The organism is Flavobacterium sp. HTF (genome assembly GCF_003105115.1).
Classification (GTDB): domain Bacteria; phylum Bacteroidota; class Bacteroidia; order Flavobacteriales; family Flavobacteriaceae; genus Flavobacterium.
The window spans coordinates 1-56,511 of record NZ_QETH01000025.1 but is presented as its reverse complement, the minus strand read 5'-3'; the positions used below and the strand labels follow the sequence as shown (position 1 = coordinate 56,511).

The following is a 56,511-nucleotide window of genomic DNA, read 5'->3' as shown; positions in this document are numbered from 1 at the left end:
GTTGTTTGTTTTAACCCCCTCTACAAAAACTTTTGCAGGTTTAAAAGCAGGAATGTTGTGTGCTGGAATTTTAATAGTAGTGTTTTTAGAAATGTTTCTACCTGTTTTTTCAGCTCTGGTTTTTACGATAAAACTACCGAAACCTCTTAGGTAAACATTGTCACCAGTTTCTAATGAAATTTTAACTTCTTCCATGAAACTTTCTACTGTTGCCTGAACGTCTCCTTTTTCAAGACCAAGTTTCTCCGAAATTTTCGCTACGATGTCTGCTTTCGTCATTTTCTTTCCTATTTTATTTTATAAATGATGTACTATTTTTTTGAGTTTGCAAATATAGGAATTAAAAAAATAATTAATCAAGCTAATTCGTTAAATTTTAATTACATAAAGATTTACTTTTGTATTCTAAGAATTTTTATATGATTTTTCATAACCTGTTGATAAAATGGTATTTACAAAACAAACGTGATTTACCATGGAGAAATACCACCAATCCTTACCTAATTTGGCTATCAGAAATTATGTTGCAACAGACACGGGTAGCGCAGGGAATGCCCTATTTTTTTTCCTTTACGAAGGAATTTCCTACGGTGTCTGATCTGGCAAATGCCAATGAAGAGCAGGTTTTGAAACTTTGGCAGGGATTAGGATATTATTCCCGTGCCAGAAATTTGCATAAAACAGCACAATATGTAGCAAATGAGTTAGATGGTATTTTTCCACCTGCATATAAGGATTTATTAAAATTGAAAGGTGTAGGTGAATATACCGCCGCCGCTATTGCCTCTTTTTCTTATAATGAAGCAGTACCCGTTGTAGACGGAAATGTTTTTCGGGTGCTTTCCCGTTACTTTGATATTGAATCTGATATTGCGCTCCCTGCTACAAAAAAAGAATTTACGGAACTTGCATATGAATTAATGCCAAAAGATAATCCGGCGATTTTTAATCAGGCTATTATGGAGTTTGGTGCCTTGCAATGTGTGCCGAAAAATCCTAATTGTGAAATTTGCGTTTTTAATGATAGCTGCGCAGCGCTGCAAAAAAAGAAAGTAAACCTTTTGCCTGTAAAATCTAAAAAGACAAAAGTCACAAACAGATTTTTTAATTATTTGGTTTTAGAGGATGCCCTGGGTAATACACTTATTCAGAAAAGAGAAGCAAAAGGGATCTGGCATAACCTATATGAATTCCCTCTTTTGGAAACCCATGAAATTGTTGATTTTGATTTTGTTTCAAAACAGGTTCAAAATGATATTTTTCCTGACTATACTATAATAGGTATAGAAGAGTATAGTCATGCAACCGTTATTCATAAATTATCACATCAGCATTTGCATATTCAGTTCTGGAAAATCAGAATCACAGAAACCATTACAGAAGGTGTAGATCTCCATCATTTAAAAACATTTCCCTTTCCTATTGTAATTTATAATTTTATAGAAAAGCTATAAAAAAAAGAGGCTTCTAAATCTGGAAGCCTCTTTTGTGTTATTATACGCCTGCAGTAGCGTATCTGATTATCTGTAAAACAATCCCGACTCCAAAACCTATCAGGGCCATATTACAAGCTGATTTTGCTGCAACTGGTTCGTTTTCCTTTTTTACAAAGTAAATGATTGCTCCCGCCAACGGAATACAAAATGATAACACTTTTAATCCAGTGCTTAAATCTTCTTGAGAATTGTCATTTCTTTTTTCAAATTCATTAAAGTTTGAGTTTTCTTCAGACATAGTTATTTATATTTAGTTGTTAATTAAAAATGTGATACTTAAAGAAAAATACAATCCAGTAAGCAATGAAATCTGAGATACCCGCCAGCCCGTAGCCTGCAAGGATTCCAGAAGCAAAACGAAGGAAATTATTGCTTTCTCTATTGCAATAAGCCTGCGTAAGTCCGTCAATTATTGTTGGTAAAACAGCAAGTAAGGCCCAGTATATATCAATTTTTATAAACCATAAAAGGGGTATAAAAATAAAATAGCCCACATAAATGCCAGTGCATCTGGCGCAAAAAGGAAATTGTTTTCCTTTGTAGAAAAAAGATCTTTCGGGTAGTTTATGACAACTGACAAATTCTATTTTTACCATAATCAAAAATACAGTTTTATTTAAATTAACAAAAAAAATCCAATTAAATTCTATCGTAAAATTTATGTTGCTTAATTTTAAAGTTAAGATTAATAAATAAATAAAAGTAAATACTGGTTAATGATTTGAAAAATAGTCATTTTTACTATATCGATATATAAATTTATCGAAAAGCAGGAAATAAATTGCTAAAAAAATGTATCTTTGATAGAAATATCACCAAAAACTATGAACGGAACATTAAATAAAGTGATGCTCATTGGCCATTTGGGCGATGATGTAAAAATGCATTATTTTGATGGAGGAAACTGCATCGGACGTTTTCAGTTGGCAACTAATGAAGTTTATATTAATAAAACGACAAACGAAAAAATAACTTCTACAGAGTGGCATAATCTGGTTGTGCGCAACAAAGCAGCTGAAATTTGTGAAAAATATCTTTCTAAAGGAGATAAAATTTATGTCGAAGGACGCATAAAATCACGCCAGTGGCAAGCAGAAGACGGTGTGACAAAATATACCACCGAAATTCAGGTTACGGAATTTACTTTCCTGACCACCAAAAAAGAAACTACAGGCCATAAGCCAAATTCCGAATCAGAATCAGTAAAAAACACTAACTTTGAAGCCAATAGTGAAGGCTTACCTATAAACGATTTGCCTTTTTGATTGTTTAACTAATTTTTTTCAGTTTGGACCCGGAGCCCAGTTTACTTTTTAGTACAAATCTAGACATCAATTTAATAATTGGTTTTGTCGGAATATTTATTTTGCTGTTTTTATCAGCAATTGTTTCAGGTGCAGAAGTAGCGCTTTTCTCTTTGTCACAAAAAAATATTGATGACACGCTTCACGAAAACAGTTCCAAAGGAAAAATCATTTCTAACCTTTTGGACAGGCCCAAAAAACTTTTAGCAACATTATTGGTAGCCAATAATTTTCTAAATATGGGAGTAGTTATTTTGTTCTCATTTATCGGACAAGATATTTTTTCCAATGTAAATTCTCCCGCTTTAAAATTTATCCTCGAAGTAATTGTCGTAACCTTTTTAATTTTATTATTTGGAGAAGTTTTGCCCAAAGTATATGCAAGCCGTAATAACATAAAATTTGCAAAATGGGTAGCTTACCCGATTGCCTTTTTAGATAAATTACTTTCTCCTATAAGTTTGCCTATGCGCAGTCTTACCTTATATTTGCAGGATAAATTGGGTAAACAGAAAAATAATTTTTCGATAAATCAGTTGTCACAGGCGTTAGAACTTACAGATTCTGACGGAACATCCACAGATGAACAAAAAATTCTCGAAGGGATTGTTTCTTTTGGAAATACAGATACAAAGCAGGTTATGAGCCCGAGGATTGATATTTTTGCTTTGGAAATTTCAGAATCTTTTGAAGCTATTTATCCAAAAATAATCGAAAAAGGATTTTCAAGAATTCCGGTGTACAAAGACAATATTGATCAGATTGAAGGCGTTTTGTTCGTTAAGGATCTTCTTCCGCATATTGATAAAGAAGAATTCGAATGGACATCATTAATCAGAGAAGCTTTTTTTGTTCCGGAAAATAAAAAACTGGATAATCTTTTGAAAGATTTCCAGAGCCTTAAAAGTCATTTGGCTATTGTTGTTGATGAATATGGAGGAACATCAGGATTGGTTTCCTTAGAAGATGTCATCGAAGAGATTGTTGGAGATATAAGCGATGAATTTGATGATGAAAATCTGAACTTCTCTCAAATTGATGAAAAAAACTTTTTGTTTGAAGGCAAAATCAACATGAAGGATTTTTACAGAATTGTCGAAGTTGATGAGGATATTTTTGAATCACATAAAGGAGAAGCGGAAACGCTGGCTGGTTTTATTTTGGAAATCCTTGGTAACTTTCCTAAAAAAGATCAAAAAGTAGCTTTTGAAAATTGTGTTTTTACAATTGAAACAGTTGATAAAAAACGCGTAAAACAAATAAAAGTAACATTAGAATAAAATGCTTAAAAAAATAATTTCGACTATAATTGTTTTGTTAATATTTACACTTTTGAGTTGTAAAAACGATGTCTTACCTAAGCCATCAAGTTATCTGCGTTTAGATTATCCCGAAGCAACTTATGTAAACTTTGAGAATAATTGCCCGTTTACTTTTCAAATGAATGAGGGTGCTGTGATTAAAGGTGAAAAAAATTGCGGATTTGCAATCACTTACCCGAAGATGAAAGCAACCATTTACCTAACCTATAAACCGGTGAATAATAATATTGAAAAATTATTAAAAGACGCTCAAAAACTAACCTATGAGCATGTTATAAAAGCTGATGATATCTTAGAACAGCCTTATTTAAACCCCGAAAAAAAGGTTTACGGTATGTTTTATCAGGTGGATGGAAATGCGGCAACAAACTCACAATTTTACGTGACAGACAGTACAAAACATTTCATAACCGGATCGGTTTACTTTTATGCCAAACCAAATTTTGATTCTATTATGCCGGCCGCAAGTTATATCAAAAATGATATGAGACAATTGATGGAAACACTCAAGTGGAAATAAATAAGTATAAAAAAGCATCCGATTTGGATGCTTTTTTATTTTTTGTGATTTCGGTTATGATTTCATGTTCGAAACTTTATATGTTTTTCCGTCTCCGGTTTCCTGAACAACTTTTGTTAGGTTTTCCGGGTTTTGAATAGTTTTATCAAATGTAACGGTTGCGGTTTTTTTATCAAAATCAACAGTTGCTTTGTCGACGCCGTCAAGGTTTGTCAGTTCTTCTTCAATAGTTTTTGCACATCCAACAGCACAAGTCATTCCGTCGATTGTAAAACTTGCTGTCTGAAGATTTTCCGGAGCAATAGCCTTGTGTTCTTTAGGAGCACTTTTTTCTGCATTTACAACCTGAAGGCTTTTGTCTTCTTCTTTTTTGCAGCCAACAAACACTAAGCCGGCAATTGTTGCAGCGATTAAGATTTTTGAAATTTTCATTATATATAAGTTTTAAATTGCGATTAACTTTCTTGCAAAATTAATAAAAAACGAGTGGTCAGTTCATAAAAATAGTACAAATTTGCAGTAAAACAAAGCTTATGGATACAAGACAGCTAAAGTGGATTTATTTATTGTTGCTTTCACTTATTTGGGGAAGCTCATTTATTCTTATAAAAAGAGGATTGGTAGGCCTTACTGCTATTCAGGTAGGTTCTTTCCGGATTATTTTTGCAGCCTTGTTCCTTCTCATTGTGGGTTTTAAAAGTTTAAAGAAAATCTCGCGCCAGCAATGGAAATTTGTTGCTCTTACTTCGGTTTTTGGAACCTGTATTCCGGCCTATTTTTTTGCCATTGCAGAGACAGAAGTAGATAGTTCTATTGTTGCGATTTTAAATTCCCTTACTCCTCTGAACACATTAATTTTAGGGATTATCTTTTTTGGGCTTCAGTTTCAGAAAAAACAGGTACTGGGGGTTTTTGTTGGGTTAATAGGTTGTTTGTTACTGGTATTAAGCGGTGCATCTGCACACCCCGGACAGAATTATTATTATGTTGTTCTGGTTGTGATTGCCACGCTTTGTTATGCTATAAATGTCAATTTAATTAAGAGATATTTATCAGATTTGAATTCGGTTAGCATTACAACAGGGAACTTTACTGTGCTTCTTCTTCCTGCCCTGATTATTTTATCTACAACCGATATTAGCCAGAAAGTACATTTTGAGACTGCTCAGTATTCTATTTTCTTTGTTATGATTCTTGGAATTCTGGGAACCGGAATTGCCAACATTGTCTTTTTTAAACTGATACAAATGTCTTCTCCTGTGTTTGCAACATCGGTAACATATTTGATTCCGATAGTAGCATTTTTCTGGGGATTACTGGATAATGAAATGCTTACAAGAACTCAGTTTTTTGGTGCATTTGTCATTTTGATAGGAGTTTATTTATCGGCTAAAAAAGAAAAAGCGAAATAATAAATTCCATTTAGTATTTAAAAAAAGCTCTGTCAAAGTCGAAAACTTTGACAGAGCTTTTTTTAAACTTAGCAACTTAGTGTCTTAGAATCTTAGCATCTTTTAAAGAAAATCTACATCAGAAACTCCTTCATTTATTTTGATTTCAGACATTTTGATATCTAGTTCAAACCCGGCATTCTGAACAATATTGAAAGGAACTTTTACTCCTTTTACCTCTTTATAATCATTAAAGTAAGTGGTTTGTGTAGTCGATTGTCCACTTTGTTCTTTTACTTTTAATTTAGCTACTTTCAGACCGGATTTTACATCATAATAATAAACCGTTTTACCGTCTTTTATAGAATAAGCGTCTTTGCCGTTTATTGGTTCAATACCATTAATTTTCAGGTCAGTTCTTTTGCTTAGGCGTAATTCCTCAAAAGGAGCCGCGCTTGCTTTCATTTCGGCTAGATCATCTCCTTCAAGATTTTTGCGTTGACCTTGCTGTTCAATATAAGCTCCTTTGTCATTTACAACCTGTTTCATCAAAGGCATGCTTCCCATATTAAGCGAAACCAACATTTTTCCTTTCGAATCCAGTTTTGATGTGAAACTTAAGGGAGAAGGCGCCTGAGGAATTGTTGTAGTTCCAATCATGGCTAGTGTTTTTACTCCGGCAACAGCTTTTTCGCCGCCGATTGCCTTAAGGTAGTTTTCAAAAACACTTTGGGCTGTAATTCCGGCCGGAGCTTCTTTTTTAGTAACAGGTTTCTCAATTGGATTTCCGTATTTATCATAATAAAAAATTGGAATCTGGAGTTTTTCTAATCCTGCAATTACTTCAGAACCTTTTCCGACAACTACGATACGCATATTATCCAAAGGAAAATATTTATTAGACACACGATAAATATCGTCAGCAGTAACATTGTTAATTGTCTGAATGTATTTTTCGTAAAAATCAGCAGGAAGTTTTTCGGTTTCAATGTTTAATGCATAACGGGCAACAGCCTGCGGTTTTTCAACCTGCATTACAAATCTTCCGATGTAGCCGGCTTTTACGTTTTTTAATACATCTTCAGAAACTTTTTCAGTTCTGATTCTTTTAATTTCTTTTACAAATTCAGCAACTGCGCTATCTGTAACAGCATTTCTAACTGCAGATGACGCTTTAAATTTGGTAACATATTTTCCGCTTCCAATATTTGAGTTTGCTCCGTATGTCCAGGCGTGTTGTTCGCGCAGATTCATGTTTAAATAACTGTTGAAATCTCCTCCCAGGATTTGATTGGCAATTACAGCAGGGAAAAAATCAGGGTCACTCATTTTTAAGTTTACGGTATTAACTAATGAAATTTCAGACTGAACAGCGTTCGGAACATCTACAAAGTCAATTTGAAGTTTAGCAACATTTTTTGGATCCGGATAGGAATTTTTTGGAGCGGCCTGTTTTTTCCATCCGCCAAAAAGTTTTTCTACAGCCGCTTTTGTTTCTTTAAATTTAATGTCTCCAATAATAACCAAATAAGCATTTTCGGGTACAAAATAGGTTACATAATTGCTCTGAACGTCAGCAAGAGTTACGTTTTTTACTGTTTCTTCAGAAAGATATTCTCCAGACGGATGATTTTTTCCAAATGTTAAAACATCGACAACGCGGTTTGCAATGGCAGGAACGCTTTTTTCATCGGCTTTAAGGCCTTCTAATAATTTTGCTTTTTCCTTATCAAATTCAGTTTGAGTAAAATTAGGCTGTAAGGCACCTTCTGCCAAAAGCTCTAAAACACGGCCTGAATATTTTGAAAGTGAACTTGCATAAGCTCCCTGCGAAGTAAAATTGATCTGAGCACCATAAAAATCAATTTCCTCATTAAAAGCTTCTTTTGCTGTTTTTTTAGTGCCATTTCCAATCAGGCTGCTGGTCAGTTCGTCAACGCCTTTTTTGTTTCCTTCAGTAAAAGGAGCGTTGTCTAAAGTAAGGTTGAAACTTACTCTTGGTAATTTATGATTTTCAACTACCAAAACCTTCATACCATTTGCCAAAACAAAAGTTTGTGGTTTTTTGATATTGACTACTGGTGAGTTTCCTGGTTTTGGTTGTGGACGATCTTGTGCTTGCATAATTCCGGTAAGGAATAAAAGGATTAAAACTGGATATATTTTTTTCATGATTCGATTCTTAGTTTTGAACTTTTGTTGAAGGAACATAATCTAAAATTAAACGCTGATTAGGGTTCAGATACTTTTTGGCAACCTCTCTGATTTCTTCTCTCGTAATAGAATGATAAAGATCGATTTCTGTATTGATAAGATTTACATCTCCATAAAGTAAATAATAAGAAGCCAGGTTTTCTGCGATTCCTTCAACGCTGGAATTTGCATTCACAAAGTTGTTATCGAATTTGTTTTGTAATTTTTCATAATCTTTTTCAGAAATCAGGTCAGTCTGGATTTTTACAATTTCCTCATCCATTTCTTTTAAGATATCTGCTGTGGTGTAACTTCCCATTGGCAGGCCATACAGAATATAGGTCCCGTAATCTTCCTGACTGAAACCTACTGCACCAATCTGAAGGGCCATTTTCTTATCATCAACAATTTTCTTGTATAATTTTGAGCTTTTTCCATCACTCAGGTAGGAAGAAATTAAATCTAAAACCCTGGCATCTCTGGTTTTCATTGAAGGTGTTCTGTAAGAAGCTACAATCATCGGAATCTGAATGTTCGGATCTTCGTAAGTTGCTTTTATTGTTTGTGTAATTGGTTCTTCCGTATACGTTTGTTTTGTTACAACTTTGCCTTTAGGGATTGGCCCAAAATATTTCTGGATCCATTCTTTGGTTTTCGTTTTATCAAAATCTCCGGCAACAACCAGAACGGCATTGTTAGGAGTGTAGAATTTTTTGTTGAAAGCCTGAAATTCTTCGAGAGTTGCCGCATCCAAATCTTTCATGGAACCAATAGTTGTCCATCGATAAGGATGATTTTTGAACATGTTTTTCTTTACCTCCGGCAAAATATTTCCATAAGGCTGATTGTCATAACGCATTCTTTTTTCTTCTTTTACCACTTCATTTTGCGTATCAACACCAATCTTATTTATAATAGGATGCATTAATCGCTCAGATTCCATCCATAAACCAAGTTCCAGGCTGTTGGAGGGGAAAACTTCATAATAATATGTTCTGTCATCAGAAGTATTGGCGTTGTTTACACCCCCATTTGCTGTGACGATTTTCATCCATTCACCGCGTTTTATATTTTGTGTTCCTTCAAATAATAAATGTTCAAAAAAGTGCGCAAATCCCGTTCGGTCCGGACGTTCGTCCTTAGACCCTACATGATACATTACAGAAGTAATTACTACCGGGGCAGAGGGGTCGTTGTGCAGGATAACATGCATGCCGTTATCTAAATTGTATTCTTCAAAAACTACTTTTTGAGCATGAGCTACTCCGCCAAGCATTAGTGCCGCGCTTAACATCATTATTGAATTTTTCATAAAGATTAATAAATTTAAATACCTAATAAAATAGTAGGTAGCCAAGAGTTAATTATAGTTACATCAAAAATAACTTTTTTTAATTACCATTTAGAGGTTTATCTTTGTTTTGAGTACAATTTAACAATCTTTTACCTCAAATTGAAGGTGAAATTTTCTTAAAAAACCTTGAAAAACAGTGGTTAAACTACTTAAAATATTTTTAGTATAAGAGATTGCACAGTAAATTATTAATTGTATATTTGCAACCTTAAAAATCAATAAATCAATTTGGTATGTATGCAATCGTAGAGATAGCAGGGCAACAATTTAAAGTAAGCAAAGACTTAAAGGTTTATGTTAACCGTTTGTCTAACGAAGAAGGTTCAAGTATTTCATTTGACAAAGTTCTTTTATTAGACGATAACGGAAGCGTAACTTTAGGCGCCCCAGCTATAGAAGGTGCTTCAGTAGAAGCTAAAGTGTTACAACACTTAAAAGGAGATAAAGTAATCGTTTTCAAAAAGAAAAGAAGAAAAGGTTACAAAAAGAGAAATGGTCACAGACAATATCTTACTCAAATTGTAATTGAAGGTATTACTGCAGCAGGTGGAACTAAAAAAGCAGCAGCTAAAAAAGCAGTTGTAGCAGAAGATGCTCCGGCAACTGAAGTTGAAGCAGCTCCAAAAGCGAAAAAAGCAGCAGCTCCAAAAGCAAAAAAAGAAGCTACTAAAGAATAATAACAATATTTAAACTCATACGTCATGGCTCACAAGAAAGGTGTCGGTAGTTCGAAGAATGGTAGAGAATCAGAATCAAAACGTTTAGGCGTTAAGATTTTTGGTGGTCAAGCTGCTATTGCTGGGAACATCATCGTTAGACAAAGAGGTTCAAAACATAATCCAGGTGAAAACGTTTACATCAGTAAAGATCACACACTACACGCAAGAGTAGCTGGAGTTGTTAAGTTCCAAAAGAAAAAAGATAACAAATCTTATGTATCTATCCTTCCATTCGAAGCATAATCATTAGATTACTTATTACAAAACCCGTTCAGAAATGAACGGGTTTTTTGTTTTTGTTATGTGTCATACTGACGGAGGAAGGATTACAATAGAAATTTGGTAAAGATTGACGACTTTGATTGCGGAATTCCTTGTGTGATCCTTCCTTCGTCAGGATGACAGTGTTGCGCTCTGTTGTAAACGAAAAAGCCCTTTGTCAAAGTTTTAAACTTTGACAAAGGGCTGTATAATAAAAATTGGAATTTGGAGTTTCCAGAATTGGAATTTTCCTTTATTCTGTATCTTTAGTTTCTTCCAGATCTTCTGTTTTTCTTCCTACTTTTACTTTAGGATTATCCTGAGTTCCGGTCACAGTAAGCGGAATTCCAAATATTCCTAAAGGAGGTAATCCTAAACGCATTTTTAAGTTCAGTTTTCCGTCAAGACTTGTTGTGCCTTCAATTCTTGGTCTAAAGCCGGCAAACTTAAATTTAAAGCGTTCTACCGTCATTATGTTGTTCTTGATTGTAGTTTTGATATCCACTTTTGAAACATCAGGATTTTTCATCGACTCAGAACTTGTTTGTTTGCTCACGGCATTAAACATTTTTAATCCTCTCACTTTTACATCTTTTACAGAAAGAGTTCCGCCTCCAACTAAAGAAGGATAAACAGGTTCCATATTCCCGTTCAGGCGACCTTTTAATTGATAATCAAGAGAAACAATTCCCTGAGCTTTTTCGGCAGCACTTGCCATTTTCCTGAAGACTTCGACTTCATTATAAGCTCTTTTGATATCGAAATCAGAAGCTTTAATGTTATAGTCGAAATTTGCTTTTTGAGGCGTTACTGCCAGATAATTGCCATTCATTATGACGTTACAGCCAATCAAATTAAAGCCGGTGTTTTGCATTGTCAGCTTACCTTTGTTCATTTTTAAATTTCCGGAAGCATTTTGAAGATTCAATTTATCGAAATTTACTTTCTGAGCATTTGCGGTCAATTGCACATTCAGATTGGCAGGAATTATAATTACTCCGGTTGATTTTGCTTCGGGCTGTGCTGCTGAAGCATCGGCTGTTGTTTTCGACATAAATTCATCAATATTGATGTATCTTGACGAAACTTTAAAAGATCCTCTTAAAATACCGGTTTTGCTTGTTGCATAATTAAACACATTTTGTAAATAGCCATTCATTGTAAAATCAGATTGCCCGTAAGCAGCCAAAAAGTTATTGAATGTCATTTTATCCTGATTGATTTTAAAAATACCTTCTTTGATGATAAATTTTTGAGGCAGATATTCAGAAGCAATTCCGATGTTTCTAAGTTCCAGGGTTCCTTTATTGTTTAGTTTGCTGTAATTGCCTTTTTCGGCATCGCTTTGTCTGCCTTTCAATGCTAAATCTGCTTTTACGTAACCGTCTAAATTAAGTCCCTTTTGAGCAAAAACTTTGTAAATTTTGTTTACATCAAGTTCTCCTTTTGCTTTTACGTCATAATTTAAATCATTAAAATTACTTAAATCAGCCTGTACAAAAACAGGTTTTCCTTCAAAAGTAAACTGAACAGGTTTCAGGCTAATTTTTAAATCCTGAAAAGTTCCTTTTTGGTTTTCAATTTTGGTTTTTACTACGATGTTAGTAATTGGATTTGGGTAATATTTTGTCTTTAAATAACCATTCTTCAGGTCAATATTTCCATTTGTAACAGGAAAAAGCTTGTTCTTTTGATCAAATTTACCTTTTGCATTAATGTCTCCGATTAAACTTCCTTTTAAAGTCAGGTCAGGAATTCCAAGACCTCTGTTTAGTTTTTCAAGATCAATTTTGGCTTTAAAATCAGCATTGATATCTGGTGTAGCCAGGCCTTTCATGTAAAACTTTGATTTTAAATAATCCTTGTTAATATTTAAAGATAGATTTTTAGCATCAACAATCAGAAGATCAGGATTTAAAGAAGGTACAGTTGTTTTAATTTCAAAATTTAAATTCGAAACCGGAAAAGCACTTTTATTATAATTTACAAAACCATTTTCCAGCTTTAAATCCAAATTCAAATCTGGCGCAACATGCTGTGAGGCAATATAATTTCCTTTTAAGGTTAAAAGGAGGTTGGTATTTCCTTTTAATTCTGTTTTAGAAAGCCAGGTAATATATTTTGGAGGAAATGCAGTAAAAACATCGTATAGATCACTGTTGTCCGATTTTAAGACAAGATCCATATTATATCCATCTTTAAGGAAATCAAATTTTCCTTTAAAATCGACCAAAAGCTGATTGATTTTTAAATTGTTCTGTTCAAAAACGAAAGATAAGGAGTTGACATTTACTTTGGTAATTAAGTCAGCATCAATCTGTTTATTCATTAAATAGGGTTCGCCTTCATAAACAATATTTAATTTTTCAATTTTGGCTTTTGAGTACAAGTCAAAAATCGATTTATCCAGATTTCCTTTCCCTAAATAATTAAAACTAAAAGCATCAAAATGAACTTTGGTAGATTGGTCATCATAAACAATTTTGCTGTTTATAATTTCGATTCTTTCCAGTTTTAAGGCTGTATCTGTGCTGTCTTTAGATTTTGGGGTTTGTGCAGATGATTTGTAAACGTTATAATTGGCTTCTCCTTTTTCATTTACTTTTACATCAATAGACGAGTCAGAAAGATAAATCTGGTCGATTTTTACAGATTTGCTAAAAATTAAACTAGCGACATCTATTCCGAAAGAAACCTCTTTTGCAGTAATAAAAGGTTGGTCTTTATAAGGTGCAGACCCGTTTAGCTTTAAGTCATTTAAAGTTAAGGTTAATGACGGAAAATGACGGAAAAAAGAAACGGAAACATCAGAATAATTTAGTTCGGCACTTAATCTTTCATTAGCAGTTTTTTTAATCTGATCTTTAATCTGATCTGCAAAAACGATTGGGGTTAAAAACAATAATCCTAAAATAACGGCAAACGTTATTCCGACGTATTTGGCAATTTTAAATACGATCGATCTGGATTTATTTTTTGACATAACAGGTTTTGTTAAAATTGAATTTTATAAAGTAAATGGGAAAATGGCAAAAAATTATCCGTGAACGGTTTCACTTTTTCCATAATTAGTAATAATTGAACCTTCGTATTCAATCCATTCTTTCCAGCGTTTGTCAATATCTATATTGTCTGTATATTTTCTGGCGAATCCTAAAAAAGTTGTATAATGTCCGGCTTCAGAAATCATTAAATCGCGATAAAATTTGGCCAGTTCTTCGTCTTTTATGTTTTCAGAAAGTACTTTAAAACGCTCACAGCTTCTTGCTTCTATCATGGCTGAAAAAAGTAAACGGTCGCAAAGAGCATCTTTACGGCTTCCGTCTTTCTTCATAAATTTAAAAAGCTCATTCACATAATGATCTTTTCTCTCCCGTCCCAAAGTCAGTCCTCTTTTTTTTATTATATCATGAACCATTTGCAAATGCTCTAACTCTTCTCGGGCTATTACGAGCATTTCGGTTACTAGTTCCTCTAATTCAGAGTTATACGTAACTAAGCTGATGGCGTTTGAAGCTGCCTTCTGCTCACACCAGGCGTGATCCGTTAAAATTTCTTCGATATTTGATTCGACTATATTTACCCAGCGCGGATCCGTAGCTAATTTTAATCCTAACATAATTATTGCAGATTTATATTTTGCAAAATTAGTTCTTTTTTATCACGTAAAATCAGGAAATATGGTGTAATTACGCGTAAAAAACCATTATTTTGTAGTTCAAAGAATCAAAATGAATCAAACAAAAAAACTTTTAATAATTGGTTTTGTCTGGCCCGAACCAAATTCGTCTGCGGCTGGCGGGAGAATGATGCAGTTAATTTCTGTTTTTAAGGAAAATGGATTTGAAATTACATTTGCAAGCCCGGCTTTAGACAGTGATTTTATGGTTGATTTGGCAGTGTTTGGAGTCGGGAAAAAATCAATCGAATTAAATAGTTCCAGTTTTGATGATTATATCACTGGATTAAATCCTGACGTTGTTTTGTTTGATCGTTTTATGATTGAAGAACAGTTTGGATGGCGTGTTGCAGAAAATTGCCCAAAAGCAATTCGAATACTCGATACTGAGGATTTACACTGTTTAAGAACGGCAAGGCAAAAAGCTTTTAAAGAAAAAAGAACTTTTGAGTTATTTGATTTATTATCGGAAGAAGTGGCAAAGCGCGAAATTGCAAGTATTTTAAGATGTGATTTATCTTTGATTATTTCTGGGTTTGAAATGAAAATTCTAAATGATATTTTTAAAATTGATTCCAAATTACTGTTTTATCTACCTTTTTTGACGGATGAAATGAACGAAAGCGATCTTCTGAACCTGCCTTTGTTTGAAGACCGTGAGGATTTCGTTTTTATTGGGAATTTTCTTCACGAACCCAACTGGAATACGGTTCAGCATCTTAAAGAAACCGTTTGGGCTTTCATCAGAAAAGATTTTCCGGAAGCAGTTTTAAAAGTTTATGGTGCTTATCCGTCGCAAAAAGTATTGCAATTACATCAGCCTAAAGAAGGTTTTTTTATCATGGGAAGAGCTGCTGATGCAAACGAAATTGTAAAAAAAGCAAAGGTGGTTCTGGCTCCGATTCGGTTTGGTGCAGGTTTAAAAGGAAAGCTTTTAGAAGCCATTCAATGCGGTACTCCTAGTGTTACTACAGAAACAGGAGCAGAAGCAATGCATGCCGATTTACCCTGGAATGGCTTTATTACCAATGATATGGAACTTTTTGCTAAACAGGCTGTTGCCTTATATCAGGATAAAAATCTTTGGAAACAATCTCAGAAAAATGGAATTGCGATTGTAAATGCATGTTATCAAAAAAGCAAATTTGCTTCAGTTTTGATAAATATAGTAAATGATTTAATGAGTGATTCTGAAAATCACCGACTTCATAATTTTATGGGAAGCCTTCTTCAGCATCATACTTTAAAAAGCACCAAATACATGTCAAAGTGGATTGAAGCGAAAAATAAAAATTAAACCATTTTTCCAAATCCGACAGTTTCACGATACAATTGAGGCGAAACATCTGCATTAGTCTTAAAGAACCGACTGAAATAATGTTCGTCATCATAACCCAGTTCGTATGCAATTTCCTTGACCGTTTTATTGGTCATATACAATTCTCTTTTTGCTTCAATAATAATTCTTTCGGCAATAAGATCAGTAAGGGTTTTGTTAAAGTAATTCTTGGATAATTTAGCTAAGGCTTTAGCCGAAATGTTAAGCAATTCAGCATAATTTCCGGCTGAATGTTTGGTTTTGAAATGATCTTCAATAGCGTCTTTTAGATTTTGTAAAATAAAAGGTTCTTTAGAATCCGGAAACGATTTTAACTCTTCTAATTGCTCATTTTTTAATCTGGAAGCGGTGATTAAAAATATTTTCAGATACGAAATCAATAATTCGTATTGAGCCAGTTCTGCATTTTGTATTTCGGTTTTCATCTGGGCGATTACCATCTCAAAAGTAGCTTTTGCCTGATCAGTAATTTTGGTAAATGGCGGCTGATATACATTATTAAACAAAACCCCATTGCAGGAAACCTCTTTTTGATGCATGTGAATACAGTAAAAATCAGGATGAAAATGAATTGCAATTCCCTGAATATCCTCTTTTGTACAAATCATAAAAGGCTGATACGGAGAGAAGGCGAGGAGTGAACCTTCTTCAAATTGATGTTCTGCAAAATCAGCTTTTACTTTTCCGTTGCCTTTGATTACCCAGATTAGGGAAAAATAATTATTACGCTGAATATGATCAAAATGGCTGTTATCTTCGAACGAAAGAAGTTTAAAAGCCAGATTTCCATTTTGTGGATTTATTAAAGTAAAAGCATTTTGGTTGCTCATAATCTGAATTGTTTAGGTAAAGATAAAGATAGTTACGAAATGAATCATAACTATCTTTGTGAGAGTGTTGTGTTGTTTTTTTTGGATTATACAGCCTGAACTACAGGGAAATCAATTTCTGTATTTGCGGTATTGTTGAAGTAGTTTGTAAATACATTCAGTCCTACGTGAGCAATGACTTCTGAAATTTCCGCATCTGTTGCGCCTGCATTTCTTACTGCTGTAACATCCTGATCGTTTACTAATCCGTTTTTACTGATTAATGTTTTTGCGAATTGTAAAATTCCTGCTGTTTTTTCATCTGCAGAATTTCCTGTTCTTGCATTGTGTAATACTTCCGGGTCTGCTTTTACTAATTTCTCGCCAATGAAAGTGTGAGCAGCTAAACAATAATCACAAGAGTTGCTTTCTGAAACTGCTAAGGCAATTAATTCTCCTGTTTTTGCGCTTAATTTTCCGTGGCTTAAAGCGCCGCTTAAATTTAAATATCCTTCAAGAACCGCAGGAGAATTCCCCATCGTTCTCATCATATTCGGAACTACTCCTAATTTTGCCTGTACAGCGTTGAATAAATCTTTAGTTTTTCCTATTACTTCTTCCGGGTTTAATGCTGTTAATCGTGTCATTTTATTTAATTTTTATGTTATTAATTTGTTGTTGTCTTTTGACATTACAAAGTTGCAACGATTACAGATTTTAGAACATGGAGAATTCACGCTATGTAATGGACAATTTTCCCTCCTCTTTTCTTTTGAGTATTAAACGCAATCTTGTCATTTCGACTGAAAGGAGAAATCACACGCGGGATTCGACAAAGATTGGATTCTCATTACAGAATTTTGAGTGTGATTTACTTCGTCTGTTCGGTACCGCTAGAGTCTCGTTCCTTGGATTGACAAATAGGACTAAAAAAAACAGGTTGTCCTTGAAAGGACAACCTGTTTTTAAAATAATATTTTTGAGAAGTTTATTTCAAAACACCTTCAACAGCCTGAATTGTGGTTGCATGATAACCAGATTTAGCTTTTTCAAAGATTTGTTTTGCCCAAACTTTTCCTTCCGGGGTTTTAACCATTTCTTTATATAGCATCATTACAGATCCAGTTCTGCTGATTCCAATTAAAAATTGTTCAATCGCAGGATTTGCGGCTTTGTACTGATGACGAATTGCCTGAACAAACCACTGACGTTTGATAATGAAATTTCCGCCTTTGGTAAAGTTGAATTCATTATCGATTGCTTCTATTTCTTTTACCTTAATATCAGCCGGAAGATGATCTATAAAGTGCTGTTTTTCTGCTGTTGTCGTGATTTTTTTGCTTAAACCTGCAACACCTGTTTCTCTCCAGCTTTTTTGAATTTTATCAATAGCATCAAAATCGGCTGAACTTACTGCAGTAATGTTTGATGGAATTCCAGGTTTGTAAATCCAGTTATCTAATTGGATTTTATCCGCTAAAGCTTTATCTCCTTTAATTAGATTTTCATTCAAATATTTAACGAAATCTTCTGTTGTAATCGATTTGAAAGCATGTGAATCAAAATAGTTTTTAATGAATGGGTCAAATTTGTCGCGTCCAACCGCATTTTCAATAACTCTTAAAAAGGCATATCCTTTCACATACGGAATCATACTGATTCCGTCATCAGGGTTTCTTCCCGTAAGGCTTACCTTTAATCGGGTATCTGGATTTGTGTCACCATATTCGGCAACATTATCAACTAATTCTTTATTAGTGATGACATTCTGCATTTCAAATTCTTTCTTGCCGAAGATGGCTTCTCCGATTCTGTGTTCAACATAAGTGGTAAAACCTTCGTTTAACCAAATATCATCCCAGGTTGCATTGGTTACTAAATTTCCACTCCAGCTGTGACCTAATTCGTGTGCTAATAAACTAGTTAATGAGCGATCTCCGGCAATAACTCCCGGAGTTAAAAACGTTAAGTTTGGATTTTCCATTCCGCCATAAGGGAAACTTGGAGGTAAAACCAATACATCGTAACGTCCCCAACGATAAGGTCCGTATAATTTTTCGGCAGCAACAACCATTTTTCCTAATTCAGCAAATTCCCAGGCTGATTTTTTCAACATTGAAGGTTCTGCATAAACTCCTGTTCTGTTATCAATAGCCTGAAATTCAATATCCCCAACAGCAATCGCCATTAAATAAGACGGAATTGCTTTATCTTGTTTGAAAGTATAAACTCCGGTATCATTTTTCTTCTGTGGGTTTACAGCGCTCATTACGGCCAATAAATCTTTAGGAACTGTAACTTTTGCATTATAAGTAAAACGTACTCCCGGAGAATCCTGGCAGGGAATCCAGGTACGGGACCAAACACTTTCTCCCTGAGAAAAAACGAAAGGTTTCTTTTTGTCAGCAGTTTGCGCCGGAGTCAGCCATTGTAGCGCAACGGCATCTTTAGTTGTGCTGTAGTAAATGTTTACTTTGGTTGTATTCGGTTCGATTGTTATATGAATTGGTTTTCCGTGAAATTCAACATCTTTTCCAAGTTCAAATTTGGTTTCTTTTTCGTCGTCACCTAAAGTTACTTTGGTAATTTCAAGTGTGTTTTCGTCGAAAATAATCTCATTTCCTTTACTGATGTTATCAATTGTCCACGAAGCTTTTCCTGAAATTGTCTGTGTGTCAAAATCAACTTTAATGTCAAGATCAAGGTGTTTAACTACAGCAAGTTCTGGTTTAGAATAACTGTGTTCGTCTGTAACGCTGGTTGGTTTTTCTGTTTGGTCTTTTTTCTGGCAGGCTATTGCTGTAAGAAATAAGATTAGAAAGGTTAATTTTTTCATTTTATAAAGTATTGAATTTGAAGAGGAAAATTAAACAAAAAATCCCGTTTTGAATAAACAAAACGGGATTTAATTATAAAAAATTACCTTCTAAGCTTAGGGCAGAATGTTATGCCAACATTGTAACCGGGCTTTCGATGTATTGTTTTAATGTTTGTAAGAATTGAGCACCAGTTGCACCATCAATTGTTCTGTGGTCACAAGCTAATGATAACATCATAGTGTTTCCAACTACAATCTGACCGTTTTTAACTACTGGTTTCTCAACAATTGCACCTACAGAAAGGATAGCAGAGTTTGGCTGGTTGATAATTGAATTGAATTCAGTAATACCAAACATTCCAAGGTTAGATACTGTAAAAGTACTTCCTTCCATTTCCTGTGGTCCAAGTTTCTTGTTTTTAGCTCTTCCGGCAAGATCTCTTACTGAAGCGCCAATTTGAGATAAACTCATAGCATCTGTAAATTTCAATACAGGAACTACTAATCCGTCTTCAACCGCTACAGCAACACCAATATTTACGTGGTGGTTGATGATGATAGCATCTTCTTTCCACTGAGAATTGATTTTTGGATGTTTTTTCAATGCTAAAGCACAAGCTTTGATTACCATATCGTTGAAAGATACTTTTGTATCAGGAACAGTATTGATAGTCGTTCTTGCCTGCATGGCATCGTCCATACTTACTTCAATCACCAAGTTGTAGTGAGGAGCAGTAAATAATGATTCAGCAAGACGTTTTGCGATAATTTTACGCATTTGAGAATTTTTGATCTCTTCAGTGTAAACTTCACCGGCAGGAACAAATACTTTTGGAGCTTCTGCTTTAGCTTCATCAGCTTTAGCGGCAGGAGCAGCACTTGTTGCAGTTTGTGTACCAGGAGTAAAGTTTTCGATATCGCTTTTTACGATACGTCCGTTTTCTCCTGAACCTTTAACTTGTGATAATTGAATTCCTTTATCAGAAGCAATTTTTTTAGCTAATGGTGAAGCTAAAACTCTTCCGTTTGAATTATCAGCTACAGTTTCTGTTGTTTTTTCAGCAGCAGGCGCAGTTTTTGTTTCTTCTGCAGCAGGTCCCGAAGCTTCGGGAGCAGTTGCAGCGCCTCCGGCAGTATAGTTGTCAGCAATTCCGGAAATATCCGTTCCTGCAGGTCCGATGATAGCTAATAAGCTGTCAACAGGAGCAGTGTTTCCTTCCTGAATTCCGATATATAATAATGTTCCGGCATTGAAAGACTCAAACTCCATAGTCGCTTTGTCTGTTTCAATTTCCGCTAAGATATCGCCTTCCGCTACAGCATCACCCACTTTTTTCAACCAGGTTGCCACTGTACCTTCGGTCATTGTATCGCTCAAACGTGGCATAGTTACGACTATAACACCTTTTGGTAATTCAGTTGCCAGTCCCGAAGCTTTGGGAGCAGGAGCAGCAGTTTCAGTTTTTGCTTCAGCAGCAGGAGCATCCGCTTTTGGTCCCGAAGTTTCGGGAGCAGCAGGAGCATCACCACCGGCTAAAAGAGCAGAAATATCTTCTCCTTCTTTACCAATGATGGCTAATAATGAATCGACAGGAGCAGTTTCTCCAGCCTGAATTCCGATATGTAAAAGAGTTCCTTCGTTAAAAGATTCGAACTCCATTGTTGCTTTATCTGTTTCAATTTCAGCTAAGATATCTCCTTCACTGATTTTGTCGCCTACTTTTTTTAACCAAGTCGCTACCGTTCCTTCCGTCATAGTATCGCTCAAACGAGGCATTGTTACTTTAATCGCCATGATGTTATAGTTTATGAGGTGTAAATGGATAGTCTTCTTGTGCGTATACTACATCGTATAATTGCTGTAAGTCTGGATATGGAGATTCTTCAGCGAATTTCTGACATTCTTCAACTAAGTCTTTAACTCTTTGGTCAATTACTTCAATTTCTTCTTCTGTAGCATATTTTTGATCCAGGATTACATCAAGAACTTGTGTAATTGGGTCAATTTTTTTGTACTCTTCAACCTCTTCTTTAGAACGGTATAATTGTGCATCAGACATAGAGTGTCCTCTGTAACGGTACGTTTTCATTTCAAGGAAAGTTGGTCCGTCTCCGCGACGCGCTCTTTCGATAGCTTCGTGCATTGCTTCAGCAACTTTTACCGGATTCATTCCGTCAACAGGTCCGCAAGGCATTTCGTATCCTAAACCTAATTTCCAGATGTCTGTGTGGTTTGCAGTTCTTTCTACAGAAGTTCCCATTGCATAACCGTTGTTCTCAACGATAAATACAACTGGTAATTTCCATAACATAGCCATATTGAAAGCTTCGTGAAGAGAACCTTGTCTGGCAGCACCGTCACCAAAATAAGTCATGGTAACCCCGCCTGTGTTGAAATATTTATCAGCAAAAGCTAAACCAGCTCCTACCGGAATTTGTCCACCAACGATTCCGTGACCTCCGTAAAAACGGTGCTCTTTAGAGAAAATGTGCATAGAACCTCCCATACCTTTAGAAGTTCCGGTTGCTTTTCCTAAAAGTTCCGCCATTACATTTCTGGGATCAACTCCCATACCAATAGGCTGAACGTGGTTTCTATAAGCAGTAATCATTTTATCTTTGGTCAGATCCATAGCATGCAGAGCACCTGCTAGTACAGCCTCCTGACCATTATATAAGTGTAGAAAACCTCTAACTTTTTGTTGGATGTATAATGCTGCAAGTTTGTCTTCAAACTTTCTCCAAAGTAGCATGTCCTCATACCACTTTAAATATACCTCTTTTGTAACTTCTTTCATCTGAATTCTTTCTTTTGCTAAAGTTGTTTGTGTTATCGATTATTGTTGCCTGTAACGCAAAATAGTTTCCTCCCACAAATTTGCGCCCGAAAGGTCGGGATGCAAAAATAAGACATTAGATTTAAGAACTAAAATTTAAACGCTACTTTTTGGTTTTTTTTACAAGAACTTTTTATCAAACATAAAAGGAAGTAAATTTTTGAGGGATTCAGACTTGTAAATTTCACCAATTTCACCCATAAAATAGATTTCTATAGGGGTGTCCTGTCTGATTTCGTATTCTGCAATTGACTGACGGCAAGAGCCGCAAGGAGGAATAGGTGCTTTTGTCTGATTAGTATCTGATGCTGCAGTGATTGCCATTTTTAAAATTTTGGCTTCCGGATAAACACTCCCTGCATGAAAAATAGCTACACGTTCTGCGCATAATCCTGACGGATAAGCCGCATTTTCCTGATTAGAGCCTAAAACTATTTTTCCATTATCTAATAATAAAGCTGCTCCGACCCTAAATTGTGAATAAGGGGCATAGGCTTTTTTACGTACTTCGACTGCTTCGTTCATTAGTTCCTGAATATCTTTTGGTAATTCTTCTAATGAAGTATAGGATAAAAATGATGATGTAAAGCTTATTTCTTTCATTCTTTATAAGGGAAAAAAAATCCAAATTCCCTGAAGTAGAAATTTGGATTGTAATTATTGTTTTATTTTTTTAGTTTAGTAAACTTCGTATTTGTCGCCAAAGTTAAACGTTAAAGAAAAACGAAGCGTATTTTCTAACGGATTTTTAACTTTTGATGCTGAAAATAAATAAGAAACGTCAACTTTTACTACATTATATTTGAAACCTGCTCCAAGAGAGAAAAACTTACGGGCTCCTTTTTCAGGGCTTTCATGGAAATAACCTGCTCTAACGGCAAAGGAATCCTGATACAAATATTCCCCTCCAACACTATAAGTGATTTCTTTTAATTCTTCGCTGAAACCGCCCGGTGCATCTCCAAAAGATTTAAACATCCCGGCAACCCAACTCGTATCATTATATTTATCGTAGTTTATAGAATTTGCTTCGCCCTGAGTAATGTCTTCAGGGTCATTAAAGTCTCCGTCTCCATTTGTGTCAACAGGTGTTCCGGGTCCAGGAGGGGTTGGAACCATAAGTTTTGAGAATTCAACACTAACGCTTACTTTGTTGTAATCGTCAAGTATAAAATCGAATCCTCCCCCTAATCTTAAGTTAGCCGGCAAAAAGTTGGCACTGATTTCGTCATTGTCATAGCTTATTTTTCGTCCCATATTTTGCAAGTTAAAACCTCCTCTCCATCTTCCGTTGAAGCTGTTATATGCAATTTCTTCTGATTGAAAAAATCCAGCAACGTCTATTGCAAAAGTGCTTGCCGCTGATGCATCAACATCCTCTGATGCAATTTTTAAATTAGACCTTATATATCTTGCACCAATTGCCATAGAGAATTTATCACTCAGTTTTAATGAGTACGAACCATCTAAGGCGAATTCGTTTGGAGAAACAACATTTGGGGTGTCATTAGGGTCTTTTCTTAATTCAATGTCACCAAATCCGAAAAAACGTAAACTTCCTGCAAACGCACTCCTTTCGTTGAACCTGTTGTAATAAGTTGCCTGGCCAAGAGAAATATCATTGGCTAAATCTGTTAAATAAGGAGTATAGCTTACAGAAAAACCCTGTTTGTCAACAGAAAAAGCATATTTTGCCGGATTCCACTGTTGTGAAAAAGCGTCTGCTGAAGTTGCAACTCCCTGATCTGCCATACCAGCTGCTCGTGCATCTGCTGCGACTAATAAAAAGGGAACTCCGGTTGTAATTGGAACAATGTCTTGTGCTTTTGCGACTGAGATTACTAAAAAACAAATTAATAGGAGCGATATTTTTTTCATTTATGGGGCTAAATATGTTATGGTAAAAATATATATATTATTATAAGATAACAAGTTTTTCGTATTTTTCTGCTTTTTTATTTGTTAAATTAGATTTAACTGTAAGTTTATAGATATAAACTCCTTTGCCAATACGGTCTCCAAAATCATCTCTCCCGTCCCATGTTATTTCTCTCGACAAAAATCCCTCTGTTGTAATAATCTGGTTTTTTGTCCAGACTACTTTTCCTGTAATTGTCATTACCTGAACCTGAACATCTAAAGGTTCATAAGGCCTGTTGTGCGAAAACCAAAATTGAGTATAGGTTGAAAATGGATTCGGATAATTGAGAACGTGCGACAGAGTCAGGGATTCATCTCCCACAACTATAAATTGTATCTCGCTTGTTACGGGATTATTATAAACATCCCACGCTGTAAAACTTATAGTATGCAACCCTGCTTCTAAATTTCTTAACGGGAAACGTAAGTTTCCATTTGTGTAATCGTCTAATTTAGTCTGATAGTAATCATTTAAAATATAAGGATTACTAACATCGCCATCTAAGACAGCAACGATATCATGACCGATCCCGCTAGCTGTATTTATACCATTTTCATCTTCCAAAAAAGCCAATAAGAAAGGGGAACTATTTGTAATTCCTCCGGAAACAAATGTTTCGTCGTTCATATATAACTTCACTTTTGGATTTATATTGTCCTGAGGGGCATTTTCATTTATACCTCCTATTTTAATAGTTGTATTGTAGCCGGATTGGTTTTCAAGAGCTCCTTCTTTTTTGGAATAAAAACTAATTTTTCCGTTGTCAACAGGAATGCGGATATCTCTTGGTACAACAAAACTGAATTCAAATTGCCCGTTTTTCACAGAAGCATTTCCTCTGAAGATTGTCTCACCAAGGGTTTTGAATGACATTGCAGGGCTATAACCATCATTGTTTAAAGTGGTAGCGGTGATTATTTTATCGAAAATAGAAGTTGATAATTCGCCAGTATAATTGCTTAAAAGCGTATTGTTTTCATCTGTGATCTCACCAGTTATTTTAATTTTTGCCAACGATTTAAAATCAGGAACAGGTTGCGAAATAACAACATCGTTAACTTTTGTTAAATTAATTCGGGGTTTTGGAATGGCTAACATCAATGCAGGATCTCCTATGTAAAAAACAACGTTACTGGCAGAACTCGGACTTTCATTTTTTGAAATACGTAATGCTTCGGCAATAGAAGTGTATTGATTGCTTCCGTATGCAAGTAAATTTTTGCTCAGGCTGTCATTAAAGTTTTCGGCATTAAATTGTCCTATTTCACGTATGGTTGTAAGCATTGAGATGGCGCCGCCTTTTGGATTCCAAAAAGTATATTCGCCGGCAGTTGGTCTCGTGGGATCGTCAAAGCGTGAAAATTCGCAGGTTATGGTTATAAATAAAGGATATTTGTATTGGTTGCTTAGGTTTTGCCCGTCCGATTTTTCCCAAATTCGCTCGCTTGCCAGGCCATCTTCTCCTCCGTGGCCTAAATAATTAAATACTAAGGCGCCTTTTTCAAAAGCATTAAAAATATCGGTTCTTGCCTTTGGATATCTGGCTCCACCCGCAGACGCTTCCTGAGTGTAAGAGTCAAGAAATATTTTTTCGATATTAAAAAACGGTTTTTCTGTTGTTATAAGGTCTGCTAATATATTTTGTCTTGACTGTAAACTTGCATCCGAACTTTGATCTGCATCATCGCTAATTAAAACAACATTATTTCGCCAGTTTCCATAAGATTTTGAATTATGATATTCCAAAACTTTATTGACCATTTCCTGAGCCTGGGAATTATCAGAAACCAACATTCGCCCTACGGCAATGTCAATTCCTTTGGCGTATGATGTCAAATTTCCTTCGTCAGAATCCATCAGTCCATAAAAATCATCAGAAGCAAAAGATCCTTCTCCAACGGTGTTGCTTATTAAGGACTGATATGTTGGTACAATATTATTGTTGTTCTGGATGCGGTCTTTATAATCATAAGAAGCATCGCCAAACAGATTTATATATTTTAGTCTTTTTTCTGGTGAAGAGGCGTTGTCATAAATATATCTAATACAGTTTCTGATTGCGGCAATATCCTGTTTTCCTGATGAAAATTCCTGATAGATGTTTTCCAGTGTGATGACTTTTACATTCAGATTCGAATTGGTTCGGTGAAAACTGGCCAGGCTTTCAGCCTGAGAGGCTAAACTTTTTGGGGTAATAATTACATAATCAATATCCTGAAATGTGTTTTGATTATTTTTAAAAAGAGTTCCTTTTAGATTTTGGTTGACAATTTTAGACTGACTATCTTTTAAAGGAGTAAAATAATCGGCAGGGTCAATTGCAATGTATTTTCTTATTTCTCCTAGTGTAGCTTTGAAGCTAAAACTTGCCTGATTGGCGTTTTCAACTTTTGATACATTATATAGGTCTGTAATATCCCATATTTGAGAAATTCCGGATGCATTGCCAATGGTATAATTTACTGTTCCGGCAGTTGAACCGGCTAAGTCATATTGGAATCTGAATTGTTTTCCTGTTCCCAGTAGTTTTCTTTTAGCAATTAGATTAATGTAATCAAGGTATCCTTTTGACCCCGGAACTCCATTATTATTATACGTGAGTTTGATTTTTATATTTTCTGCGCCGGTAAATGTGGTGTTTGCAGGTAGTTTTTTTGAGTCAAATTTTACGCTGGAGTTGGATATTAAGGACTGGAAATTTAATGTTCCGATGGTTTGTCCATTAGAAGAGACTAAAAATGAAGTAGGAGTAAAGGCTGCTGAAATTGCGTTTAATTCAATTTTTACAGGAACTGAGGTGTCAAGATTTTGAAAATTAAAGTCAAATTCTTGTTCTTCATTAATATCAAATGCTTCCCCAAACCATTGTCTTCCGGTGTGAGCAATATTTATTTTGTCAATTTCATGATGCTGATAGTCGTCGTAAGTGTTTAACTCCAGAGTGCTGTTGTTTGTTGGCTGGTTTAGGACTGGAATTCGTTTTCCGTCTCCGCCGGTAACCGTAATATAATAGTAAGACTTGCTGTCAAATACATTTATGTTGGTTTGGCTTTCTGTGTTCCAGTTATCAATTCCTTCGGCATAAAACAGAATGTAGTCGTCATTGTCAAAAACACCGTCATTTTCACCGGCAATCTGAATGGCATTTTCAGTTAAATCATCCGGATAATAGATACTGTTTGCAAGAGGAAGCATTTTTCCTCCGTTTCCATATATTTTGATTCTTCTTGGGTCAGCTTTCCCCGGATCGAATCCAATACTTTGCAAAAATGATTTCGAAATTTTATAAACGCCTGATTTTTCGATATAAAACCGATACCAATCACCGGAAGCCAGAACAGAATTATAAATAGCGCCTGATTTTTGATAAACGGAAGAATTATTGCTTTTTGATGTGTTATTGTTAATGGAATAGGAAAATGATTTTATACGTTTATAGCTGTTTCCTTCCTTAATAATGGGATCAAGAGAAATATAAGCCTGCTTTTTATCTCTTGCCGAAGCAATTTTTAACGTTTCATTTGGTTTATTAGGGATGTTTTCCAGATTTAGATCCCCTAATTCGTTAATTGAAATTGTTTCATATAAAATGTTTGTCAGCAGCAGAAAACTGCCGCCCGTATAGTTCGATTCGCCTGGGTTAAGCAGTAAACTTATGCTTTTTTTGGTAGTATCAAACCGAAAAGTGCTTCCGGAAAAATAGGGAATGACAATTTTATGGTCGCCAAAAGCCATCTCTTTTTTGCTTTGCCAATCCAGCGTCAGAGTGCCATTTATCTGGGAAAATGAAGCGAAAGGGATTAAAAACAGATATAGAAATAGGGCTTGTTTCATAGGCTTAAAAAACGAAATTATTTTTAAATTATTTTAGTAAGTAAAAATATAGTATTTCATGTTATAGTAAATAATAAAAAGTATATTTTTGCGTTCGTAACTATAGGTTATTTTCTGGTAAAAAACAGCTAAATAAAATTATTAGAACGGATGTTGCTAATTAAATGTTAATTGTTATATTGCAGCACCTAAATTTATCACCTAAGAATGAGTATGAAAGTAAACAAAATTGTAGTCTTGCAATTAATGATGTCAATGGTATTGATGTTGGGCACGGCTAGTTGTAGCAAAAAATCGAGTTCCTCTCACGCTTCAAGAGCAACTGGTTGGGATGTAGACAGTCAGAATGGAACTTCTGCTAGAAATGCAGGGAAAAAACAACAGGCCGGACCTGGTTTAGTTTTTGTTGAAGGAGGTACGTTTACTATGGGTAAAGTACAGGATGATGTTATGCATGATTGGAATAACACTCCAACTCAACAACACGTTCAATCTTTCTACATGGATGAAACTGAAGTTACTAATGGTATGTATCTTGAATACCTGGAGTGGTTAAAGAAAGTTTTTCCTCCAACAGAAGAAAACTACAAAAATATATATGAAGGAGCATCTCCTGATACACTTGTATGGAGAAATCGTTTAGGATATAACGAAACGATGACTAATAATTATTTAAGACACCCATCTTATGCTAACTATCCTGTAGTTGGTGTTAACTGGATTCAGGCAGTTGAATTTAGTAAATGGAGAACAGATCGTGTAAACGAGGCTGTTCTTGAAAAAGAAGGGTATATTAAAAAAGGTGCTAAAACACAAGATGTAAGTGCTGAAAGTTTATTTAATACAGAAGCTTACCTTGCTTCTCCATCTACTTCTTACGGAGGTAGTGAAGATATTGTATTAAAGAAAAATCCAAACGGAAGAAGACCTAAAGCGGGTAAAGACGGTGTAGTACCTGATGCAAAAAATGTTTATGCACAACGTTCTTCTGGTGTAATTTTACCTGAATACAGACTTCCTACTGAAGCAGAATGGGAATATGCAGCTGCTGCAGATGTTGGACAAAGAGAATACAATATATATAAAGGACAAAAGAAATACCCTTGGTCCGGAGATTATACACGTTCATCTAAACGTAAAAACAAAGGAGATCAATTGGCTAACTTTAAACAAGGAAATGGTGATTACGGTGGAATTGCTGGTTGGTCAGATGATGGTGCAGATATTACAAATGCTGTAAAAAGTTACGCTCCAAATGATTTCGGATTGTATGATATGGCAGGTAACGTTGCAGAATGGGTAGCGGATGTTTACAGACCTATAATCGATAATGAAGCTAACGATTTTAACTACTATAGAGGAAATCAATACGCTAAAAATAAAATTGGTAAAGACGGTAAACTTGAAATCATCACTAAAGAGAATATCAAATATGATACTTTAAGTAACGGTAAAGTTGTAGCAAGAAACCTTCCGGGTGAAATTGCTCAGGTTCCAGTTGATGAGCAAGAAACTTATTTGAGAACAAACTTCAGTACAAGCGACAATATCAACTATAGAGATGGTGATAAACAATCATCTAAATATTTTGACTTTGGAGATTCTGAATCCGGAGCAAAAGCGGATCAAAATATGTACAACGCTCCTAAACATAATATCACTACTGATAGTTTAGGTAAAATGGTTAGAAAATATGATAACTCTAGTAAACGTACAACTTTAATCGATGATAACGTAAGAGTTTACAAAGGAGGTTCTTGGAGAGACAGAGCTTACTGGTTAGATCCGGCTCAAAGAAGATATTTCCCTCAGGATATGGCAACTGACTACATAGGATTTAGATGCGCTATGTCTAGAGTAGGTGCTAAAACCGAAAGAAAAAAATCGCCTAGAAACTAAAAAATATATTTAATTGCAATAAAAGCCCTTTAGTTAGGGCTTTTATTTTTTAAAAAAGTTAATGATGAATATTCAGGACATTCATACTCGGTTTTTAAAATGCAAATCTGTTTCAATTGATACCCGAAAAATTGAAGCAAATTCTATGTTTTTCGCTATTAAGGGTGAAAACTTTGACGCCAATACTTTCGCTCAGCAAGCACTTGATTTGGGAGCTTTATTCGTCGTTATTGACAATCAGTCTTACTTCATTGATGAAAGAACTATACTGGTTGAGAATAGTCTTGAAACATTGCAGGAATTAGCAAAATTTCACCGTTCCTATTTGAAACTCCCTATTATTGCCTTAACCGGAAGTAACGGTAAAACAACTACAAAAGAGCTTATCAATGTAGTTTTGTCTAAAAAATTTAATGCCAAAGCAACAATTGGTAATTTAAACAATCATATTGGAGTTCCTCTAACTTTGCTATCTTTTACTAAAGAAACTGAAATTGGGATTGTTGAAATGGGAGCTAACCATAAAAAAGAAATTGAATTTTTGTGTGAAATTGCCCAGCCGGATTATGGTTATATTACAAATTTTGGTAAAGCACATTTAGAAGGTTTTGGTGGGGTTGAAGGTGTAATTGAAGGTAAAAGCGAAATGTACCAATATCTTTTAAAGAATGGAAAAACAGCTTTTGTAAATCTCGAAGATCCTATTCAGATTGAAAAATCTAACAAAATAAAATCTTTTACCTTCGGGATTCAAAAAGACCAGGCAGACCTTAAAATTTTAAATATACAGGCAAATCCTTTTGTTGTTATTGATTATAGCAATTTTAGCGTGAAATCAAATTTGATCGGACTCTATAATTCAAATAATATTAATGCCGCAGTAGCTATCGGAACGTATTTTAACGTTGATAATATTGAAATAAAAGCTGCAATTGAAGGATATACTCCGGAAAACAACAGATCGCAATTATTGCAAAAAGGTTCCAATCAGATTATATTAGATGCTTATAATGCAAATCCGAGTAGTATGGCGGTAGCAATTGCAAATTTTATACAATTGGATAATCTCAATAAAGTAATGATTTTAGGCGATATGTTTGAGCTTGGGAATGAAAGCAAACAGGAACATAAAATTATCACTGATTCTGTTTTAAATCAAAGCGAATCGGCTTGTTATTTAATAGGTAAAGCTTTTTATGAACATAAAGTTTCAAATGATAATGTTCATTTTTTTGAAACTTTTGATGCATTTGCAGACCATTTAAAGACTATTAAATTTAATGAAAATACAATCCTTATAAAGGGATCCAGAGGAATGGCACTGGAACGTACTTTAGATTATATTTAATAGTAAAAAAGTAAAAAGGCCATCAATTTGATGGCCTTTTTGTTTACACTATACACTCATTAAAAATCCGATAAGATTCTCTTTTTTATTTAAGCCAAGTTTTTTTCTTAGCCGGTATCTTGCTAGTTCTACACCACCTGTTGAGATATTCATAATTTCTGCAATTTCTTTTGTAGACATGTTCATTAATAGGTAAGTCGACAAATCGAGCTCACGGGGTGATATTGTTGGATATTTTTCTTTTAATCTTTTTAAAAATTCAAAATGTACGTTTTTGATATGTTTTTCGAGATCTTTCCAGCTTTTATCCGTGTTGACTTCTTTGACGATACTTTTATGTAATTTATTGAATTCAAATTTTGTCGAATCGTCCAGTGTATTAGCGTCTATATCTTTAATCTTTTGGATTATACCGTTTAATACCTTATTTTTCTTTACAACCTGAAGTGAATTGCTGACCAGTTCTTTATCTTTTGCTAGGATTTTGATTTGAAGTTTGTCGCTCTTCAGTCTTTCGATTTCTTTTTCCAATTCGTGCTGCTCATGCCTTATTTTTGATTCTTTTTCAAGATATAATCTTCTTTGTTCTATAGTTTCATAATATTTGTTCTTTCTGATTTTTAACTTTACTCTTGTAGAAGTAATGTATATAGCACCAAGAAAAAAGAGAGAATAGGTTAAGTAAGCTAAAAAATGGCGGTACCAGGGAGGTGAAATCGTAAAATTTATTTCCTCAATTTTGGACTCAATGCCATAACTGTTTTTAGCTTTGATTTTCATTTTATAATTTCCTTCTCTCAGGTTTGTATATTCTTTAGTCGAGACCGTTGACCAGCTGCGCCAGTTATCTTCAAACGGTTCTAATTTATATGAATAGGTTACGTTCTCCTGATTTTCAAATGTAGGTGATGAAAAAGTAAATTTAACGTGGTTTGACTTGTAAGGTATGCTAAGATCGGTTAAAGGGTTTTCAAGATTTCCTGTAATTATAGTGTCGGTGGACGAAGAAAAACTTTCAAAAAAAACACTGGGTTTTGTGATAAACTTGTTTGATATTTTAGAATCATAATGAGCTAACCCGTCTGTTAATCCGATAAAAATATTGCCGGGATCAATGGTATTGACTGAAATGTAATTATCAACCAGGTTTCCGGTTAAATTTGAAAATGGGGCTTCTTTACGATAGTATTTCCCTGTGGAAGTTTTTACTAAAACACCTAGAGTTTCATTGTAAGAGTACCATAAATTATTGTCGCTGTCTTCTATTAAAGTATTTATGTCCGGTATGCCTTTAAACAAGGCTGTAATTTTTTTGTCTTCAAAAAAATCTTCCTGTTCATTACTGTATCTGTAAAAATGATTTTTGGTCTGAAAGTAAACTTTATTGTTAATAGATTGTATGCTCCCGATTTGATTGTTTAAATTAGAAATACGCAAATGTTTTTTTATAGACTCAAATCTTTTTAGATCATCTGATAATTTCATCTGATATAGATACGGATCCTTCTTTAGCCACAGATAATTATTATCAAGTTCTATTTCAAAAGTGTTGGTTGTTTCATCAAATCCAATTACCTGATTGACATACTCGATTGAATTACCTGATTTTTTGAATATTGAAAAACCGTTATAACTTTCTCCTATTATATAGTCCGGATGATTTGGAATCGATTTAAAACCAAAATATCCTTTACTGTCCAGGGTTTTTAAAACCCTGTTCTGATCGATTAGCAGAGCACCACTATTACTGGCGCATAATAACGTATTGTTTATGACCTGAATATTCCACGCTTGTGCAATAGTTCCTTCGACACGGTTGAAAACTTCATCTTTAAAAGGAGCTGTCCAGGAATGATAGAATAATCCCTGATTGGTTGCTACATATAATTTGTTATTAAAAATAACCGAAGCGTAGACTGTACCAATATTATAGCTGTAATCAAAAAAGGTAAAAGGGGAGTTTTCATTTATAAAAGTAATTCCGTTATCCAGTCCCAGCCACAAATTGTTTTTATTATCAACAAATGAAGTAAGTATGGTGTTGTTTTGTAGCCCTTTTTGTCGATTTAAATGCTGAATTATTTTTCCGTTCAGATCACATATTATTACGCCATTAAGAACAGAGTTCAGAACAATAAATTTGTTTTTTATAATAGACCCGCCAAGTGATGTGTTTTTTTTAATAAAAGAGTTTGCTTCTGTCTCCCACGGTACGACAGTATTGTAGTCATAAACAAAAAGGCCTTTTTCTAGTGTTGCCAAAAGAAGTTTGTTATTTGGTAACGGAAACATTGCCCAGATTTCTTTGTCGTTTAAAGAAGTAGTTCCCTTTAAAGCAGTTAACTTTTGATTTTTGTATTCTAAAATTCCTAAAGCTTTGTCCTGAAAATATAAATGTTCATTTATAATAAAAGAAAATTGAAATTTCGTTGGGGCATTTATAACGCGTAGTTTGTTGTTTTTATAAAAAAACACTTTTGTAAAAGACTGGAAAATAATTTCACCTTTATATATATGTATTCTCCAAATCAGGTTTATATTTTTAGTATCATTTTTACTAATCAGATTAGAAAGAGAATGGTATTTAAGACGCCCTTTTTCGTCACTTTTAAAAAAACCTAACTCATTATTTCCTCCAACAAAGATTCGGCCTGAACTATCAATTTTTAAACTTCTTATGGCGGTGTTATTTGGCAAAGCATATTTTGTCCAGGTTGAACCGTCAAACTGTATTAGGCCACTATTGTTTGCGAAGTAAACATTTCCGTTTTTATCCTGATCAATATTCCAATTTTGAGTCCCTCCTTTATAATCGGATCGTTTATAATTTTTAATTGCAGGCAATCCTAAGTTTTTTACCTGTGAAAAAGTAGTAAACGGAAGAACTAACAGTATAAAAAGCGAAATATATCTCTTTATGAATTTCATAATTTTAAATCGGTATTTTTATTAGTTATGTTTTATAATCCGCTTTTTTTGTAATTGTTACGCTTTTAAAATTGTTTATTTTAAGCAGAAAAAGCATGAAAAGCGAAAATAATTCATTTTATGTAAATGTAGTGTTTATTTTATTTAGTTAACAATTCTATAACAATATAAAATAAATTTTAAATATTTGTAAATCAGTTTTTTAAAAAATATTTGATGTGTTTTTGTAATGTAAGTATTTATATCTTGATGTGTTTTTGTAAGGAAATTTTATTACCAATAGTAAAAATTTAACTTTATTATTGCATCAAATTACTAATTAATTAACCAAAATTTTTAGAAAAATGAAATTAACAAAATTACTTATTTTTTGTTTTTCATCTCTATTGTTTTCAGTTATCGCAATGGCACAGGATGTTACGGTAAATGGAATTATAAATGATGAAAGTGGATTACCCGTCCCAGGGGCAACAATCTCAATTAAAGGTTCGAACAAGGCAACTGCATCTGACTTTGATGGAAAATTTCAAATCAGCGCACCTTCAAATGCAACTTTAACAGTTAGTTTTGTAGGTTACAATACAGTACAGGAACCTGTAAACGGAAGGACTAAAATTGAAATTTCATTGAAGGCAGAATCTCAAAACTTAAATGAGGTTGTGGTAGTCGGTTACGGTACACAAAAGAAAAGTGTAGTAACAGGTGCAATATCTAGTGTAAAAGCAAAAGCGTTAGAGAATCTTCCTGTTACAAGGATAGAACAATCTTTGCAAGGTAGGGTTTCGGGTGTTTCTATTGCAGCTAACGCCGGACAACCAGGATCTGCATCGACAATTCGTATCCGTGGTTTTACTACTCTTAATAATAATGATCCTTTATGGGTTGTTGATGGAGTAATCATAGATAACGGAGGTATAGGTTACCTAAATCAATCTGATATTGAATCTATCGAGGTATTAAAAGATGGTGCTTCAGGAGCTATTTACGGTTCCCGTGCAGCTGCAGGGGTTATCTTAGTAACGACTAAGAAAGGTAAATCTGGTGGAATCTCAGTTAACTACACTGGTTATGCAGGGACATCACAAGCGTCTAATAAAATAGATTTGCTTAATGCTTCTCAGTATGTAACAATCATGAATGAAGCATACACAAACGGAGGTAAACCAGCACCTTATTCAACTGCAACAAACTACGGAAAAGGAACAAACTGGCAGGATGCTATCTTTAATGATCATGCACAACGCTACTCTCACGAATTAAGTTTTAGTGGAGGAAATGAAAATTCTACATTTTACATGTCTTTTGGTTTATTAGACCAGGAAGGAATTGTAACAACTGATATTTCTCACTACACTAGAAAAAATATTCGTTTAAATTCAAATCACAAGATTGGAAAATACATTAAAGTTGGTCAGACTTTAGGATATTCTAATGAAAAAACAATTGGTATTGGTAATACAAATGACGAATTTGGTGGACCATTGGCATCTGCGATCAACTTAGATCCATTGACTCCAATTATTGAAACAAATCCAAATCAGCCAATTTACCAAAACAATCCAAATGCACTTAGAGATGCTAATGGAAATTACTATGGTATTTCTACTATCGTTACTCAGGAAAATACAAATCCACTAGCTTATACTCAAACTCGATTAGGTAATAATGATTTTGCAGATAATTTCGTAGGAAATATTTTTGTTGAAGCTGAACTTTTACCAGGTTTAAAATTTAAATCTGCTGCGGGTGGTAAATTAGCATTCTATGGTTCAGATAATTTTACTCCGGTATTTTTCTTAAATGGAGCTACAAAAAGAGAGAAAAACGAATTATTCAGATCATACAAAAAGTCATTCAGCTGGAACTGGGAAAACACTTTGAATTATTCCAAAAAGTTTGGTGACCATAATTTTAGTGCTTTAATAGGTAAAGGTACTTATGTTGATAATATTACTTCTGGTAACGATGTTACTTATCAGGGAGTTCCTGCAACAACACATGCTGACGCCTCATTTAATGTTGAGATCCCTATCGCTGATAAAATTGCTAATGCATATGATTCTCAGGCATACGAGCACAGAGTTGAGTCTTTGTTTGGAAGGTTAAATTATGATTACAAAGAAAAATACATTTTTACAGGTATTATTCGTCGTGACGGATCTACTAGATTCGGTCCAAATCATAAATACGGAACTTTCCCTTCAGTATCTTTAGGATGGGTTCCATCTAAAGAAGGTTTTTGGAAGGATAATAATGTTGTAAGCAATTTAAAAATTAGAGGAGGTTATGGTGTAACTGGTAATGACTCTTCTCCAGAATTTTTATTTATCTCAACAGTAGGTATTAAAAGAAATTATACAATTGGAGGAACACCAACTCCAGGACAAAGTCCAAATGCGATTCCTAATCCTGATTTGAAATGGGAAGAGACAAAACAAGCTAATATTGGTTTTGAAACAACATTATTCCAGGACTTTAATTTAAGTTTCGATTTATTCAATAAAAAGACAGAAGGTATTATTATGCCAGTGCCAAATCCAGGATATGTTGGAGCAACTGGAGATACGTATGCCAATTTAGCCAGTATGGAGAATAAAGGGTTTGATATTGAATTAGGATACAGAAAAAAAATAGGTGAATTAAACCTTTCTGTAAATGGTAATTTCTCTTACATCAAAAATGAAATCACATACATCGATGAAGGAACTAAATTTATTGCAGGAGATGAAACAGTACAGTCAAGTTCTTATGAAATTAACAGAACTCAGGTTGGTCAGGCTTACAACTCATTTTACGGATTCAGAACAAACGGTGTTTTTCAATCTCAGGCAGAAATTGATGCTTACAGAAATTCAGGAGGTACTGTAATACAGCCTAATGCCAAACCAGGAGATTTCCGTTGGAAAGACTTAAATGATGATGGTGTTATTGATGGAAATGATAGAGATTTCTTAGGAACTTCTTTACCTAAATTTACTTATGGATTTACATTAAATCTTGACTATAAAGGATTTGACTTGTTAGTGTTTGGTCAAGGTGCAGGTGGAAACAAAATTTACCAGGGATTAAGAAGATTAGATATCATAAATGCAAATTACCAAACTGACGTTTTGGGTCGTTGGACAGGACCGGGATCAACAAACAGTTATCCTAGAGTTACTGTAGACGATACAAACAAAAACTTTAGTAATCCATCTGATTTTAATTTAGAAAAAGGAGATTTCTTTAGATTCAAAACAATTCAACTTGGATATTCATTTCCAAAAGAATGGATTCAATCTATTTCATTGCAAAAAGTTAGATTATATGTAACCGGAGAAAATTTATTCACAATCACAAAATATAGTGGTTTTGATCCGGAAATTGGAGGACCTACTGCCGCTGGCATGGACAATGTACAAGGTGTTGACAGAGGATATTATCCTCAGGCAAAATCATACATGTTAGGAGTTAATTTGCAATTTTAATCAAAAAAATAAAATATTATGAAACTTATAAGTTTTAAACAGTCGTTCATCGCGTTAGGAGTGTTAGTGACACTAGGATCGTGTGATACCGATGAAAAATTAGACGTAAACGGAAATGGAGTTGTATTTGAGCAGGATTTTTACAGAAACGAAACAGAAGCCTATTCAGGTTTAGTTGCTGCTTATGATAAGGTAGGGAAATTTGCAGGATCAATGGAAACTGCACCATTGTTATTTTTAAATTCGGCATCAGATGATTTTTATGCCGGAGGTGGAAATTCAGGTGACCAGCCAGGTCTTCAGGTTGCATCTAATTATACAGTAAGCCCAAGTAATATTCCGCCTGCAATCTGGGCAAACTATTACCAAGGTGTTTTCAGATGTAATGTGATGATTCAAAAACTTCCTGCAGTACCAATGGATGCTGCTAAAAAAGCAAGATTCATGGCGGAAGTAAAAGCATTACGTGCTTATTATTATTTTGATATTGTAAGAATGTTCAGAAATGTTCCTTTAATATTAGCACCACTTACTAAAGAGGAGGTTCACAATGTTTTACAAGTAAAACCTGAAGAGGTATATGTACAAATCGAAAAAGATCTAAATGAGGCTATAGGAGATTTACCAATTACTCTTACATCAAATGAATCAGGACGTTTTACAAGAGGTGCAGCAACAGCACTTTTAGGAAAAGTGTACTTATATGATAACAAAAAAGCTGAAGCCGCTGTTCAATTAGAAAAAGTAAATGGAACTCCTGGAGGGACAAGTAGTTTTGGTTATAAATTGATGCCGACTTTTGCTTCACTATGGAATCATGCTAATAAATTTAACACAGAATCTATTTTTGAAATTGCTTATTCTGATAAATCGAATGCAGACTGGGGTAATTTTGAAACAGGAAATGATGAAGGAAATGTAGCTTCTCAATTAATGGGAGTAAGAGATTATGCCAGAACTGCGACAGGAGTTGCTGCAGGTTTACCTGATTATATTAATGGATGGGGTTTTATGGTTGTTACTACAGATTTGGCAAATGCTTTAAAAAATGACCCTCGTTTTGCATCAACTATATTTGATGCTAATGCAGAGAAAGCTGCAGGACGTATCACTTTTACAGATAGTTACAATGAAACAGGATATCATTTTATAAAATATGCAGCCGTAAATAAAGATATTACAGCAACAAATCCTTTTTTAAATTTTGCTATCAATACTTATGTAATTCGTTTGGCTGATACTTATTTGTTAGAAGCAGAAGCTTTAGGTGGTACAGGTATAAGAGCTCAGGCACTTCTTGATGCTGTTAGAGGAAGAGTTGGATTATTACCTGTTCCTGTGTCACTAGATGCTATTTATGCTGAAAGAAGACTGGAACTTGCAGGAGAAGGACACCGTTGGTATGATTTAGTTAGAACAGGTCAGGCAGCTGCTAAACTTGCTTTTAAAGGATTTACACCAATTAAAAATGAAGCTTTCCCAATTCCATATAGTGAATTTAATAACACTCTAATGGAACAAAATACAGGATACCCACAATAAAACATAGAGTTGATAATAAAAAACAGCTGTTTCTTGCAGCTGTTTTAAAACAACTTTTACAATAAGTTAAGTTTAAGTTTGGTTGTCAATAGCCCATAATCATTATGAGTATGGGCTATTTTTAAATCAGGACGGACATGATTTGACTAAGAATTTCATCAAAGTCTTCAATTATTAAAACATACTCAATGAAAAAAATTGGCTTTATTATTACTTGTTTATGTTTCTCTTTATCTGTTTTTCCACAACAGAAAAACCAAAAACAACAACAAAAGTTTACCACCACCAATAAAAAAATTACTGTTTATACTACAGCAGCAAATACAGAATTAAGGTTAACCCCTACAGATAATTTAAGTTTTACAGCATCAAAACAACCAATAGAAACAGAAATTTCTGTTTTTGTAGAACCAGCTAAAAGATTTCAAAACTTTTTGGGTATAGGCGGTGCAATTACAGATGCAAGTGCCGAGATTTTTGCTAAATTATCAAAAGAAAAACAAACGGAATTTTTAAATGCTTATTACGATACGCAAAAAGGAATTGGATATTCATTGCTAAGAACAACTATTCAGAGTTCTGATTTTAGCAGCGGAAGCTATTCTTATATCGAAGAAGGCGATAAAGATCTCAAAACGTTTTCGATTGAGCATGACCGCAAATATCGTATTCCGATGATTAAGGAAGCTATCAAGACAGCGGGAGGAAAAATTATTACTTATGCAACGCCATGGTCTCCAAATGCTTTTATGAAAAGCAATAAAGATGTATTAAAAGGCGGAAAATTATTGCCGGAATTTTTTCAGCCATGGGCTAATTTTTATGCAAAATTTATAAAAGCGTATAACAAAGAAGGAATTCCAATTTGGGCAACATCAGTTCAAAATGAGCCAATGGCAACCCAAACATGGGAATCTTGTTTGTATACTGCAGAAGAAGAAAGAGACTTTTTGAAGAATTTCCTTGGACCAACATTAAAAAAAGAAGGACTTGGAAATGTTAAAATAATTGCGTGGGATCACAACCGCGATTTGATGGTACAAAGAGCCAATGTAATTTTCTCAGATCCTGAAGCTTCAAAGTATGTTTGGGGATTAGGATTTCACTGGTACGAAACCTGGACTGGTGCTCAGCCCATGTTTGACAATGTAGCCAGAGTTCATGAAGCATACCCGGACAAAAAATTAATTTTTACGGAAGGCTGTGTTGAAAAATTTGATGCGGCAAAATATCAGTTCTGGCCAAATGCCGAAAGATATGGTTTGTCTATGATTAATGATTTTAATAACGGAACTGTTGGCTGGACAGACTGGAATATACTTCTGGACCAATTTGGAGGACCAAACCATGTAGGTAATTTTTGTTTTGCACCCATTCATGCAGATACAATAACAGGTGGTTTAATCTATACACCATCCTATTATTACATTGGTCATTTTTCAAAATTTATTCGTCCAAATGCAGTACGTGTAAGCACATCAGTAAGCCGTAGTTATTTGTCAAGTACTTCTTTTTTAAATACTGACGGTAAAATGGCGACTGTAATTATGAATAATACAGATAATGAAATTACCTATAACTTTATTATTGCTACAGAAAAAACAATTGTAAAGATTCCTGCGCATGCAATACAAACACTTGTGTATTAATATTTTGTGAGTTAGTAAGAGGGTTAATATGAGTATTCATTTTAGCCCTCACTTTTTTAAATAAAGTTAAATCGCTTTTTCAAAGTACAATGAAATTTATAAATCGCATTTTAATAATTCCAATACTTGTTCTCCAATTAATTTGTTCTTCAAATGTTGGAGCCCAGTCTGTGGCATCTTCATTCAAAACAAATAAAAAAATAGAGGTATATACTACTGCCGAAAACACAAATTTAAGATTATCATTATCGAATGATTTAATCTTAAATCCAACACCACAACAAGCAAATTCAACGGTTTCAATTACGATCGACAGAAAAAAAACAGATCAGACTTTCTTGGGAATTGGTGGCGCCATTACAGATGCTAGCGCTGAAGTCTTTGCCAAATTATCACCAAAGAAACAACAGGAATTTCTAACCGCTTATTATGATAAAAAGAACGGAATCGGTTATTCTTTAGCCAGAACAAATATACATAGTTGCGATTTTAGCAGCGAAAGCTATACCTATATCCAGGAAGGAGACAAAGACCTGAAAACCTTCAATATAGAACATGACAAAAAGTACCGAATTCCACTAATCAAAAGAGCAATTGAAACTGCCGGCGGTAAATTAACTTTATTTGTCAGTCCCTGGAGTCCCCCAGCTTTCATGAAAGACAATAATGATATTTTGCACGGCGGCGTTTTATTGCCTGAATTTGCACAATCTTGGGCAAATTACTATGCTAAATTTATAAAAGCATACGAAAAAGAAAAAATTCCGGTTTGGGGATTGAGCATTCAAAACGAACCGATGGCAAAACAAAGTTGGGAGTCTTGTATTTATAGTCCTGAAGCCGAGAGAGATTTTCTTAAAAACTTTTTAGGGCCAACCTTAAAAAAAGAAGGCCTTTCTTCTAAAAATGTTATCATTTGGGACCATAACCGTGGAGATATGCTCGAAAAAAGAGCCAACCTTGTCTTCTCAGATCCTGAAGTTTCAAAATATGCATGGGGAATTGGATTTCACTGGTATGAAACCTGGAACGGCGGTACTCCAAAGTTTGAATCAGTTGGTAAAGTCCATGAATCTTTTCCGAATAAAAACCTATTATTTACAGAAGGTTGTATTGAAAAATTTGATGCAACAAAATTTCAGTTTTGGGGAAATGCAGAGCGTTACGGAATCAATATGATTAATGATTTTAATAACGGAACTGTGGGCTGGACAGACTGGAACATTCTTCTGGACCAAACCGGAGGGCCAAATCATGTGGGCAATTTTTGTTTTGCCCCAATTCATGCAGACACAACCAAAGACGAATTGATTTACACACCAATGTATTATTATATTGGGCACCTTTCAAAATTTATTCAGCCAAATGCCAAAAGAATAGGCAATACAACCAGCGATAAAAGTTTATTAAGTACCTCTTTCCTGAATACAAACGGAAAGATGGCCACAATTGTGATGAATTCTTCAGACAAAGAAGTAGTTTATGAAATCATAATAGACTCTTTTAAAAACACAATCAAAATACCATCACATGCTATGCAGACTCTAATCTATTAGGGTTTTAAAAATATATTAATTTAAAAAGTTAAAATGAAAAATACAAAGTTTCTAGTACTTGCTTTCCTATTTTGCGGAGCAACATGGAGCCAGGAAGTTAAAAAGACAAAAGCAGAAATAGATGCTAAGGTTTCAGAACTGTTGTCTAAAATGACTTTAGAAGAAAAAGTGGGTCAGATGACTCAGATTACCGTAACAATTTTTGAAGATCCCAAAAGACCTGGATATTTTGATGCGGCCAAATTAAAACAGGGAATTCAGGATTATCATATTGGTTCTATTCTAAATGTACCAAATCCTGGCGCTCCTACACTTCAAAGATGGCAGGAAACCATGCAGGCAATTACAAATGAAGCAAACAAATCGAGACTAAAAATTCCTGTTTTATACGGTATAGACGCCATTCACGGTGCAAGTTATACAGCCGGAGCTACATTATTTCCACAGCAAATTGGTCTGGCAGCAACCTTTAATACCGATTTAGTTAAACGCGGAGCAGAAATTTCAGCTTACGAAACCAGAGCCTCATCAATTCCATGGGTTTTTTCTCCGGATTTAGATTTTCCACGAAACCCAGCATGGTCAAGAATGTGGGAATCATTTGGAGAGGATGCTTATTTATCTTCAAAAATGGCTGTCGCACTAGTGGATGGTTTTGAAGGAAACAATAATGTAGGTTCTAAATACAGCGTAGCTTCCTGTATGAAACATTACATAGGTTACGGAAGCACAACAACAGGAAAAGACAGAACACCAAGTATAATTCCGGAACGTATTTTAAGACAATACGATTTGACGATTTATCAGGCTGCAATAAATGCCGGAGCCAAAAGTGTAATGGTAAGTTCAGGAGAAATTAACGGAACTCCGGTACACGCAAGTAAACATTTGATTACGGATATTCTTAAAAACGAATTAGGTTTTTCAGGAGTTGTAGTTACAGACTGGAAAGATATTATTTACCTGAATACAAGACACAAAGTTGCCGAAACCAAAAGAGATGCGGTTCGTATAGCTGTTATGGCGGGTATAGATATGAGTATGGTGCCTGAAGAATTTACTTTTTATACTGATTTAGTTGATTTAGTAAAAAAAGGAGAAGTGCCGATGTCCCGTATCGACGATGCCGTAACCAGAATTCTGAGAATGAAGTTTGAGTTGAATTTGTTTCAAAATACTGTAGCAAATTTAAAAGATTATCCAAAATTCGGATCTGCTGAACACATTCAGGAAGCTTACAAAACGGCAGCAGAATCAATTACTTTATTAAAAAATAATCAAGCTGTTTTACCATTAAACAAAACTGAAAAAATCCTTGTAACGGGTGCAACAGCGAATAGCATGAAATACCTGAACGGAGGCTGGTCATATACCTGGCAAGGTGAAAATTCGGATGTTTATGCAGCTGAGAAATCAACCATTTTGGAAGCTTTCCAAAACAAACTTGGAAAAGAAAATGTATTATATACTGCTGGTGCTGATTTAGAAAAAGAAGATGATGCAGAAATTCAGAAAGCAGTAGAACTTGCTAAAACAGCATCAAAAATTGTATTGTGTTTGGGAGAAAAAAATTACACCGAAACTCCGGGAGATATCAGCAATATATTTATGAGTACATCGCAGGTAAAACTGGCATTAGCCTTAGCTAAAGTAAACAAACCAATTATTTTAGTTTTAAATGAAGGAAGACCAAGATTAATAAGCGATTTTGAAGATAAAATGAGCGCTGTTGTTCAGTGTTATCTGCCAGGGAATGAAGGTGCAAGAGCATTGGTTGATATTTTGTACGGTGATGTAAACCCAAGCGGAAGACTACCTTACAATTATCCTAGATATCCTAATTCATTAGAAAAATACAATAGAAAATATACCGAAAGTATTTCTGAAGGCGAACAAAATAACGATGCTACTTATGAGAAAAGTTATTTGCCACAATTTGAGTTTGGAACAGGATTATCCTATACGACTTTCACCTATTCAAATTTAAAAATTGACAAAACGGAAATCAGTAATTCAGATGAAATTAATGTTACTGTCGATGTGACGAATGCCGGAAAAAGAAGTGGAAAAGAATCTGTTTTATTATACCTGTCAGATAATTTTGCTTCGATCACACCGGAATTTAAAGCTTTAAAAAGATTTGAAAAAATCAGCTTAGAGCCGAATGAAACCAAAACGGTAAAATTCACTTTAAACCAAAAAGACCTTCAGTTTGTAAATGAAAACCTGAAATGGATTTCTGAAAAAGGATCATTTACTGTTCAGGTATCTAATCTAAAAAAGGATTTTCTATTAAAATAAATCTTAACTATTCCTGCAATCCAGAAGCTTTTGGATTGCAGGTATTTAAGTTTAAGGTTTTAAATAAAGAGCATGAAAAAAATATTTATAGCATTACAATTATTACTTTCAATAACGTCTTTTGCACAAGGATTTTTGCACAGAGACGGGCAAAACATTGTTGATGGCAACGGAAAAAATGTATTATTAAGAGGTTTAGGCGTTGGCGGCTGGATGGTTCAGGAAGGATATATGTTGCAGACACAGCCCTTTGCGAGTCCACAGTATGTTATTAAGCAAAAAATTCAGAATGTAATTGGAGAACAGGGAACGAAAGAATTTTATGCAGCCTACAAAGCCAACGGAATCACAAAAAGAGATGTTGATTCATTAGCGGCATGGGGATTCAATTCGATTCGTTTGCCAATGCATTACAACTTGTATACACCATCAATTCAGGAAGAAAAAAATGGTGAAATAACCTGGATTGAAGAAGGTTTTACAATGACAGATAATTTATTAAAATGGTGTGCAGAAAACAAAATGTACCTTATTTTAGATCTGCATGCTGCTCCCGGCGGACAAGGTAATGACGCTGCAATTTCAGATTATGACACTACAAAACCATCTCTTTGGGAAAGCGAAGCCAATCGAGCGAAAATGATTGCCTTGTGGAAAAAATTAGCTTCACGTTACAGAGATAATCCATGGATTGGAGCATACGACATTATCAATGAACCCAACTGGAATTTTACCGGAACAAATAAAAATGGCTGCGATGAAAACTCAAACGGGCCTTTAAGAGAGTTGATGGTTGCGGTTACCAAAGCAATCCGTGAGGTAGATACCAATCATTTAATTTTTATTGAAGGAAATTGCTGGGGAAATAATTACAACGGAATTTTTCCTTTATGGGATGAAAATATGGCATTGAGCTTCCATAAATACTGGAACTACAATACAACAGCTTCTATCCAGAAAATGCTGGATTACAGAAAACAATACAATGTTCCGATCTGGCTGGGGGAGAGTGGAGAAAACTCAAATGTGTGGTTTAAAGATGCTCTTTCGTTAGTTGAAGGAAATAATATCGGATGGGCTTTCTGGCCAATGAAGAAAATCGAAAATATTGCAGGAGTAACCTCTGTTACCAAAATTCCGGAGTATGATGTTCTATTAAAATACTGGAAAGATGGCGGACAAAAACCTTCTCAGGATTTTGCTAAAAAGGCTTTGCTAAAAATGGCGGACAATTATAAAATGGAAAACCTAACCGTAAAACCAGATGTAATCGATGCGATGTTCAGACAAGTGCAGACAAATGACACCAAGCCTTATAAGAAAAATACAGTTCCGGGAAAAATAGCGGCAACCCACTATGATTTAGGAACCAATGAGCATGCGTATTTAGACAAAGATTTCGTGAATTACCGCGTAGAAACCGGAAAATTTGAAGACTGTAACAAAGGAAATACCATGCGAAATGACGGAGTAGATATTTTGCCTTGTAAAGATGCCGGATTGAACGGGTATCAGGTTTCTTTTATCGAAGATGGAGAATGGCTTCAGTTTACTGTTGATGCAGCAAAACAAAACACCTACAATGTAGCAATTCGTTATTCGGGTGAAAAATCGGAAGGGAAACTTCATTTGGAAACAGGAAACGGAGTTCAAACAGAAAGTATCGCATTACCGGCTACCGGAAAAAATGACAATTGGAAAACAGTTATTTTATCAGGAATAGAATTAAAAAAAGGAAGTAATAAAATCAAAGTAATTTTTGATAAAGGAGGTTTCAATTTGAATTATTTAGACTTTAAAGAAGGTAAAAATAAATCTAAAAAATAAACAGAATCAGATAAAATACGGTTTAGCAAAAGTAAGTTAAAACTTATAATTAACATTTTTTTAAAAGACAGATTTTTTTCTAAAGGGCTTTAAAATGGTAGCTTTGAAGAATAAAAATTTTTAATATGAAAAAGATAAACATTGTTGTTTCGCTATTAATGCTGCTTTTTGTAAGCTCTTCATTTTATGCTCAGAATTTAAAAATGATGAGCTATAATATACGTCTGGATGTTGCTTCAGACGGAGAAAATGCATGGCCAAACCGAAAAGACTATTTTACTTCCCAAATTCAGTTTTACAGCCCGGATATTCTGGGTGTTCAGGAAGCAACTCCTAATCAGGTTACCGATATAGCTTCGGCTTTGCCGGCCTATAGTAGATTCGGAATAGGAAGAGAAGAAAAAGAAACGGGTGAAGCTTGTACTATTTATTATAAAAAGGAGCGTTTTAAAGTAGAACAGATCAATACATTTTGGCTTTCGGAAACACCAAATATTGTATCAAGGGGCTGGGATGCGGCATGCAACAGGATTTGTACATATGCTCTTTTTAAAGATTTAAAAACAAAGAAATCATTCTGGGTTTTTAATACGCATCTGGATCATGTGGGTAATGAAGCCAGGGTAAAAGGAGTACAGCTAATTCTTTCTAAAATGAAAGAAATAAATTCTAAAAATTATCCGGCTTTTTTGATGGGTGATTTTAACTCAGAACCAGATACAAATCAAATTGCAGAAGTAAAAAAAGAAATGGATGATACTAAAGAGGTTTCAAAAGAAAAACCTTTCGGACCTTCAGGAACATTCAATGGCTTTAAACATAATGAGCCGGTTACATTGCTAATAGATTACATATTTATTTCTAAAAATAGCGGATTAACAATTCAGAAACACGCAGTTTTAAGTGATTCAAAAGATTTAAAATATCCTTCGGATCATTTGCCTGTGTTGATAGAGATTAATTAGGAGAAGAAATGAATTTGTAATGTTGCTAAATATTAAATAATAAAAAGGGAGAAAATTTGGATAGATAAATCGGTATAAATACTTAGGAATAATAGTTTACAGCCTTGAGCGATAAATTTAAACAAAATAAAATATTAAAGAGGATAATTTTCTGCCTTGCATATTGCGAAAAGAAAAATTAAAAATTTTTATAATGAAAAAAACTTTATTTTTATTTTTTAGTTTACTTTTTACTAACTTTTTAATTGCCCAACATTCAATAACAATCACTGGGCCAGGATCAGTTCAGGTTGGTGTTCCTTATAATTATACCCTTCAGTTTAATCCTGTTTATCCTAGTGGTGCAGATGGTTATATTATTAATGAATGGATTGTCATAACTAATTATAGTGGTGGTTCAGGAAATGTTCCGGGTTACATAGGCATTCCTACTAATCAATCTAACTATTATAATGATGCTACTCTTAATAATACGAATCCTAAGATTGTACCCATACAATGGAGTGATGCTTCTAATTCAACTACAGACAAGATTACTGTAAAAATTAGCGGAATTTATATTAACAAAATTTCCGGTGCACATATTAGTTATTTTAATTATCAGCCACAAGTAGAAAAAAATATAACAATACAAAGACTTACTCCTCCGGTAATTACTGGTCCTCCAATTGTTACAAATTGTTCTCAGGCTACCCAAACATTTACTTGTTCTGATTCTGTTAATCAGAAAACATGGTCAGTTACAGGCGGCGCTGTAATTGTTGGTTCAACGACAGGTACATCTGTAAACGTAACACCTCCACTGACTGGTAATTTTTCAGTTTTTTGCACAGTGAAAAATTCAGGAGGTAATTCAAATTATAATGCTGTTGGTTCAAAAACAGTAACCAGAGCATTGTTTACTACTGGAGCAGTTATATCAGGAAATGAGACAGTTTGTTCAAGTGCCGGTTATACTGTATCTGGTTTAGAATCCGGATTATCAGTGCAATCCTGGAGTATATCAAATACCATCATAGCATCTTTAAGTAATACAACAGGTCCTTCAACTACCCTTACAACATTAAATCAAGGACAGATTACATTAACAGCTACTATAGTAAACGCTTGTAATGAAACAAGAACTATTACAAAAAATATTATTATGGGAAGCCCAATGCCTCTTATAACGAACTTTTATTGTCCGACTGAAAGTGCTCCTTGTGCTTTAAATAATGTAGCAAACAATAATTATTTAATTTACACTTTAACAGCACCAATTGGAAATTATGTTCCGTTAAATTCTGACTGGCAATGGGAGAAAATTTCAGGAAATTTTTATTTCCTGAATAATGGATTATATAATAGTGCAACTGCTACAGGAACACAAGGAAATATTTATTTGACAGGTGCAAATCCAACAGATAATCCGGTAAAATTTAAAGTTAGGGTAAAAAATGCATGCGGATGGAGCAATTGGAGAACCTATCATTGGACAGATGGTACCACAACACCGACAAACCCTCCAACAACTCCTCCGTCAAAATATTTTAAAGTAACACCAAATCCAGTCACAACTTATTTTGATATAAGTTTATTAGATTCAAATATTCCACCACAAACAAGCAGTGCAAAATCAATAAAAATTTACTCGCAATACGGGCAACTTTTACAAGATAACACATATTTTTTCGGTATTGGATATAATGGTTTCAATATGACTTCTTATGCAGCTGGTATTTATTATGTTAATATTACTTTTGACAGCCATTCAGAATCACATACTATATATAAAATATAAAAACTAGAATTAAATTTTAATACTTGTCTGAATAGTATAAATCATAAAAACAAAATAGTTTATACTATTCAGTTAGGTTTTAAGAATAAAGAATGACCTCGATTTTATCGAAATTAATTAAACAAGAATGAAAAAATTAACCACATTTACGCTGTTGATGTTATCGTTTTTTGCGACTGCTCAACAAGAAACAATAGATCAAAAAGTAAATGCTCTATTAAAAAAAATGACCATTGAAGAAAAAATTGGTCAGCTAAATCAATATACAGGAGATAATTCTGCAACGGGACCAATTACCATAAATCCCAATAAGCAAGCAGAAATAAAGTCAGGATTGATTGGTTCGATGCTAAACATCATCGGTACAAAATATACCAGACAATATCAGGAACTGGCTATGCAATCCCGTCTTAAAATTCCATTGCTATTTGGTCAGGATGTTATTCATGGATACAAAACAACATTTCCGATTCCGCTGGCAGAAGCTGCAAGCTGGGATTTAGCAGCTATTGAATTGGCTGCAAGAGTTGCAGCAACAGAAGCTGCGGCGAGCGGGATTCACTGGACATTTGCACCAATGGTAGATATTGGTCGTGATCCGCGTTGGGGAAGGGTAATGGAAGGTGCCGGAGAAGATACTTATCTGGGTTCTAAAATTGCTTATGCAAGAGTAAAAGGATTTCAGGGAAATAAATTAGGAGATTTAAATTCTGTTATGGCTTGCGTAAAGCACTTTGCAGCATACGGAGCCGCTACAGGCGGAAGGGATTACAATTCTGTTGATATGAGCGAAAGAATGTTGTTCGAAACTTATTTGCCTCCGTTTAAAGCAGCTTTAGATGCCGGAGCAGCAACGTTTATGAATTCATTTAATGATCTAAACGGAGTACCGGCAACAGGAAACGCACATTTGCAAAGAGATATTTTGAAAGGGAAATGGAACTTTCAGGGATTTGTAGTTTCAGACTGGGGTTCAATTGGCGAAATGGTTGCACACGGTTATTCAAAAGATCTTAAATCCGCTGCCTATTCTGCCATTACAGCAGGAAGCGATATGGATATGGAAAGTAATGCCTACCGTTATAACCTGGCCGAACTGGTAAAAGAAGGGAAAGTTTCTGTTGATTTAATTGATGATGCAGTAAAACGTATCCTTCGCAAGAAATTTGAATTAGGACTATTTGAAAATCCGTATAAATATTCAGATGAAAAAAGAGCTGAAAAAGTACTGAATAATCCTGAAAACAGAAAAGCAGCCCTTGAAGTAGCCGAAAAAAGTATTGTATTGTTAAAAAATGACAACGAGACATTACCACTTTCTAAAAACGTAAAAACAATTGCTTTTATAGGACCAATGGTAAAAGAATATAAAGCAAATATGGGATTCTGGTCAGTAGAATTACCGGAGGTAGATTACACCAAATGGGTCGTTTCACAATGGGATGGTTTACAAAATAAAGTTGGGAAGAATACCAAATTGCTTTATGCCAAAGGTTGTGAAGTTGAAGGAGATAATAAAGATGGTTTTGCCGAAGCCGTTGCAACAGCAAAACAGGCAGATGTGGTAATTTTAAGTATTGGTGAAAGACATGACATGAGCGGAGAAGCAAAAAGCAGAAGTGATCTGCATTTGCCTGGAGTTCAGGAAGATTTAGTGAAAGCAATTCAGGCAACAGGAAAACCGGTTGTAGTTTTAGTAAATGCCGGAAGACCACTTATTTTTAACTGGACAGCAGATAATGTTCCTGCGATTGTATATACGTGGTGGTTAGGAACTGAGGCTGGAAATGCAATTGCTGATGTCTTATTTGGAGATTATAATCCATCCGGAAAATTGCCAATGACTTTCCCGAGAGAAGTAGGTCAGATTCCAATTTACTACAATCACTTTAGCACCGGCAGACCAGCTCCGGACGAAAATGCTAAGGGATATGTTTCTTCTTATATTGATTTAAAAAACTCCCCAAAGTTTCCTTTTGGTTACGGTTTAAGCTATACAAAATTTGATTATTCTGGTTTGAAATTGTCTTCAGTGAAAATAAAAAGCAATGAAACCATTAAAGTATCATTTCAATTATCTAATGTTGGAAAAGTAGCAGGAGAAGAAGTGGTACAATTATACTTAAAAGACAAATTCGGATCTGTAGTAAGACCGGTTTTAGAATTAAAAGATTTTCAAAAAGTAAAATTAAATGCAGGGGAATCTAAAACTATTGAGTTTACAATTGATAAAGAAAAACTTTCTTTCTACAATGATAAATTAGAGTGGAATGCTGAACCGGGAGATTTCGAGGTAATGATCGGAACTTCATCAGCAGATATTAAATTAAAATCGGAATTTGAACTACAGCAATAATTTGAGTTAATGCAATAAACAGAATGTCGATTAGATTGGCGTTGTGGATTTTATAAAAGTTTTGAATTATTTCAAAACAGTATTTATAAAATCCATAGCGCCAATCCCTTTATATGATGCATACAAAGCTTTATCAAAAGCTTCACGTTTTGCCTTTTTATTTTTTGCTTCAGTTTCTATAATCATTTGATTAAAAATCTTTTCCTGCTCTTCGCTATACTTTAGGGAAGCTTCTAAAAGGTAAGTTTTCGAAACAAATCCGAAAGAAGTCCATATTTTGATTCGGATTTTTTCATTAATATTTTTTAATGTATTGATAATCATAATTAAAGGATTAATTTTCTATTTTTTCGCTCACTGAATGAAATACAAAACTAAAAATATTTGTAATATTATTCTTTCTTATATCGTAATTTATAACAATTTTAATTTTAAATGTGTTATTTTGACGCAATGTACTTATTTTTTTCAAACACACTTTTAATTTTAAGTTAAAATTGTAAATGCTGGACTTTCAATTTCTTATAAATTAGATTTCAAACGAAGCTCTTCTGTAAAATTTGTCTTGTATTATAAAATTGAAGTAAATTGCAGAGCAAATGAGACAAGGATTTTTGTACGAAAAATAAAATAAATGCTCAAAGACATTGTAGAAAATAACCACAGATTTCAGCCAGGCCTTTCAATAGACTGTGTCATTTTTGGTTTTCATGATAATCAGCTTAAAGTTTTACTGATTAAAGTTTTGAATGGCGAAAAATGGTCATTACCCGGAGGTTTTATACCTGTCGATCAGGATATTGATACAGCAGCCGTTACAGTCTTAAATGAAAGAACCGGGTTAGAAGGAGTTTTTTTAAGACAATTTGCTACTTTCGGAAAGATAAAACGAAACGAGCAGCACTTTGATAAAGCTATTTTGGATTATTTAAAAATTAATGAAGAAAAAGGCAAATGGCTCACACAGCGTTTTGTAACTATTGGCTATTATGCGTTGGTAGATTTTTTTAAAACCGTGCCAAATCCAGTGAACACTAATGAAATTGTAGAATGGATTGATCATAAAGAAGTGCCGGAACTTATCCTGGATCATAAAGAAATTTTAGATAAAGCTTTGGACACTTTGCGAATAGAATTGAATTTAATGCCAGTGGGCTATAATTTATTACCGGAAAAATTTACGGTTCCCGAACTTCAGAAATTATACGAAACGATTTTGGACAAAAAGCTTGACAGACGTAATTTTTTAAGGAAAATAACCACTATAGGAATCCTGACCAAGTTGGACGAAAAGAAAAACAACGTTGCACATAAAGCTCCTAACTTATATTCTTTTGATAAAGAAAAATATGATGAGGTCCTGAAAAATGGATTAAATCAGGGCTGGTAGATTGAGTTTTAACCTTAAATTTTACGATTATGGTTTCTATTGAAGATTTTAGAAAAACAGCTTTGTCATTCGAAAATGCAGCCGAAGAACCACATTTTGAGAAAACATCTTTTCGTGTCAACAAGAAAATATTTGCCACTTTTGATGAAAAAAATAATCGTGCAGTTTTAAAATTAAACGAAATTGACCAATCTGTTTTTTGTGCTTCGGGCGAAATGATTTTTTACCCCATTCCAAATAAGTGGGGAAAACAAGGATGGACTATTGTTGAACTCTCAAAAGTAAGACCGGAAATGTTTAAAGATGCTTTATCACTTTCTTATCAAAATGTAACTGCAAAAAAGAAATAATTACAGAGAAACAAACCTAACAGCTTTTTTAAACCTGTTAGATTTATATACACTTTCTACCCAATAATAGTTCTGAAAGTTAAATTTACTCTGGGTTTTTGGGCTGTTTTAGTTGGCGGCAGGCGATGGAGCCAATGTGTTTGCGTTTCATCTTTCATAACCAATAAACTTCCGTGTTCTAAAATTAAAGAAACAACTTCTTTTGATTCTTTATGTTTGAAGGCAAATTTTCTTTCAGCGCCAAAACTTACTGAACCAATAGCGCCGTTTTTCTTTAAATCTTTTTCCGCATCGCTGTGCCAGGCCATTCCTTCATCACCACTATGATATAAATTGAGCAAACAGGAATTGAATGTTTCTCCTGTTTTTTCTTCGATAAAAGCTTTTAGTTCCAACAATTCTTTTGTCCACGGAAGCGCTTTTTTGGTAGTATTAGAATAAGTGTATTCAAATTCCTGATCGCCGTACCACGCTACTTTTCGTTTTGTTAAAATCAATTTTCCGAAAATAATCGCTTCGTCGTTTTTCCATTCAATTGTATTCAATAATATATCACGATAGAAATCAGCTTCTGTTCTGGAAAATAATTTTCCGTAATAATTCACCGTTCCTTCTTTTGGAAGCAGATTTGTTGTTTCGTTTGTTTCGGGATTAAATAAGTCCATTTTTCCAGTTTTGATATTCGGTTTTCATGCAATGTCCGCAGGGTCTGAAACCATTTTCTCTGGCTTCATTTTCAGATAAAAAGAAAACCCGGTTTTCGCGTTTCATTCTTTTTCCAGAAGAACATTTCAGAGTTCCGTAGATTTTTAATTTTCGGTTGCCACCGAAACAAATTTCCGATTTTTTAATTTTATTCCACAGATCTGAATCTGAAATTTTATTGTGTTGGATCATTTTTTATGATGTTGTGTTTCTCGCAGGGACGAATTGCATGCGTCTAACATTACGTAAACAATATTTGGCGACAATCATTAGGGAGACGCATTTCAATGCGTCTCTATCGATTAATTTATGACAACGCATCATGAAAAATAATTCCCAATGTATGACGTTCCCCCGAATGAATTTCGCTCACGCCATGTTTCATATTAACTCGATAATATCCTTTTGTACCTTTTACAGGTCTAAAATTTGTTGTAAAAATTAAAATATCGCCCTTCTTAGGTTTTAAGACAATCGCTTTCGATTGTGCTCTGGGCGTTTGTTGCGTTAATACAAATTCACCACCGGTAAAATCCTTGTCAGGTTCATTTAGAAAAAGTACGGTCTGAATGGGAAAATAAATGTCTCCGTATAAATCCTGATGTAATGTGTTGAACCCGCTTTTTCCGTATTTTAAAATTAAAACGGTTGCTTTCAATTGATTATTATCATGACATTGCTTCAGCAATTTTTCGTGCGTATCAGGAAAAACAGTATTAATGTTTAAAGCCTTCATCCAGGCATTTGCAATGGGAGCCAGCTTCGGGTAAATCAAAGTTCTTATGTTTTGAATTAAATCAGGTAGCGGATAACTGAAATATTTGTATTCGCCCAGACCAAACCGATAACGTTCCATAACAACAGTTTTCCGGTATAGGTTCGGATTATCATAATCAGCTTTTAGAGCTTCGCATTGTTCATTATCGAGTACATTTGAAATAATAGCAAAGCCATTTTGGTGCATAGATTCGGTGATGCTTTCCCAGTTTTGAGAAGCAATTTTGGATTGTATATTTTGCATAAAAGAAGTTTAGAGTTCTGAATTGACCTGAGAGCCTTCCCAGCCAATAATTGCTGTTTTACGGGTGTTTCCCCACATATAACCGCCAAATGTTCCGGAAGACTTGATCACACGGTGGCACGGAATTAAAAATGCTACAGGATTACTGCCAATAGCAGTTCCGACAGCTCTTGAAGCATTTGGTTTTTGAATTTGCTGTGCAACTGAGCCGTAAGTTGAAAGTTGTCCCATCGGAATTTTTAGTAAGGCTTCCCAAACTTTTAGCTGAAAATCGGTACCCTTTAAATGGAGTTTAATTTCAGATAATTTGCTCCAGTCATTTTGGAAAATAAACAATGCATTTTGTTGTACCAAATCGAGTTTTCTTGAAAATGCAGCATTTGGGAATTTGTGTTTTAAATCATCAAATCCAATTGCTTCATTTTCGGCAAAAGCCATAAAACAAACACCTTTTTCAGTCGAAGCCACGATAATATTGCCAAACGGACTTTCGGCAAAACTATAATTTATAGAAAGGTTTTTACCTCCATTTTTATATTCTGCCGGAGTCATTCCTTCAATGTTTACGAATAGATCATGAAGTCGGCTCGTACCTGAAAGCCCGGTTTCAAAAGCTGTTTCGGATATTGTTGCCTGGTTTTCCTTGAGTAATTTTTTGGCGTGTTCGAGACTTGTATACTGCAAAAATTTCTTCGGACTTGTTCCTGCCCATTCACTAAAAAGTCTCTGAAAGTGAAACGGACTCAAATGCACTTTCTCAGCAACCTCATCAAGATTGGGCTGCTCTTTAAAATTTGCCTTGATATAATCTATAGCTTCAGCGATACGATTATAATTGATGTTTTCCTGTGTGTTCATTTGGTTCAATTTTATAATACAAATATCGATTGGTTTCTACTGCTATAAAATCCGAAACTTGCTTTGTTTTTTAATCGCAAAATCACAAAAGGACATAAAAAGATTTAAACTTTGTTAATCTCATTTAAGTCAACTTTTTGACGAAGCTTTTCGGTAACCGGGTCGATATACCGATAGGGGATATTGGGACCTAAAGCCCGAAAAGGACCGTCTTTATGGTTTAAAAAAGCCGAATATCTGCCACAGCATTCTAATGTTATGTAACTAAAATCAGAATCGCAGCTGCTAACCTGAACATTAATCCATTGTGGAACTTTGCCATTTCTCCATAAATAATCAATTACGGTTGATTCTGAGGCGGGATTGAGAGAACTTGTTTCATCAATTTTATCATCCGGAAAAATTTCTTCGTCATTTTCTAAATCATTTTTATCAAATGAGCAGTTCGTTTTAATTATGAATTTATAACTGGCTGGTAATTTATTGATTACCATTTCCTGAGTAAAATCTATAAGTCCGTCAAGCGCTTTTTGCAAATTTTGTTTGAAATCTTCTTTTTCCATATTATTTCATTCAAAAAATAAAGACATTTATTATTTCAGATTATTTTTTCGATCCGAAACACTTATCAATTTATAGCCGCTTTCAGTTCTTAAGAACTGAATATGATCTTGTCCGGAATCTGATTTGTTTTTGGGGTTGATTACTACATTTTTAACCGGATATATCCAATCTTTTGATTCATTGCAATTGTTGAAATACATATCATATT

Annotated in this window: 44 protein-coding genes; 21 read left to right on the top strand and 23 right to left on the bottom strand. The window is 34.4% G+C overall.

Going from position 1 to position 56,511, the window contains the following annotated elements; all coding sequences use genetic code 11:
- A partial coding sequence (locus tag DCO46_RS10025; RefSeq protein WP_133244606.1) for an HU family DNA-binding protein occupies positions 1-279 on the bottom strand: 279 nt, incomplete at its 3' end.
- A gap of 140 nt (positions 280-419) precedes the next feature.
- Here DCO46_RS10025 and mutY point away from each other — a divergent pair.
- Complete coding sequence (gene mutY / locus DCO46_RS10020; RefSeq protein ID WP_116752417.1) at positions 420-1,454, top strand: A/G-specific adenine glycosylase; 1,035 nt, start codon at positions 420-422, stop codon at positions 1,452-1,454.
- Between the two features lie 40 nt (positions 1,455-1,494).
- Here the strand turns inward: mutY and DCO46_RS10015 are convergent, their stop codons facing one another.
- Both DCO46_RS10015 and DCO46_RS10010 read right to left on the bottom strand, forming a co-directional pair.
- Positions 1,495-1,734 carry a hypothetical protein gene (locus DCO46_RS10015; protein ID WP_116752416.1) on the bottom strand — a complete coding sequence of 80 codons (240 nt, stop codon included), beginning with the start codon at positions 1,732-1,734 and terminating at the stop codon, positions 1,495-1,497.
- A 19-nt stretch (positions 1,735-1,753) separates the two neighbouring features.
- Positions 1,754-2,092, bottom strand: a complete 339-nt coding sequence (locus DCO46_RS10010; protein WP_207784961.1) for a DUF2085 domain-containing protein — start codon at positions 2,090-2,092, stop codon at positions 1,754-1,756.
- Positions 2,093-2,320: 228 nt separating this feature from the next.
- Here DCO46_RS10010 and DCO46_RS10005 point away from each other — a divergent pair, with 228 nt between their 5' ends.
- Genes DCO46_RS10005 through gldD form a run of 3 tightly spaced genes read left to right on the top strand, consistent with a single transcriptional unit; the run spans position 2,321 to position 4,642 of the window.
- Complete coding sequence (locus tag DCO46_RS10005; protein WP_116752415.1) at positions 2,321-2,761, top strand: single-stranded DNA-binding protein; 441 nt, start codon at positions 2,321-2,323, stop codon at positions 2,759-2,761.
- A 23-nt stretch (positions 2,762-2,784) separates the two neighbouring features.
- A complete protein-coding gene (locus DCO46_RS10000) occupies positions 2,785-4,080 on the top strand; it encodes a gliding motility-associated protein GldE (protein ID WP_116752414.1) in 1,296 nt (431 codons plus the stop codon).
- Position 4,081: 1 nt separating this feature from the next.
- Positions 4,082-4,642 carry a gliding motility lipoprotein GldD gene (gene gldD, locus DCO46_RS09995; RefSeq protein ID WP_116752413.1) on the top strand — a complete coding sequence of 187 codons (561 nt, stop codon included), beginning with the start codon at positions 4,082-4,084 and terminating at the stop codon, positions 4,640-4,642.
- A gap of 54 nt (positions 4,643-4,696) precedes the next feature.
- On the opposite strand, the gene DCO46_RS09990 is transcribed toward gldD, so the two are convergent.
- The gene (locus DCO46_RS09990) at positions 4,697-5,074 is read right to left on the bottom strand and encodes a heavy-metal-associated domain-containing protein (protein ID WP_116752412.1); all 378 of its coding nucleotides are present in this window, start codon (positions 5,072-5,074) and stop codon (positions 4,697-4,699) included.
- 101 nt (positions 5,075-5,175) lie between these two features.
- On the opposite strand from DCO46_RS09990, the gene DCO46_RS09985 reads away from it, so the two are divergent.
- Positions 5,176-6,054 (top strand): DMT family transporter, encoded by an 879-nt coding sequence (locus tag DCO46_RS09985; RefSeq protein ID WP_116752411.1) that lies wholly within the window; start codon positions 5,176-5,178, stop codon positions 6,052-6,054.
- Between the two features lie 102 nt (positions 6,055-6,156).
- Here the strand turns inward: DCO46_RS09985 and DCO46_RS09980 are convergent, their stop codons facing one another.
- Complete coding sequence (locus DCO46_RS09980) at positions 6,157-8,205, bottom strand: insulinase family protein (RefSeq protein ID WP_207784960.1); 2,049 nt, start codon at positions 8,203-8,205, stop codon at positions 6,157-6,159.
- Positions 8,206-8,215: 10 nt separating this feature from the next.
- Positions 8,216-9,538: a M16 family metallopeptidase gene (locus DCO46_RS09975; protein WP_116752410.1), complete on the bottom strand. Its 1,323-nt coding sequence runs from the start codon at positions 9,536-9,538 to the stop codon at positions 8,216-8,218.
- Between the two features lie 275 nt (positions 9,539-9,813).
- Here DCO46_RS09975 and rplU point away from each other — a divergent pair, with 275 nt between their 5' ends.
- Positions 9,814-10,257: a 50S ribosomal protein L21 gene (gene rplU, locus DCO46_RS09970; protein WP_065448104.1), complete on the top strand. Its 444-nt coding sequence runs from the start codon at positions 9,814-9,816 to the stop codon at positions 10,255-10,257.
- 24 nt (positions 10,258-10,281) lie between these two features.
- On the top strand, positions 10,282-10,542 hold the full coding sequence (gene rpmA / locus DCO46_RS09965) for a 50S ribosomal protein L27 (RefSeq protein ID WP_017497241.1): 261 nt from the start codon (positions 10,282-10,284) through the stop codon (positions 10,540-10,542).
- A gap of 271 nt (positions 10,543-10,813) precedes the next feature.
- On the opposite strand, the gene DCO46_RS09960 is transcribed toward rpmA, so the two are convergent.
- Positions 10,814-13,543 carry an AsmA-like C-terminal region-containing protein gene (locus tag DCO46_RS09960; protein ID WP_116752409.1) on the bottom strand — a complete coding sequence of 910 codons (2,730 nt, stop codon included), beginning with the start codon at positions 13,541-13,543 and terminating at the stop codon, positions 10,814-10,816.
- Positions 13,544-13,597: 54 nt separating this feature from the next.
- Complete coding sequence (locus DCO46_RS09955; protein ID WP_035685975.1) at positions 13,598-14,179, bottom strand: tRNA-(ms[2]io[6]A)-hydroxylase; 582 nt, start codon at positions 14,177-14,179, stop codon at positions 13,598-13,600.
- Between the two features lie 112 nt (positions 14,180-14,291).
- Between DCO46_RS09955 and DCO46_RS09950 the strand changes: the two genes are divergently transcribed.
- Positions 14,292-15,536 (top strand): glycosyltransferase family 4 protein, encoded by a 1,245-nt coding sequence (locus DCO46_RS09950; protein ID WP_116752408.1) that lies wholly within the window; start codon positions 14,292-14,294, stop codon positions 15,534-15,536.
- On the opposite strand, the gene DCO46_RS09945 is transcribed toward DCO46_RS09950, so the two are convergent.
- From DCO46_RS09945 to porU, 8 genes are all read right to left on the bottom strand, one after another.
- A complete protein-coding gene (locus DCO46_RS09945; RefSeq protein ID WP_116752407.1) occupies positions 15,533-16,408 on the bottom strand; it encodes a helix-turn-helix domain-containing protein in 876 nt (291 codons plus the stop codon). The genes DCO46_RS09950 and DCO46_RS09945 overlap by 4 nt on opposite strands.
- Positions 16,409-16,494: 86 nt before the next feature.
- Complete coding sequence (locus DCO46_RS09940; RefSeq protein WP_116752406.1) at positions 16,495-17,034, bottom strand: carboxymuconolactone decarboxylase family protein; 540 nt, start codon at positions 17,032-17,034, stop codon at positions 16,495-16,497.
- 341 nt (positions 17,035-17,375) lie between these two features.
- Complete coding sequence (locus tag DCO46_RS09935; protein WP_116752405.1) at positions 17,376-19,223, bottom strand: hydrolase/aminopeptidase; 1,848 nt, start codon at positions 19,221-19,223, stop codon at positions 17,376-17,378.
- Between the two features lie 109 nt (positions 19,224-19,332).
- Positions 19,333-21,000 carry a pyruvate dehydrogenase complex dihydrolipoamide acetyltransferase gene (locus DCO46_RS09930; protein WP_116752404.1) on the bottom strand — a complete coding sequence of 556 codons (1,668 nt, stop codon included), beginning with the start codon at positions 20,998-21,000 and terminating at the stop codon, positions 19,333-19,335.
- A 4-nt stretch (positions 21,001-21,004) separates the two neighbouring features.
- The gene (gene pdhA / locus DCO46_RS09925) at positions 21,005-22,003 is read right to left on the bottom strand and encodes a pyruvate dehydrogenase (acetyl-transferring) E1 component subunit alpha (RefSeq protein WP_035645485.1); all 999 of its coding nucleotides are present in this window, start codon (positions 22,001-22,003) and stop codon (positions 21,005-21,007) included.
- Positions 22,004-22,162: 159 nt separating this feature from the next.
- Entirely contained in the window at positions 22,163-22,645 is a 483-nt protein-coding gene (gene cdd, locus DCO46_RS09920) for a cytidine deaminase (RefSeq protein ID WP_116752403.1), read from the bottom strand.
- Positions 22,646-22,720: 75 nt separating this feature from the next.
- Positions 22,721-23,920 (bottom strand): type IX secretion system outer membrane channel protein PorV, encoded by a 1,200-nt coding sequence (porV, locus tag DCO46_RS09915; RefSeq protein ID WP_116752402.1) that lies wholly within the window; start codon positions 23,918-23,920, stop codon positions 22,721-22,723.
- A 40-nt stretch (positions 23,921-23,960) separates the two neighbouring features.
- Positions 23,961-27,797 carry a type IX secretion system sortase PorU gene (porU, locus tag DCO46_RS09910; RefSeq protein ID WP_116752401.1) on the bottom strand — a complete coding sequence of 1,279 codons (3,837 nt, stop codon included), beginning with the start codon at positions 27,795-27,797 and terminating at the stop codon, positions 23,961-23,963.
- Between the two features lie 213 nt (positions 27,798-28,010).
- Between porU and gldJ the strand changes: the two genes are divergently transcribed.
- Both gldJ and DCO46_RS09900 read left to right on the top strand, forming a co-directional pair.
- Positions 28,011-29,696 carry a gliding motility lipoprotein GldJ gene (gldJ, locus tag DCO46_RS09905; RefSeq protein ID WP_116752400.1) on the top strand — a complete coding sequence of 562 codons (1,686 nt, stop codon included), beginning with the start codon at positions 28,011-28,013 and terminating at the stop codon, positions 29,694-29,696.
- Positions 29,697-29,760: 64 nt separating this feature from the next.
- Positions 29,761-31,044 (top strand): UDP-N-acetylmuramoyl-tripeptide--D-alanyl-D-alanine ligase, encoded by a 1,284-nt coding sequence (locus tag DCO46_RS09900; protein ID WP_116752399.1) that lies wholly within the window; start codon positions 29,761-29,763, stop codon positions 31,042-31,044.
- A gap of 48 nt (positions 31,045-31,092) precedes the next feature.
- Here the strand turns inward: DCO46_RS09900 and DCO46_RS09895 are convergent, their stop codons facing one another.
- Positions 31,093-33,972 carry a triple tyrosine motif-containing protein gene (locus tag DCO46_RS09895; RefSeq protein ID WP_116752398.1) on the bottom strand — a complete coding sequence of 960 codons (2,880 nt, stop codon included), beginning with the start codon at positions 33,970-33,972 and terminating at the stop codon, positions 31,093-31,095.
- A 344-nt stretch (positions 33,973-34,316) separates the two neighbouring features.
- Between DCO46_RS09895 and DCO46_RS09890 the strand changes: the two genes are divergently transcribed.
- The 9 genes from DCO46_RS09890 (at position 34,317) to bglX (ending at position 51,415) form a co-directional block, all read left to right on the top strand.
- Entirely contained in the window at positions 34,317-37,439 is a 3,123-nt protein-coding gene (locus DCO46_RS09890) for a SusC/RagA family TonB-linked outer membrane protein (RefSeq protein ID WP_116752397.1), read from the top strand.
- A gap of 18 nt (positions 37,440-37,457) precedes the next feature.
- Positions 37,458-38,981, top strand: a complete 1,524-nt coding sequence (locus tag DCO46_RS09885; protein ID WP_116752396.1) for a RagB/SusD family nutrient uptake outer membrane protein — start codon at positions 37,458-37,460, stop codon at positions 38,979-38,981.
- Between the two features lie 188 nt (positions 38,982-39,169).
- The gene (locus tag DCO46_RS09880; RefSeq protein ID WP_116752395.1) at positions 39,170-40,630 is read left to right on the top strand and encodes a glycoside hydrolase family 30 protein; all 1,461 of its coding nucleotides are present in this window, start codon (positions 39,170-39,172) and stop codon (positions 40,628-40,630) included.
- Positions 40,631-40,719: 89 nt separating this feature from the next.
- Positions 40,720-42,186: a glycoside hydrolase family 30 protein gene (locus DCO46_RS09875; RefSeq protein WP_116752394.1), complete on the top strand. Its 1,467-nt coding sequence runs from the start codon at positions 40,720-40,722 to the stop codon at positions 42,184-42,186.
- Between the two features lie 33 nt (positions 42,187-42,219).
- The gene (locus DCO46_RS09870) at positions 42,220-44,487 is read left to right on the top strand and encodes a glycoside hydrolase family 3 N-terminal domain-containing protein (RefSeq protein WP_116752393.1); all 2,268 of its coding nucleotides are present in this window, start codon (positions 42,220-42,222) and stop codon (positions 44,485-44,487) included.
- 72 nt (positions 44,488-44,559) lie between these two features.
- Positions 44,560-46,314 carry a cellulase family glycosylhydrolase gene (locus DCO46_RS09865; RefSeq protein WP_116752392.1) on the top strand — a complete coding sequence of 585 codons (1,755 nt, stop codon included), beginning with the start codon at positions 44,560-44,562 and terminating at the stop codon, positions 46,312-46,314.
- Positions 46,315-46,439: 125 nt separating this feature from the next.
- Entirely contained in the window at positions 46,440-47,279 is an 840-nt protein-coding gene (locus DCO46_RS09860) for an endonuclease/exonuclease/phosphatase family protein (RefSeq protein ID WP_116752391.1), read from the top strand.
- Positions 47,280-47,472: 193 nt separating this feature from the next.
- Complete coding sequence (locus DCO46_RS09855) at positions 47,473-49,059, top strand: hypothetical protein (protein WP_116752390.1); 1,587 nt, start codon at positions 47,473-47,475, stop codon at positions 49,057-49,059.
- 127 nt (positions 49,060-49,186) lie between these two features.
- Positions 49,187-51,415, top strand: a complete 2,229-nt coding sequence (bglX, locus tag DCO46_RS09850) for a beta-glucosidase BglX (protein ID WP_116752389.1) — start codon at positions 49,187-49,189, stop codon at positions 51,413-51,415.
- 66 nt (positions 51,416-51,481) lie between these two features.
- Here bglX and DCO46_RS09845 read toward each other — a convergent pair whose 3' ends face one another.
- Positions 51,482-51,739, bottom strand: coding sequence for a hypothetical protein (locus tag DCO46_RS09845; RefSeq protein WP_116752388.1), 258 nt, complete (start codon positions 51,737-51,739; stop codon positions 51,482-51,484).
- 310 nt (positions 51,740-52,049) lie between these two features.
- On the opposite strand from DCO46_RS09845, the gene DCO46_RS09840 reads away from it, so the two are divergent.
- Both DCO46_RS09840 and DCO46_RS09835 read left to right on the top strand, forming a co-directional pair.
- Complete coding sequence (locus tag DCO46_RS09840) at positions 52,050-52,805, top strand: NUDIX hydrolase (RefSeq protein ID WP_116752387.1); 756 nt, start codon at positions 52,050-52,052, stop codon at positions 52,803-52,805.
- 29 nt (positions 52,806-52,834) lie between these two features.
- Positions 52,835-53,155: an MmcQ/YjbR family DNA-binding protein gene (locus DCO46_RS09835; protein ID WP_116752386.1), complete on the top strand. Its 321-nt coding sequence runs from the start codon at positions 52,835-52,837 to the stop codon at positions 53,153-53,155.
- Positions 53,156-53,211: 56 nt separating this feature from the next.
- On the opposite strand, the gene DCO46_RS09830 is transcribed toward DCO46_RS09835, so the two are convergent.
- From DCO46_RS09830 to DCO46_RS09810, 5 genes are all read right to left on the bottom strand, one after another.
- Positions 53,212-53,820, bottom strand: a complete 609-nt coding sequence (locus tag DCO46_RS09830; protein WP_116752385.1) for an alpha-ketoglutarate-dependent dioxygenase AlkB family protein — start codon at positions 53,818-53,820, stop codon at positions 53,212-53,214.
- Positions 53,807-54,052 (bottom strand): Ada metal-binding domain-containing protein, encoded by a 246-nt coding sequence (locus DCO46_RS09825; protein ID WP_116752384.1) that lies wholly within the window; start codon positions 54,050-54,052, stop codon positions 53,807-53,809. Before DCO46_RS09825 ends, DCO46_RS09830 begins: the two co-directional genes overlap by 14 nt.
- 115 nt (positions 54,053-54,167) lie before the next feature.
- Positions 54,168-54,881 (bottom strand): 2OG-Fe(II) oxygenase, encoded by a 714-nt coding sequence (locus DCO46_RS09820; RefSeq protein ID WP_116752383.1) that lies wholly within the window; start codon positions 54,879-54,881, stop codon positions 54,168-54,170.
- A 9-nt stretch (positions 54,882-54,890) separates the two neighbouring features.
- Complete coding sequence (locus DCO46_RS09815; protein WP_116752382.1) at positions 54,891-55,739, bottom strand: bifunctional helix-turn-helix domain-containing protein/methylated-DNA--[protein]-cysteine S-methyltransferase; 849 nt, start codon at positions 55,737-55,739, stop codon at positions 54,891-54,893.
- Positions 55,740-55,843: 104 nt separating this feature from the next.
- Positions 55,844-56,302 (bottom strand): hypothetical protein, encoded by a 459-nt coding sequence (locus tag DCO46_RS09810; protein WP_116752381.1) that lies wholly within the window; start codon positions 56,300-56,302, stop codon positions 55,844-55,846.
- Positions 56,303-56,511: the final 209 nt, after the last annotated feature.

What these genes read in the sequence shown, in the direction of transcription:
- bglX (WP_116752389.1), top strand. Translation starts at nt 49,187, where the DNA reads ATGAAAAAATTAACCACATTTACGCTGTTGATGTTATCGTTTTTTGCG.
- DCO46_RS09885 (WP_116752396.1), top strand. Translation starts at nt 37,458, where the DNA reads ATGAAACTTATAAGTTTTAAACAGTCGTTCATCGCGTTAGGAGTGTTA.
- DCO46_RS09835 (WP_116752386.1), top strand. Translation starts at nt 52,835, where the DNA reads ATGGTTTCTATTGAAGATTTTAGAAAAACAGCTTTGTCATTCGAAAAT.
- DCO46_RS09960 (WP_116752409.1), bottom strand. Translation starts at nt 13,543, where the DNA reads ATGTCAAAAAATAAATCCAGATCGATCGTATTTAAAATTGCCAAATAC.
- DCO46_RS09825 (WP_116752384.1), bottom strand. Translation starts at nt 54,052, where the DNA reads ATGATCCAACACAATAAAATTTCAGATTCAGATCTGTGGAATAAAATT.
- DCO46_RS09930 (WP_116752404.1), bottom strand. Translation starts at nt 21,000, where the DNA reads ATGGCGATTAAAGTAACAATGCCTCGTTTGAGCGATACTATGACGGAA.
- DCO46_RS10015 (WP_116752416.1), bottom strand. Translation starts at nt 1,734, where the DNA reads ATGTCTGAAGAAAACTCAAACTTTAATGAATTTGAAAAAAGAAATGAC.
- DCO46_RS09830 (WP_116752385.1), bottom strand. Translation starts at nt 53,820, where the DNA reads ATGGACTTATTTAATCCCGAAACAAACGAAACAACAAATCTGCTTCCA.
- rplU (WP_065448104.1), top strand. Translation starts at nt 9,814, where the DNA reads ATGTATGCAATCGTAGAGATAGCAGGGCAACAATTTAAAGTAAGCAAA.
- mutY (WP_116752417.1), top strand. Translation starts at nt 420, where the DNA reads ATGATTTTTCATAACCTGTTGATAAAATGGTATTTACAAAACAAACGT.
- DCO46_RS09945 (WP_116752407.1), bottom strand. Translation starts at nt 16,408, where the DNA reads ATGAGCAACCAAAATGCTTTTACTTTAATAAATCCACAAAATGGAAAT.
- DCO46_RS09870 (WP_116752393.1), top strand. Translation starts at nt 42,220, where the DNA reads ATGAAAAATACAAAGTTTCTAGTACTTGCTTTCCTATTTTGCGGAGCA.
- DCO46_RS09875 (WP_116752394.1), top strand. Translation starts at nt 40,720, where the DNA reads ATGAAATTTATAAATCGCATTTTAATAATTCCAATACTTGTTCTCCAA.
- DCO46_RS09880 (WP_116752395.1), top strand. Translation starts at nt 39,170, where the DNA reads ATGAAAAAAATTGGCTTTATTATTACTTGTTTATGTTTCTCTTTATCT.
- DCO46_RS09975 (WP_116752410.1), bottom strand. Translation starts at nt 9,538, where the DNA reads ATGAAAAATTCAATAATGATGTTAAGCGCGGCACTAATGCTTGGCGGA.
- DCO46_RS09815 (WP_116752382.1), bottom strand. Translation starts at nt 55,739, where the DNA reads ATGAACACACAGGAAAACATCAATTATAATCGTATCGCTGAAGCTATA.
- DCO46_RS09810 (WP_116752381.1), bottom strand. Translation starts at nt 56,302, where the DNA reads ATGGAAAAAGAAGATTTCAAACAAAATTTGCAAAAAGCGCTTGACGGA.
- DCO46_RS09950 (WP_116752408.1), top strand. Translation starts at nt 14,292, where the DNA reads ATGAATCAAACAAAAAAACTTTTAATAATTGGTTTTGTCTGGCCCGAA.
- DCO46_RS09845 (WP_116752388.1), bottom strand. Translation starts at nt 51,739, where the DNA reads ATGATTATCAATACATTAAAAAATATTAATGAAAAAATCCGAATCAAA.
- DCO46_RS09935 (WP_116752405.1), bottom strand. Translation starts at nt 19,223, where the DNA reads ATGAAAAAATTAACCTTTCTAATCTTATTTCTTACAGCAATAGCCTGC.
- DCO46_RS09940 (WP_116752406.1), bottom strand. Translation starts at nt 17,034, where the DNA reads ATGACACGATTAACAGCATTAAACCCGGAAGAAGTAATAGGAAAAACT.
- porV (WP_116752402.1), bottom strand. Translation starts at nt 23,920, where the DNA reads ATGAAAAAAATATCGCTCCTATTAATTTGTTTTTTAGTAATCTCAGTC.
- DCO46_RS09860 (WP_116752391.1), top strand. Translation starts at nt 46,440, where the DNA reads ATGAAAAAGATAAACATTGTTGTTTCGCTATTAATGCTGCTTTTTGTA.
- DCO46_RS09890 (WP_116752397.1), top strand. Translation starts at nt 34,317, where the DNA reads ATGAAATTAACAAAATTACTTATTTTTTGTTTTTCATCTCTATTGTTT.
- gldD (WP_116752413.1), top strand. Translation starts at nt 4,082, where the DNA reads ATGCTTAAAAAAATAATTTCGACTATAATTGTTTTGTTAATATTTACA.
- DCO46_RS09840 (WP_116752387.1), top strand. Translation starts at nt 52,050, where the DNA reads ATGCTCAAAGACATTGTAGAAAATAACCACAGATTTCAGCCAGGCCTT.
- DCO46_RS09990 (WP_116752412.1), bottom strand. Translation starts at nt 5,074, where the DNA reads ATGAAAATTTCAAAAATCTTAATCGCTGCAACAATTGCCGGCTTAGTG.
- cdd (WP_116752403.1), bottom strand. Translation starts at nt 22,645, where the DNA reads ATGAAAGAAATAAGCTTTACATCATCATTTTTATCCTATACTTCATTA.
- DCO46_RS10005 (WP_116752415.1), top strand. Translation starts at nt 2,321, where the DNA reads ATGAACGGAACATTAAATAAAGTGATGCTCATTGGCCATTTGGGCGAT.
- DCO46_RS09820 (WP_116752383.1), bottom strand. Translation starts at nt 54,881, where the DNA reads ATGCAAAATATACAATCCAAAATTGCTTCTCAAAACTGGGAAAGCATC.
- DCO46_RS09985 (WP_116752411.1), top strand. Translation starts at nt 5,176, where the DNA reads ATGGATACAAGACAGCTAAAGTGGATTTATTTATTGTTGCTTTCACTT.
- porU (WP_116752401.1), bottom strand. Translation starts at nt 27,797, where the DNA reads ATGAAACAAGCCCTATTTCTATATCTGTTTTTAATCCCTTTCGCTTCA.
- pdhA (WP_035645485.1), bottom strand. Translation starts at nt 22,003, where the DNA reads ATGAAAGAAGTTACAAAAGAGGTATATTTAAAGTGGTATGAGGACATG.
- DCO46_RS09865 (WP_116752392.1), top strand. Translation starts at nt 44,560, where the DNA reads ATGAAAAAAATATTTATAGCATTACAATTATTACTTTCAATAACGTCT.
- DCO46_RS09900 (WP_116752399.1), top strand. Translation starts at nt 29,761, where the DNA reads ATGAATATTCAGGACATTCATACTCGGTTTTTAAAATGCAAATCTGTT.
- DCO46_RS09855 (WP_116752390.1), top strand. Translation starts at nt 47,473, where the DNA reads ATGAAAAAAACTTTATTTTTATTTTTTAGTTTACTTTTTACTAACTTT.
- gldJ (WP_116752400.1), top strand. Translation starts at nt 28,011, where the DNA reads ATGAAAGTAAACAAAATTGTAGTCTTGCAATTAATGATGTCAATGGTA.
- DCO46_RS10010 (WP_207784961.1), bottom strand. Translation starts at nt 2,092, where the DNA reads ATGGTAAAAATAGAATTTGTCAGTTGTCATAAACTACCCGAAAGATCT.
- DCO46_RS09895 (WP_116752398.1), bottom strand. Translation starts at nt 33,972, where the DNA reads ATGAAATTCATAAAGAGATATATTTCGCTTTTTATACTGTTAGTTCTT.
- rpmA (WP_017497241.1), top strand. Translation starts at nt 10,282, where the DNA reads ATGGCTCACAAGAAAGGTGTCGGTAGTTCGAAGAATGGTAGAGAATCA.
- DCO46_RS09980 (WP_207784960.1), bottom strand. Translation starts at nt 8,205, where the DNA reads ATGAAAAAAATATATCCAGTTTTAATCCTTTTATTCCTTACCGGAATT.
- DCO46_RS09955 (WP_035685975.1), bottom strand. Translation starts at nt 14,179, where the DNA reads ATGTTAGGATTAAAATTAGCTACGGATCCGCGCTGGGTAAATATAGTC.